Below are 46095 nucleotides of genomic sequence, written 5' to 3'. Positions count from 1 at the left end.
CAGGCCCAGGGCCCCGCGCAACAACTGGCGACGGTTGTGGCCGCTGCTGTCGAGGACCTGGCGCGAGCGCGCCGGCACCTCGCTGAAGGCCTGGCCCAGGCGCTGTTCGAGGCGGCTCCAGGCCTGGTCATGCTCCGGGCTGGCCTGCAGCCACTGGGCAAAGTGCTGGCGCTGCTCATCGCTCATGGTCCCCGAGCGTTGCAGGGCCAGCCATTCGATGGCCTGGTGCACGGCCTGGGGCATGGGGCGCTGCTTCATGCTTCCAGCGCCCGGTAACACAGGCCCAGGGCCTTGACCACGTACTGGTGCACCCGGGGCGCGGAAATACCCAGGCGCTGGCCGATCTCGGCGTAGGTCAGGCCTTCGAGCTGGCTGTAGAGGAAGGCGCTGCGGCCCATGGGCGACAAGCCGTCGAGCATCCGGTCCAGGGCCAGCAACGCTTGCAGGGCCTGGACCTGTTCCTCGGCCGAGGGCGCCTGCTCGAAGGGCTGTTGGGCCAGGCTTTCGAGGTAGGCCCGCTCCAGGTCGCGGCGCCGCCAACTGGCGAAAATCAGGCGTTTGGCGATGGTGGTCAGCAAGGCCCGCGGTTCGCGAATGGCCTGGGGATCGGGCAGGGCGATGACCTGGGCAAAGGTTTCCGCGGCCATGTCGGCGGCGTCATGGCGGCAGCCCAGGCGTGCTTGCAGGCGTTCGCGCAGCCAGCCGTGGTGGGCGCCGAACAGCTGGCACAGCGCGTGATTGCGCGCCTGGAGGGGCGAAACATCGAGGGAGGTTGGCGGCATGGTTGCGAAAGCTAATGAAAATTATTATCAAATGATGCCGATAGAGCGGCGCCATTGCAATCAGCCATTGCTCGCCGTGGCGCCCCGGGTCCCGTGGTGCAAGGTCGCAGACCGGTTCCCGAAGGGCTTACCGGCGGCGCAGCAAGTCGATGCGGTCCGCCGGCACCAGGGTGCGCAGGGTGTTGTAGAGGGCCCGGGTTTCCAGCAGGTTCCAGACCCGGAGCATGGTTTCCAGGGCATCCAGGGGCTTGCTGATGAAATCGTTGGCGCCCAGGGCCAGGGCGCGCAGGCGGGTGTCGCGCGTAGCGTCGGCGGTCAGCACCAGGATCGGCAGGTACTCGCCCTGGGGGATGCGCCGGCTGAGTTGTTCGAGCACGGCAAAGCCGTCGAACTCCGGCATGTGCAGGTCGAGGATCACCAGGTCCGGCTCGAAGCTGTTGAACAGGTCCAGGGTGCGCAGCGGCTCGGTGCTGCTGAGCACATTGCTCAGGCCTTCGCGGGCCAGCAGTTGCTCCATCAGCTCCAGGTTGGGCCGCTGGTCGTCGATGATCAGGATGCGCAGGTCAGTGGTCACAGGGGCTCCGGCAGGTGTCGGTCGAGGTGGGACAGGAACGCCGGAATATGCAGTGGCTTGGTCAGCACGGCCGTGGCCCCGGCATCGAGCAGCGCCCGCTGGGTGCGCTCGCTGGCATCGGCGGTAATCATCAGCACCGGCGTGGCGCAGGTGATGGGCGAGCGACGCAGGCGTTGCAGCAGGGTCAGGCCGTCCATGTCCGGCAGGGCCACGTCCAGCAGGATCAACTGCGGCGCGTGCTGGTCGGCCAGGTCCAGGCCCATCTGGCCCTGCATGCTCGACAGCAGTTTGATACCTGGGCGGCGTTGCAGCAGGGTTTCGATCAGGGCCAGGCTCGACAGGTTGTCCTCGATGCACAGCACCCTGGCGCGGTATCCGACGCTACTGGCCGGGGCCGCAATCGGCGCGATCGCCGGGGGCGGCGGCGGGTGGTGTGGCAGGCGGGCGAAGGGCAGCTCCAGGGTGAAGCTCGAGCCCACGCCGGGCTGGCTGAGCACGCTGAGGTTGCCGTCCATCATCTCCAGCAGGCTTTTGCTCAGGGCCAGGCCCAGGCCGGTGCCTTCGACATTGGGGTCGGTTTCCAGGCGCTCGAAGGGCTTGAACAACTGCGGCATGCGTTCGGCGGCGATGCCCTTGCCGCTGTCGACCACGGCCACGGTGATGCGTGGTGGCTCGACCCTGACCTCAATCTGCACCCGGCCCCCGGCGCGGTTGTATTTGATGGCATTGGACAGCAGGTTCAGCAGCACCTGCACCAGCCGTTGGCGGTCGGCGACGATGCCGCTGTCGTCGGCCAGCGCCGGCAGCTCCAGGACCTGAATCCCGGCCGCCGCGGCCATCGGCGAAACCAGCGCCAGGGCCTCTTGCAGCACTTGGGCCAGGGGCACGGCTTCGATATTCAGGGGCAGGCGCCCGGCCTCGATCTTGGCGATGTCCAGCACCTCGTTGATCAGGGTCAGCAAGTGTTGCCCGGCGCGCAGGATGTGCCCGACCTGGGCCTTCTGCGCGTGGGAGGCGTCCATGTCGAGCAGTTGGGCGAAGCCCAGGATCGAGTTCAGCGGGGTGCGCAGTTCGTGGCTCATGCGCGACAGAAATTCGCTTTTGGCACGGCTCGCGCGCTCGGCTTCTTCGCGGGCGGTGCGCAGGGCAATTTCCGCCAGCCGACGGTCGCTGATGTCGCGGGTGATCTTGGAAAACCCGCGCAAGGCGCCGCTGGCGTCGTACTGCGCGGTAATCACCACACTGGCCCAGAACCGGCTGCCGTCCTTGCGGCAGCGCCAGGCCTCTTCCATGAAATCGCCGTCGCGGGTGGCTTCGCGCAGGGCCAGTTCGGGATGCTGCGGGCACTCCTCGGGCAGGTAGAACAGGGAGAAGTGCCGACCGATGATTTCCTGTTCGGTGTAGCCCTTGATCCGTTCGGCGCCGGCGTTCCAACTGGTGACGTGGCCGTCGGTATCGAGGGCGAAAATGCCGTAGTCCTTGACCCCGTCGATGATCAGCCGCAGGCGTTCCTCGTTGTCGCGCAGGGCCCGTTCACGTTCGGCCAGCAGGTGCCCGGCTTCCACCAGGCGGGTGCCCAACTGGCCTATCTCATCCTGCTCCGGCGGTTGCGGCCACAAGGGTTGGCCCAGGGCCAGGCGCTGGGCATTGCGTTGCACCTGCTGCACCCGGGCGACAATGCCCTTGGACAGAAACAGCACCGCGACAATCGCCCCGAACAGCCCGCACACCGCCGCCAGCCAGGTCGACAGCAGCAGGCGTTCACGGGTGGCGGCGGCCGCGATGGTGCGCTCGGCCAGCAGCCGGTCTTCCAGGGTGCGCATGGTGGCGATGCGTTCGCGCAGCTCGTCGAGGATGTGCTTGTTGTTGATCAGGATGTTGGTGATCAGCTCCGGGGTGGCCCGGCGGTCTTCAAGCATCTCCGCCAGGCCATCGACTTTGCTGTCGATCAGCGGCGCAATGGCGTCCAGTTGTTCGCGCACCCGGGGGTCGCGCACGTTGCTGTCCAGGCGTTGCAGGGCGGCGTCGATCAGCGGCCGGGCCTGGCGATAGGCCGGCAGGAAGTCTTCGCGCCGGGTCAGCAGGTAGCCGCGCACGCTGGCCGCCGCTTCGGCAAGCAGGGTGTGCACGGCCTGGATATCGCCCTGCACCAGCAGCACCCGGCGCACGTCCTCTTCGGCGCGGGCAGTCTGGCGCTCGGTGGTGTAGATCAGCACCAGGGACAGCAACAGAATCACCAGCGGCAGGGAAATCACCACCAGCGCCTTGCCCCGCAGCGGCAGATTGGCCCAGTAGCGGGCGCGCGCCAGCCTCATGGTTGCGTCACCAGGCCCAGGGCGATGCCGCGTACGGCGGCCTGGGTCCGGTCGGCGGCGCCGAGTTTGCCGATTACCCGTTCGACATGGGCCTTGGCGGTGCCGGTGGTGATGCCAAGCTGTTCGCCGATCTGGCGATTGCTCCTGCCATCGGCCACCAACCCCAGGACCTGGCGCTCGCGCGGGGTCAGTTGCTCGCTGGCGGCCCCGGTGCTGCCGCGCTCGGTCAGGCGCCGCAGCAGGCGCGCGCTGACGGCGCTGTTCAGCGCGGCTTCGCCAGCGGCCACCCGTTGCAGGGCGTCGATCACTTCGTTGCGGCTGGCGTCCTTGAGCAGGTAGCCCACGGCCCCGGCGTTCATGGCCGCCTCCAGGTGGTCCGGGCTGTCGTCCATGGTGAAGATCACCACCTTCAACTCCGGCAAGCGTTGTTGCAGGAGCCGCGCGGCGCCCAGGCCGTTGAGCAGCGGCATGCGGATATCGAGGATCACGATGTCCGGCAGCAGGCGTTCACACAGGGCCACGGCCTCCTGGCCATCGCGGGCCTGGCCGACCACCTCGAACTGGGGATGACCGGCCAGCAGCGCGACAAAGCCGGTGCGGGTCACTTCATGGTCGTCGGCCAGAACCAGGCGCAGCACGGGGTTGCGGGCAGTGCTCATCCCAGGGCTCCTTGCGCGGCACAGGGCACGCAGGCCAGCAGCCGGGTGCCGGCCGCGGGGTGGCTGGTGCAGGTCAGGCGCCCGCCCAGCAGGCTGGCCCGTTCCTGCATCGCTGCCAGCCCTAGGTGCTGGGTGTCGGCACTGTCCAGGGCCTGCTCCCGGGCAAAGCCCCGGCCGTCGTCCTCGACCCGCAGCCAGGCCTGGCCGGCATGCAGCTCCAGGGCCAGTTGCACCTGGCTGGCCTGGGCGTGCTTGAGGATGTTGTTGATGGCTTCCTGGGCGATGCGAAACAGGCCGATCTCGGTCTGGCTCGGCAGGCGCGCCGCACAACGCTGGTGCCACAGCACCTGGATCCCGGCGTCGCGCAGGCGATCGGCCTCTTTGTCGACGGCCTTGAGCAGGCCGAAATCATCCAGCACCGTCGGCCGCAGCCCGCCGATCAATTGCCGGCCTTCGCCCACACAATGCTGGGCCAGGGCCAGGATGTCCTGCAGGTCGCTGTCCAGCGCCCCGGGCAGGGGCGGGCAGCGACCGGCAAACCCTTGCAGACGCTGGTGCAGGCCGGCGAGGGTTTGCGCCAGGCCGTCATGCAGGTCGTAGGCCACGCGCTTGCGTTCGTCTTCCTGGGCGCGGAACAGGCGGTCCACCAGCTCGGACAAGGTGCGATCGCGGGCCACCAGGGTATCGAGCAACTGCTGGTTCTCCAGGTGTGCGGCGAGCAGGGTGGCCAGCAGTTGCAGGGATTCGAGGTCTTCGTTGTCCGGCGCGCTGATGCTGACGCTGTTGGCCAGGACCAGGGCGCCAAAGCTGCTGCCATCGCCGCCACGCAAGGGCACCCGCAGCTCGCTGGGCAACGGCGCCCCGGGGCTTTCCTGCCAGTGCGGCGCGTGCAATCCGCGGTCGGCGCTGCGGGCCAGGCTCTGCAGGCGCTCGCTGTTGCCCAGGCTGGCGCGGCTGTGGACCTCACCGGCGGCGTCCCATTCCAGCAGCAGGGCGTGGTCCATCGCCAGGAACCCACAGGCCCGGGCCAGCACTCGCTGGCGCTTGGCGTGGGGGCTGAGCTGAGTCAGTTCCTGGCCGGTGTCCACCAGCAGGCGCAGGCGTGCGGCGCGGCTTTGCGCCTGGCGATACTGGGTGCGAATCGCCAGGGCGCTGGCGGGATCATGGGGCGGGGTGGGCAAGGGGCGGCTCCGGCGCTCAGGCACGCTCGTTCGGGCAGGGGCGCTATTAAACCGTGTTAACGGGCCCGGCGGCCATCTGCCAAATGGCATAGGCAAATGCCTCCGGTTGGCCGATGGCGGCGCGCGCGCCGGACCACAGACTGTGGCCATTGCCCCCCACTGGAGAATCGCCATGAAATTGAAAACCTCGGCCCTGGTCATGTTGCTGGCCCTGGGCGCGCCCCTGGCCCAGGCCCTGGAGACCGTGCCTTACGTTTACAGCAGCGTGGCGCAACAGCCGAGCAACCAGCAGGATCGCGAAATCGCCGGCCTGTTCGACCGCTGGAACGGCGCCTTGCAGACCGGCAACGCCCAGGCGGTGGTCGACCTCTATGCCTCGGATGCGGTGTTGCAGCCCACGGTGTCGAACCAGGTGCGCACCACCCCGGCGCAGATCAAGGACTACTTCGAGCACTTCCTGGCACTCAAGCCCGTGGGCCAGATCAACTACCGGGAAATCCGCCAACTGGGCAGCAATGTGGCCATGGACAGCGGCGTCTACACCTTCACCCTGACCGGCACCGACGGTCGCAGCCGCCAGGTCCAGGCGCGCTACACCTTTGTCTACGAGCAGGAAGGCGGGCAGTGGAAGATCCTCAACCACCACTCCTCGGCCATGCCGGAGCCGCAGGTGCTGCACGCCGGCAAGTAAGGCAGGACGTTGATGGCCCTGCGCCACGGGATGGGCGCAGGGTGCAGGCGGGGCGGATGGCGCCGGGGCCGGCGTCATCCGTTGCAGCGGGCTAGAACTTGCCGTTGACGCCGATGCGGAACGTGTCGCTGCGCTCGTCGCTGCCCAGGGCGGTCTTGTAGGAGAAGCCCATCTGCCAGGCCCGACCCAGGTTGAAGTCCAGGCCCAGGTCGAGGTTGGCAAAATCGCTGTCCAGCGGGTCGGGCTTGAAGCGGTAGAGAATGCCGTCATCGCCCTGGTCGGTGTAGCGCATCTTGTAATCGCTGCTGCCGCTGAAATTGTGACCCCAGGCCAGCCCGACCTTGGGCGTCATCACCCCGATTCGGGTCGGCACGTCATACCCCGTGCGCAGGCCGATAAACGAGGTGAAGTTCTGTTGCCGCTGCTCGTCATAGGACAGCCCATAGATGCCGCCGCCGCTTTCACGGAAGGCGTCCATACGCGTGGTGCTGGCGTTCAAGCGCCCGTAAGGGGTGAGCGACAGCGGGCCCTGGCGGTACTCGTAGCTGGTGGTCAGCGAGGCGAACAACTGGTCGGCATCACGGGAACCCTTGGCGTAGTCATCGTTGCTGCCGGTGATGTAGCGCCGCGAATCGAAGCTGATGCGGTTGTAGCCCAGCAGGCCGTCGACGAACACCTGAGGTGCCACGTTCAGGCTCAGGTAAGTGGCGATACCGATGGCGTCGGCGTCACTGCGGGTCTTGTTGTCCCCGATGTCACTGCGGTCGTTGCCGTAGCCGATACCGATACCGGCAATCGCGGTTGGCGACAGGCGATAGTCGACGCCGGCACTCAGGCCCAGGGTGGTGAAGCTGTTGTCCCGCGCCCCACGAGTGTGGGTCGAACCGTTGTTGATGAAGCCGTCGCTCCAGTAGGCGATGGCGTCTTGCTTGCAGCCGTCTTCGACTTCGGCTGCGGTCTTTCTCTTCTCTTCGTCGGTGGTGTTGGCCGAGCCGCCCAGTTGCTTCTGCACGGCGCTGGATATTTCCTGCATGGGCACGTCATGCCCGTCTTTTCTCACGCTGGCATTGAACGAGTTGCGGTTGCAGGACACTTGATGCAACTGCTCCAGGCGGCGGTTGAAGTTGTCCATCTGGGTGCTGGCAAAGCGTTCTGCGGCCCGGGTCTGGGCGTTGAGCAGGCCGATCACCTCGGCATCCCTGCTCGGGTCCGGGCGTGCCTCGATGATAAAGCTCACGGAACTGGCGGCACTGGAGCCGCTGCCGTTCTGCAGGCTGAAGGTCACGATCGCGGTGCCGACAAAGGCCGCCGACGGTACGAAGCGCATCGAGAACGGGCCCATCATCATCGCCCGGCCGGCGGAGGCGGGGGTCACGGTGCCCAGCGTCGCCAGGGTAAAGGGGCCGCCGGTGGCGCCCTGGGTCAGGTCGACGGTGGCGGTCTGCCCCGAGGCCAGGATCTGACTCGACGCCGGCACGGTGACGGGCACGGCGGCGATGGTCAGGGTATAGGGCCGGGAGACGGTGACGGCGTTGGCGTCGGTGGCGGTGATGGTCAGGTTGTAGCTGCCGCTGGCCGTCGGTGTGCCGCTGAGCACGCCGCTGCTGGTGTTCAGGGTCATGCCGGCCGGCAGGCTGCCGGTGAGGCTGTACGTGTAAGGCGCGGTGCCGCCGGACGTGCTGAAGGTGGTGCTATAGGGACTGCCTGTGGTGCCGGCCCCCAGGGAGGCTGGGGTCAGCACCAGGGTGGGCGCACTGACGGTCAGGCTGACGGTGGCCGGGCTTGAGGTGCCACTGCTGTTGGTGGCGGTGTAGGTGAAGCTGTCCGCACCGGAGTAACCGGCGGTCGGGGTGTAAGTGATGCTGGTGCCGCTGGCGGTGGCGCTGCCATGGCTGGCCGCGCTGGCTACGGCGACGCTGGTGGCGGCGCCGCCGCTGAGGTTGAGGGTGAGCGGGTTGTTGCTGCTGTTGGCGGCGACCGTGGCGCTGAGCGCACCAGCGATTGGCGGGGCAACGCTGACGATCACGGAGTAGGCCTGGGCTCCGGTCGCGCTGTTGGCGTCGGTGGCGGTCACGGTGAAGTTGTAAGCCCCGCCGGCAGTGGGCGTGCCGCTGATGACGCCGGTCGAAGTGTTCAGGGACAGGCCAGTGGGCAGGCTGCCACTACTGATGGCAAAGGTGTAGGGGATGGTACCGCCAGTAGCACTCAGGGTACTGCTGAAGACAGTGTTCAGCGTCATCGCGCCCAGGGTGCTCGGGGACACATTGATGTTCGGCGCCGTGACGGTGATCAAGACGTTGGCTGCGCTGGACGTACCGCTGCCATTGGTGGCGGTGTAGGTGAAGCTGTCCGCGCCGGAGTAACCGGCGGTCGGGGTGTAAGTGATGCTGGTGCCGCTGGCGGTGGCGGTACCATGGCTGGGGGCGCTCGCCACGGCCACGCTGGTGGCGGCGCCGCCGCTGATACTCAGGGTGATCGGGTTGGCGCTGCTGTTGGCGGCGACCGTGGCACCAACGGTACTGGTAATCGGCGGTCCGCTGCTGACTGTTCCGGAATAGGAGCGAGAGCCCGTCGCACTATTGGCGTCGGTGGCGGTCACGGTGAAGTTGTAAGCCCCGCCGGCAGTGGGCGTGCCGCTGATGACGCCGGTCGAAGTGTTCAGGGTCAGTCCAGTGGGCAGGCTGCCGCCGGTGATGGCGAAGGTGTAGGGGGCGGTACCGCTGCTGACACTGAGGGTGCTGCTGAAGGCGCTGTTCGCCATCATCGCGTTCAGGATGGACGGGCCGACGGCGAGGGTTGGAGCACTGACGGTAATGGTCACGGTGGCCGGGCTGGACGTACCGCCGGCGTTGGTGGCGGTGTAGGTGAAGCTGTCCGCGCCGGAGTAACCGGCGGTCGGGGTGTAAGTGATACTGGTGCCGCTGGCAGTGGCGGTGCCATGGCTGGCCGCGCTGGCCACGGCGACGCTGGTGGCGGCGCCGCCGCTGAGGTTGAGGGTGATCGGATTGCTGCTGCTGTTGGCGGCGAGCGTGACACTGACGGCGCCTGCCACGGGCGGCGCCAGACCGTTGATCAGCACGCTGTAGGCACGGGCTCCGGTTGCGCTGTTGGCGTCGGTGGCGGTGAGGGTCAGGTTGAAGGTGCCACTGGCGCTCGGTGTGCCACTGAGCACGCCGGTGCCGGTGTTCAGGCTGAGGCCGGTCGGCAGGCTGCCGGCGCTGAGGGTGTAGGTGTAGGGCGCGGTACCGCCGGAGGCGCTGACGGTCTGGCTATAGGCCGTGCCCTGAGTGCCGTTGGGCAGAGTGGTCGGCGTTATCGTCAAGTTGGGCGGGCTGACGGTGATGGTCACCGTGGCTGGGCTGGAGGTGCCGCTGGCGTTGGTGGCGGTGTAGGTGAAGCTGTCGGAACCAGAGAAGCCGGCGGTCGGGGTGTAACTGATGCTGGTGCCGCTGGCGGTGGCGGTGCCGTGGCTGGCCGCACTGGCCACGGCGACGCTGGTGGCGGCGCCGCCGCTGAGGCTCAGGGGGACCACATTGGCGCTGCTGTTGGCGGCGAACGTGGCGCTGACCGGGCCGACGGTGGGGGCCGGCACGGTGTAGGTATAGCTATTGGTCAGGGTCGCGCTGCCGCCTGGCGTGGTGACCGCCACATTCACCGTGCCTGCGGCGTGGGCCGGGGTGGTGGCGGTGATGGTGGTGGCGTTGTTGACGGTGAAACCCGTGGCTGCTGCTCCGCCAAAGGTCACCGCCGTGGCGCCGGTAAAGTTGGTGCCGGTAAGGGTGACGGAGGTGGCGCCTGCGGTGCTGCCGCTGCTTGGGGCGACCGAGGTCAGGGTCGGGGTCGCGGAACTGGTGACCAGCAGGTTGTAGGTGGCGACCCCGCCGTCGTTGTGGCCGTCATTGAGGGTGATGCTGAAGGTGTAGTTGCCCGCAGTGGTCGGGGTGCCGTGCAACACCGTCGTCGCGCTGCCGGGCGACGCGTCGAGGATCAGGCCCGGCGGCAGGCAGGGGGTCACGCCATCGTAGTCCGGGTCGTTGGCGTCGCACTCCGCCCAACGGTCCAGGGGCAGGGTGCCGCCGACGGACGAGATTGTGATGCTCATGCTCTGGCCCACCGCAATGGTGGGCAAGGTGGTGCCGGAGGCCGGGTTGGTGATCACGGGGGCAACCGCCATGGCCTGGCTGCTCATGGTCAGCATGACCAGCAACAGAAACAGTGAAATCAGCGGGCGTGTCAGCCAGTTACCTGGCGCTGTCAGCGGTGTTCTCATGAGGGCTTCCTGCCTTGCGACCGGTTTGGGGTCGTGTCCAGCGTGATTGTTGATAAGGGTCCAGCGGTTACAGCACGGCTACAGCCGGCCCCTTGGGGGGCTGGTACTACTTGATGCTCAGGGACTGTCGACCTCTTCCCGTGCGGCCATCCGCGCGGGACGCTGCATTTGGGTGTACAGGCCGCTGTTGGCGCCGGCTCGGAAGCCCAGCCGCTCATACAGCCGGCGGGCACGACTGCCCTGTTCGACGCTCAGGCTGCAGGTCTGACGCTGGGCGTCGGCCTTGCCGAGTACCGTGCGCAGCAACTCGGTGCCGATGCCCCGGCCATGCCAGTCCGGCAGAAGGGCGATATCGACAATGCGCACATCGTCGGCCGCGCACTGCACACACAGGCGCCCGATCGGGCTGCCGGCTTGCTCGACGATCAGAAAGTCCGCGGCGGGAAAGTGCTTTTCATAATGCTGACGTTGCAGCTCGGCCTGGGTGTGCAGAAACGCCCGGCGCTGTGCGTCGCTCCAGCCAGGCACTGCACTGACTTCGGCCCAGCGGCGCGAGACGTACAGGTCCTGGAGAAATCCCAGGTCATGGCTGTGCTGCTGGCGCAGGACAGCCACGTAGCCTGTCGGCAGTTGGAGGTTGGCAAGCTGAGTCATGAGGCTCTGATCGGGTACTCGCCATCCAGGCAGATGCAGTAGGCCAGCGTCAGGAAGGGTTGCATGGTGTTGCGCAGGGTCGTCGACCCTGCGCCGCTGCCGGCGTCCCCCACCGTTGTCGCGGCCAGTTTCGGACCTGTCGGGGTCGGTGCCGTGTTGCGGTACAGACGTACGTTGCGTGGCTGCGCCAGGTAGGCGTTGGGTTCGGGAGTATCCAGGGCGACCGCCGATTCGCTGCCGTCCTTGGCCACGACCTGATGGGTATGTCCGGCGAAGTTGGCGGACACCATCGTTATCCGGTCGGCGCCCGCCGCATTGCCTGTCTGCCAGTCGCTCAGCCCGGCTCCTTTACCGGCTCCCATGGCCACGCGCCCGTTGAGGTTGGGCAGTTGAAAGTTCTGCCCGGGGGTGCCGCCATACAGGTTGCCAATCACCGAGTAGAGGGCTGGACTGTGCTGGACCGTGATGAGCGATCCGTCGCAGTACGCCCAGTTTTGCGGGACGAAGTTGTAGGGGAACAGTCTGATTTCACCGGTAAAAGCATCCATGATCGGTCATTCCAGATTGAGTGAGGGGTCACTGCTGTCGGGTCGGATAGAGGCCGACCAGGCAAATGATGTAGTTGATCGCCAATGAACCCATCATGTTGCTATGGGGGGTTGCGGCTCCTTTGGCGGGAGTCAGTGCCGAGTCGAGAAAGGCTGGGTTCATATTGACGCTGGAGAAGGTTGCGTTACCCGCGCTGTACAGCCCGGTGATGATCCCCGCGCCCGGGAACGTGCCAAAGGTCATGCCATTGGGTGTTGTGGCGGGAGACGGACTGGCCGATTGGGCATCATTGGTGCTCACCCAAAAGGGATGGGTATGGGGCGCAGTGTTTTCCGACCTCATGGTCACGGTCTCCACGCCAAAGGTCTGGGTGAGCGTCCTTGGGGTCAGCCCCGTTCCGTTGCCCTGGCCCACGGGGAGCCGACCACGGTAGTCCGGGAGGCCGAAGTTGGTGCTGCCGTTGCCGCCGTACAGGGTGCCCAGTAATGAATAAAGGACCTGGAAGTTGCTGACTGGCAGCAACGTACCGTCACAAAACGCCCAATTCTCTGGCGCATAGTTACCGGCGAACATGCGGATTTCTCCGACGAAAGCTTCAGACATGTCAGTTTCCTTGCTTGAGGGTCTGTAGGCAGCAGTTACTGGCGCGGCGGGTAGACGCCCTTGGTAGCGATGCAGAAATAGCCGACGATGGAGGGCTGCATGTTCGGCATGGGCGCGCCTGATGTTGGAGTGACGGTGTGGCTGTTGAGGGCGATCAGGTTGTCCGTAGCCGGCGTGTAGGCCGGTTTTGCCATGACGCCCTTGGTGTTCGAGCTGACGGCGGGGATGTTCCCGGCGGGGTCGTCGTTGCCGGGTTCGATCGAGACATGGGCGGCATGGGAGTGCTGCGCCAGCGAGCTGTACGGCATCGTCACGGTTTCGCTACCGCCTTTGGTGCCCAGTAAGTGCTGATCCATGATCGGATCGACGGCGGAGGGTTTGATGTTCTGCCCCAGGGCGACCCGGCCACGCAGATCCGGCAGGCCGAACGTCGTGGTGCCGTCACCGCCATAGGTTTTGCCCAGCAGTGAAGCCAGCGCGACATTGCTATTGAATTGCAGAATCTGGCCCTCGCAAGGCAGCCAGCCTTCTGGTGCCCAGCCCCAGGGGAACAACCGAATCTCACCGAGAAAGGGGTCCATTCTTTTCCTCCTTGAAAATATTATTGGCGCCAGAAAATTGTTCTTATTCACGACACTTAGGGCGTGTTTCGCACAATAAACAAATTTTAATTTACTACGCAAACATTATTTATTGGCGCTATCGAACTCCCGCGCCAAAGTGTTGTCGTGTTCGCTGCTGGGTAGTCTGGTACGCAGTAACAGTAAGTGTCTGTTATGTATGGCGCAGGGTTAAGAGACGGTCTTCTTGAACGCTGCAAGTGTTCAGGGCCACAGACCGGATCAACTCTTCGGCTTAATCGAATCAGCATGCAACAGTACCTGACAGACATGCTCGGGCTTTGCCGCAGTGCTGACCAGATAGGCTGACCCCCCCGTGAGGCGGGCTTTCGGTGTGGAGTCGAGTGGTTGTAAGTGAGTTGTTACAAAGTTTGCCTCAGCGTTATGCCGTTCTTGCGTAATACAAAGCACGCTAACGAAGTTGGCTGTTAAGGCGTTGTTCTCATCTTCAACCGGGAAGCGGTGTTTTTTAAAGTACTCGAATGGAGACCTGTGCGGGGGAGTTGTTATTGGAGTGAATAACTTATTCCCAACTGAAGTTGTCGGGTATTGCAACATTGCCAAGTTGGCCGCTGGGTTGTTGTTTAACCGCAGCCCGAAGTGAGCTGTTTATCCGTTCGGGCGTTGCACTCGAAGCGGCGTGAATGCTGCGCCACCCGGGCGCAGCATGTGGGGCGATGGATCAGAGCCCGGCGCTTTCCTGCGCCGCAGTCTTCGGCTTGCCGTAGTGCCATTCATAGACCACGAACTTGAAGTCCTTGAGGTCGCCTTTTTCGTCGAAGCTCAGGTCACCGGTCGGGGTCTTGAAGGTGCCTTTGTGGATCGCCTCGGCGACTTTCTCCGGGTCTTCGCTTTTGGCCGCGGCGATGCCTCCGGCAATCACTTCCACGGCCGAGTAGGAAGGCAGTACGAACGGGCCGCTGGGGTTTTCCTTCTTGGCTTCGAAGGCTTCCACCAGGGCCTTGTTGGCCGGGTCCTGGTCAAAGGACTTGGGCAGGGTCACCAGCATGCCTTCGGAGGCGTCCTTGGCGATCTGCGAGATCGAGTCGTTGCCCACGCCTTCCGGGCCCATGAAGCGCGCGCTCAGGCCCTTTTCCTTGGCCTGACGCAGCAGCAGGCCCATTTCCGGGTGGTAGCCGCCGAAGTACACGAAGTCGACATTGGCTTGCTTGAGCTTGGCCAGGATCGACGAATAGTCGCGCTCGCCGACGTTGATGCCTTCGAACATCGAGACCTTGATCCCTTCCTTGCCGAGGATCTCCTTGACCGAGCTGGCAATGCCTTCGCCGTACTGCTGCTTGTCGTGCAGCACCGCGACATTGGTCGGTTTCAACTGCGCGATGTAGCGTGCCGCCGCCGGGCCCTGGGCGTTGTCCAGGCCGATGGTGCGGAACACCATCTTGTAGCCCCGGGAGGTCAGCTCGGGGCTGGTGGCGGCCGGGGTGATCATCACGATGCCTTCGTCTTCGTAGATGTCCGAAGCCGGTTGGGTGGAGCTGGAGCACAGGTGGCCGACCACGAACTTGACGCCGTCGTTGACCACTTTGTTGGCCACGGCCACCGCTTGTTTCGGGTCGCAGGCGTCGTCGTACTCGACCGCCACCAGTTGCTTGCCGTTGACGCCGCCCTTGGCGTTGATCTGCTCGATGGCCATGCGTGCGCCGCTGAATTGCATGTCACCGTATTGCGCCACTGGGCCGGTCTTGGCCCCGGCGATGCCGATCCGAATGCTGTCGGCGGCCATCGAATGGCAGGCCAGGCCAGCGAGGATCATGGCGCTGAGCAGTTGGGTGGCTTTCTTATTGATGCGACTCATTGGGGATTCCACTCCTGTGGGTTAACGATTCAAAAGGTGTTGCGGGTCATTCAACGATCCCAGGGCGCGGCGCGCACCGGGTCGGGGGTGTAGCGCTCGATTGCGGCGGCCAGTATGCCCGGGTCAAGCCCGTCATGCTCCACCAGGGTTTTTAAACCAGCAATGACAATGCTGTGCTGATCCACCTCAAAGAATGCCCTGAGGTTGTGCCGATTATCGCTGCGGCCAAAGCCGTCGGTGCCCAGGGTGGTGTAGGGCGCTTTCAGGTATTGGGCAATCAATTGCGGCCAGGCCCGAATGTAGTCGCTGGCGGCAATGATCGGCCGGGTGCCGCCGAGCAAGCTTTCGAGGTGGCTGTGGCGAGTGGCCTCGGTCAGTCGATTGTCGCGCTCGACCTCCCGCGCCTCGCGCGCCAATTCGCTGAAGCTGGTGGCGCTGAACACCTCGCTGTGGATGCCCCAGTCCCGGGCCAGAAGGGCGCTGGCGGCGATCACCTCACGCAGGATCGCGCCGCTGCCCAGCAGCCGCAGGCGCACCTGGGACGGCTGTTCGCAGCTGGACGAATAGCGATAGAGACCGCGCAGCACATCGGCGTGCAACCCGGCGTCGAGGGACGGTTGCGGGTAGTTTTCGTTCATCACCGCCACGTAGTGGAACTCGTCGCACTGCTGCTCCAGCAGACGCCGCGCGGCGTGGTCGAGAATCACCGCCAGCTCCCCGGCAAAGCACGGGTCCCAGGCCCGGCAGTTGGGCACCATCGAGGCCATCACCAGGCTCGAGCCGTCCTGGTGTTGCAGGCCTTCGCCGCCCAGGGTGGTACGGCCGGCGGTGGCTCCCAGCAGGATGCCCCGGGAGCGTTGGTCGGCGGCGGCCCAGATCAGGTCGCCGACCCGCTGGAAACCGAACATCGAGTAGTAGATGTACACCGGCAGCATCGGCTCGCCGTGCACCGAATACGAGGTGGCCGCCGCGACCCAGGACGACAGGGCACCGGCCTCGGTGATGCCTTCTTCGAGCAGCTGGCCGTCCCGGGATTCACGGTAGGAAAGGATCGAGCCGCAGTCTTCGGGCTCGTACAGCTGGCCGTGGGGCGAGTAGATCCCGATCTGCCGAAACAGGCTGGCCATGCCGAAGGTGCGCGCCTCATCGGCGACGATCGGTACCACCCGCGGCCCCAGCTGCGGGGCCTTGAGCCAGGCGGTGAGCAGGCGCACCGCGGCCATGGTGGTGGACATCTCCTTGCCCTCGGCCTGCAAGGCAAACCCGCCCGCGGTGGCCAGGGCCGGCACCGGGATCTGCGGCGCCTGGCTCTTGCGTGCCGGCAACGGCCCGCCCAGGGCCTGGCGCCGGGCGTGCAGGTACCGCATTTCCGGGCTGTCGGCAGGTGGGCGATAGAAGCGCAACTGCTCGACATCGGTGTCCGACAGCGGCAGGTGGAAGCGGTCACGGAACGCCAGCAGGGCGGCGACATCGAGTTTTTTCGCCTGGTGCGCGGTCATCCGCGACTCGCCGGCGGCGCCGATGCCGTAGCCTTTTTTGGTCTTGGCCAGGATCACCGTCGGCCGGCCCTTGCAGGCCTTGGCGGCGGCGAAGGCGGCGTAGAGTTTGCGCAAGTCATGGCCGCCGCGCTTGAGGCCGTTGATTTCCTCGGCGCTCATATGGGCCACCAGGCGCCGCACCTGCGGGTCCTTCTCGAAGAAGTGCTCCAGGTTGTAGGCGCCGTCATGGGCACCGAGAGTCTGGAACTCGCCATCCGGGGTGGCCGCCAGGCGCTTGAGCAGCAGGTTGTCGCTGTCGCGGGCGAACAGTGCGTCCCACTCCGACCCCCAGAGCACCTTGATCACGTTCCACTGGGCGCCACGGAATACGCCTTCGAGTTCCTGGATGATCTTGCCGTTGCCGCGAACCGGGCCGTCGAGGCGCTGCAGGTTGCAGTTGATGACGAAGATCAGGTTGTCCAGCTTCTCGCGGCCGGCCAGGGAGATGGCGCCCAGGGATTCCGGTTCGTCGCACTCGCCGTCGCCCAGGAAGCACCAGACTTTCTGCTTGCCTTCAGGGATGAAACCGCGGGCTTCCAGGTACTTCATGAAGCGCGCCTGGTAGATCGCCTGGATTGGACCCAGACCCATGGATACGGTCGGGAACTGCCAGAAGTCAGGCATCAGCCAAGGGTGCGGGTAGGACGACAGGCCCTGACCGTCGACTTCCTGGCGGAAGTTGTTCATTTGTTCTTCAGAGATGCGGCCTTCCATGAACGCACGGGCGTAAACGCCTGGGGAGGTGTGGCCCTGGAAGTAGATCAGGTCGCCGCCGTGTTCGTCGGTCGGGGCCTGGAAGAAGTAGTTGAAACCAATGTCATACAGCGTCGCGCTGGAGGCGAAGCTGGAGATGTGACCGCCCAGGTCTGAATCCTTCAGGTTGGTGCGCATGACCATCGCCATCGCGTTCCAACGTACCAACGAGCGAATGCGGCGTTCCATGAACAGGTCGCCAGGCATGCGTGCTTCGTGGGTGACGGGAATCGTGTTGCGATAGGGCGTGGTGATGGCGTAGGGCAATTGCGAGCCGCTGCGGGTCGCGAGTTCGCCCATACGGGTCATCAGATAGTGAGCACGGTCTTCGCCTTCTTTGTCGAGAACCGATTCCAGGGCGTCCAGCCATTCCTGGGTTTCGACGGGATCGAGGTCTTGCATGGCTTGCTCCAGGGCGGAAAGGCTTCCAGAATCGGTTGCCTGAGTTTGCGACTGGCCTTGTGGGCAGACGATTATAAATTCTTGGATTGCCGGAGGGTTGATCCGGCGGCGTGTAGTTTTACTACAAATCGTCGGCCATTTCAGCCTTTCGAATGTATATACGAGTAGTAAAACTACAGAAGATTGGCTTGTGGCCTCCTGCTTCGTTGTGAGAAAAATCGTTACTGTTGGTCAACGGCCAACATCCTTGGGTAGGAATTTGATGCTGGCTGCCAATAAAACAGTTTTTTCAGCTATTTCTAACCTTTGTTCGACAGTCCATCACGACGCGTGTTCGCGGAATTCGCCACAGCCCCTCACTTTCCACGCCGATCAAGGATAGCCCATGAGCCTGCCCGTGCTTGCCCAAGTCCCCGCGATTCTCCTGCCACTAGTCAATCGTGCGCAGCAGTCGTTTCGTGACGCGGTGGCAGCCCTGGATGATGAACACGGGCTTGGAGCCTGGACCGAGCAACGCTGGGATGACTTTGCCCGGGTCGGCGCGGCCAGCGACTTTGTCATTGAGCAGAGTCTGCGTGACCCTTTGATGTTGCTGCAACTGGTGCAGTCCGGCGAGCTGGATCGCGGTTTTGCGCCGGGAGAGTTGTGCGGGCAGATTGCCGCCGCGGTGCAGCAGGCCGAAAACGAAGACGAATTGGGTCGGGTGCTGCGTCGTCAGCGGACCCGGCACCAGGTCCGGATCATCTGGCGCGACCTGACGCGCCAGGCGGACCTGGTGCAAACCTGTCGCGACCTGTCCGACATGGCCGACGCCAGCATCGACCAGGCCTATCAATGGTTGTACCAGCGCCATTGCCAGCAGTTCGGCACCCCCACCGGTCGCCGCAGCGGCGAGCCGCAGCAGATGGTGATCCTCGGCATGGGCAAGCTGGGGGCGGTGGAGCTGAACCTGTCTTCGGACATCGACCTGATCTTTGCCTACCCCGAGGGCGGCGAGACGGTTGGGGTCAAGCGTTCGCTGGATAACCAGGAGTTCTTCATTCGCCTCGGCCAGCGCCTGATCAAGGCCCTGGACCCGATGACCGTCGACGGCTTTGTGTTCCGTGTCGACATGCGCCTGCGCCCTTATGGCTCGGCCGGCGCCCTGGTCCTGAGTTTCAATGCCCTTGAGCAGTACTACCAGGACCAGGGCCGGGACTGGGAGCGCTACGCCATGATCAAGGCGCGGGTGGTGGCGGGTGATCAAGTGGCCGGCGCCCAGTTGCTGGACATGCTGCGGCCCTTTGTCTACCGGCGCTACCTGGATTTCTCGGCGATCGAAGCGCTGCGCACCATGAAGCAGTTGATCCAGCAGGAAGTGCGGCGCAAGGGTATGGCCGAGAACATCAAGCTGGGTTCTGGCGGCATTCGCGAAGTCGAGTTCATTGCCCAGGCGTTTCAGCTGATCCACGGCGGGCGCGACCTCAGCTTGCAGCAGCGACCTTTATTAAAGGTGCTGAGTACCCTGGAAGGTCAGGGTTACCTGCCGCCGGCAGTGGTTGGCGAATTGCGCGAAGGCTATGAGTTCCTGCGTTACACCGAGCACGCAATCCAGGCGATTGCCGACCGCCAGACCCAAATGCTTCCTGACAGCCCGCAGGACCAGGCGCGTATCGCCTTTATGCTGGGCTTTGCCGATTGGGCGGCGTTCCACGAGCAGTTGATGTACTGGCGCGGCCGGGTGGAGTGGCACTTCCGCCAGGTGATTGCCGATCCGGACGAGGAAGACGGCGCCGAGAGCGAAGTGGTGGTCGGCGGCGAATGGCTGCCGCTGTGGGAGGAGGCCCAGGACGAGGAGGCAGCCTGCCGGCAGTTGCAGGAAGGTGGCTTTAACGATGCGCCCAAAGCCCTGAAAACCCTCGCCAGCCTGCGCAGCAGCCCGCAACTGCGGGCCATGCAGCGCCTGGGTCGAGAGCGGCTCGACGCCTTTATCCCGCGCTTGCTCGCGCAGGCGGTGGAACATGCCAACCCTGATCTGGTACTGGAGCGGGTGTTGCCGCTGGTGGAGGCGGTAGCGCGGCGTTCGGCCTACCTGGTACTGCTCACCGAGAACCCCGGGGCCCTGCGTCGTTTGCTGACTCTGTGCGCCGCCAGCCCGTGGATTGCCGAGCAGATCACCCGTTTTCCGCTGTTGCTCGATGAGTTGCTCAACGAGGGCCGGCTGTTCAAACCGCCCCTGGCCCCGGAGCTGGCGGCCGAGCTGCGCGAGCGCCTGACCCGCATCCCCGAGGACGACCTTGAGCAGCAGATGGAAGCCTTGCGCCACTTCAAGCTGGCCCACCGGCTGCGGGTCGCCGCCTCGGAAATCGCCGGCAGCCTGCCCTTGATGAAGGTCAGCGATTACCTGACCTGGCTGGCCGAGGCCATTCTCGAACAGGTGCTGGCCCTGGCCTGGCGCCAGACGGTGGCCAAATATGGCTCGCCCCAGCGCAGCGACGGCACCCTGTGCGACCCGGGTTTTATCATTGTCGGCTACGGCAAGGTCGGTGGTATCGAGCTGGGGCACGGCTCCGACCTGGACCTGGTGTTTATCCATGACGGCGACCCCCAGGCCGAAACCGATGGCGCCAAGCCGATTGACGGTGCGCAATTTTTCACCCGGCTGGGTCAGCGGATCATCCATTTACTGACCACCCAGACCAACTCCGGGCAGCTCTACGAAGTCGATATGCGCCTGCGTCCGTCCGGCGCTTCGGGGCTGTTGGTCAGTTCCCTGGGGGCCTTTGCGCGCTATCAGGAAAACGAAGCCTGGACCTGGGAACATCAGGCCCTGGTGCGGGCGCGGGTGCTGGTCGGCAGCCAGGATGTGGGTCGGGCTTTTGAAAAAGTCCGCGCCGCGGTGCTGGGCAAGGCCCGCGACCTGCCCAAGCTGCGCCAGGAGGTCAGCGAGATGCGGGCCAAGATGCGCGACAACCTGGGCAGCAAGCTGACCGCCGCCGGAACCGCGGCAAATGCCTTCGAGGCCACGGCGCCGTTCGATCTCAAGCAGGACGCCGGAGGTATCGTCGATATTGAATTTATGGTGCAATACGCGGCCCTGGCGTGGTCGCAAGAGCACCCGTCATTGCTGCGCTACACCGACAATATCCGCATTCTGGAAGGGTTGGAGGAGGTCGGGCTACTCCCCGCAGCCGATGCCAGCCTGCTGCGCGAGGTGTATAAGGCCTACCGTTCCGCCGCCCACCGCCAGGCCTTGCAGAACGAGGCCGGGGTGATTGCCGGTGATCAGTTCGCCAGCGAGCGGCGCGAGGTTTTACGGATTTGGCGCGAGCTGGGGCTAAGCTAGGTTTTTTGCCCATACCCGCGCAGCCAGGGTTGGCCAGCAACGTGAGGTTGCTACAAACGTACCCGGCGAGCCGTTCGCGGCTGGTCGTAAATCAACTGGCGGTGAAGGCCGCGGGTGCTGGATTCTCGAGGCGGGGAGGCGGAAGCCTCCCCGGTTCGTTTTTGGAAACCACATGAATATTCTGATCGTTGGGCCCAGTTGGGTCGGTGACATGGTGATGGCACAGACGCTGTTTCAGTGCCTGAAGCAGCGCCATCCGCAATGCGAGATCGACGTGCTGGCCCCCGAGTGGAGCCGCCCGATCCTGGAACGCATGCCCGAAGTGCGTCAGGCCTTGAGCTTCCCGCTCGGCCATGGCGCGCTGGAATTGGCCACCCGTCGGCGCATCGGCAAATCCCTGGCCGGCCAGTACGACCAGGCGATCCTGCTGCCCAATTCCCTGAAATCGGCCCTGGTGCCGTTTTTCGCCGGCATCCCCCAGCGCACCGGTTGGCGTGGCGAGTTCCGCTATGGCCTGCTCAACGATGTGCGCAAGCTGGATAAAGAACGCTACCCGCTGATGATCGAGCGCTTTATGGCCCTGGCCTACGCGCCTGGCGCCGAGCTTCCGACGCCTTACCCGCGCCCGAGCCTGCGCATCGAACCGCAAAGCCGCGATGCCGCCCTGGCCAAGTTCGGCCTGAGCCTCGATCGCCCGGTATTGGCCTTGTGCCCGGGAGCCGAGTTTGGTGAGTCCAAGCGCTGGCCGTCCGAGCATTACGCCAAAGTGGCCGAAACCAAGATCCGCGAGGGCTGGCAGGTCTGGCTGTTCGGTTCGAAGAACGACCATGGCGTGGGTGAAGAGATTCGCGCCCGACTGATTCCGGGCCTGCGTGAAGAGTCATACAACCTCAGCGGCGGCACCTCCCTGGCCGAGGCCATCGATCTGCTGTCCTGCGCCGACTCGGTGGTGTCCAACGACTCCGGCCTGATGCACGTGGCCGCCGCCCTGAATCGCCCGCTGGTGGCGGTGTACGGTTCCACCTCGCCGGGGTTTACGCCGCCGCTGGCGGAGAAAGTCGAGATCGTGCGCCTGGGCCTCGAATGCAGCCCCTGCTTTGACCGCACGTGCCGTTTCGGCCATTACAACTGCCTGCGCCAGCTCCTGCCGCAACCGGTGAACGAAGCCTTGCAGCGCTTGCAGGGCACTGCGGTCGAGGTCCAGTAAGTTGCGGGTACTGTTGATCAAGACTTCCTCCCTGGGTGATGTGATCCACGCGTTGCCGGCGCTGACCGATGCCGCGCGGGCGATCCCCGGGATCACGTTCGATTGGGTGGTGGAAGAAGGTTTTGCCGAGATCCCCACCTGGCACCCGGCGGTGGGCAAGGTGATTCCGGTGGCGATCCGCCGCTGGCGCAAGAACATCTGGCAGACCATCAAGAGCGGCGAATGGAAACGCTTCAAGCAAAGCGTGCGCTCGACCAAATATGACCTGGTGATCGACGCCCAGGGCCTGCTCAAAAGCGCCTGGTTGACCCGTTACGTACGCGCCCCGGTAGCCGGCCTGGATAAAGACTCGGCGCGTGAGCCGCTGGCGGCGCGTTTTTACTCGCGGCGCTTGGCGGTGGCCCGTGGGCAGCACGCGGTGGAGCGGGTGCGCCAGCTGTTTGCCGTGGCCCTGGGCTACGACCTGCCCCAGGGCCTGGGCGACTACGGCCTGAACCAGGAAAAACTGGTGGAGCTGCCGCGCAAGAATCCGTTCGTGCTGTTTTTGCACGGCACCACCTGGGACACCAAGCACTGGCCCGAAGCCTACTGGCGCGAGCTGAGCGAGCGCATGGGCAACCTTGGGGTCGAGGTCCGGCTGCCGTGGGGCAATGCGGCCGAGAAGGAGCGTGCGGAGCGCATTGCCAGCGGCCTGAAAAACGTCACGGTGCTGCCGAAGCTGAACCTGGCCGGGGTGGCCAAGGTGCTGGTCCAGGCCCAGGCCTGCGTGGCGGTGGATACCGGTCTTGGCCACCTGGCCGCAGCGCTGGATGTGCCGACCATCTCCCTGTTCGGCCCGACCAACCCGGGCCTGACCGGGGCCTATGGCAAGGTGCAGGTCCACATGGGCAGCGACTTCCCTTGCGCGCCCTGCCTGCAGAAAAAATGCACCTATCAGCCGACGCCCCAAGACCAGCGCCGGTTTGACCTGAAACGCGAGTGGCCGCTGTGCTTCACTCGCCTGAATCCTGAGCGTGTCGCCAGCCGGCTGAGCAGGTTGTTACTGGCTGAGGAGCTGCGCTGATGCAACTGGCTTTTGTCCTTTACAAATACTTCCCCTTTGGCGGCCTGCAACGCGACTTCATGCGCATTGCCCTTGAGTGCCAGAGCCGTGGGCATCAGATCCGCGTCTATACGCTGATCTGGGAAGGCGATATTCCACCGGGTTTCGAAGTGCTGGTGGCGCCGGTCAAGGCCTTCTTCAACCATCGGCGCAACGAGAAACTCAGCGCCTGGATGGAGGCCGACCTGGCCCAGCGTCCGGTGGACCGCCTGATCGGTTTCAACAAAATGCCGGGGCTGGACGTGTACTACGCCGCCGACGGCTGCTTTGAAGACAAGGCGCAGAACCTGCGCAACTCGTTCTATCGTCGCTGGGGCCGCTACCGGCATTTCGCCGAGTACGAGCGCGCGGTTTTCGCCAAGGATGCCAAGACTGAAATCCTGATGATTTCCGAAGTCCAGCAGCCGCTGTTCATCAAGCATTACGACACCCCGCTGGCGCGTTTCCACCTGCTGCCGCCGGGCATTGCCCAGGACCGCCGGGCGCCGCCCAATGCGCCTGAAATCCGCGCCGAGTTCCGCCGCGAGTTCGGCCTGGCCGACGATGACTTGCTGCTGGTGCAGATCGGCTCCGGGTTCAAGACCAAGGGCGTCGACCGCAGCCTCAAGGCCCTGGCCGCGCAGCCCCCGGCCCTGAAGAAACGCACCCGGCTGTTTGTAATTGGCCAGGACGACCCCAAGGTATTCCAATTGCAGAGTGCTGCATTGGGCTTGGGCGAGCATGTGCAGTTCCTCAAGGGGCGCAGCGATATTCCGCGCTTCCTGTTGGGCGCCGATCTGTTGATCCACCCGGCGTACAACGAAAACACCGGCACCGTATTGCTCGAAGCCCTGGTGGCCGGGCTGCCGGTGCTGGTCAGCGCCGTCTGCGGTTATGCCCATTACATCGCCGAGGCCGACAGCGGCCTGGTGCTGGATGAGCCGCTGGAGCAGGCGCAACTCAATCAATACCTGAACACCATGTTGACCGACGACGCTGCACGCGCGACCTGGAGCCGTAACGGCCTGGCGTTCGCCGAGACGGCCGACCTCTATAGCATGCCGCAGCACGCTGCGGATGTGATTCTGGCGGAGCAACACTGATGAAGTTGATTCTTGCCGAACCGTTCAAGAGCCTTTGGGCCGGGCGCGATGCGTTCGCCGAAGTCGAGCGTCTGGACGGCCAGGTTTATCGTGAGCTGGAAGCCCGGCGCACCTTGCGCACGGAAGTCGCCGGCCACGGTTTCTTTGTAAAAATCCATCGCGGCATCGGCTGGGGCGAGATCTTCAAGAACCTGCTCACCGCCAAGCTGCCAGTGCTCGGCGCCGGCCAGGAATGGCGGGCCATCCAGCGTCTGCAGCAGGCCGGCGTGCCGACCATGACCGCCGTTGCCTATGGCGAGCGCGGCAGCAACCCGGCGGATCAGCATTCGTTCATCGTCACCGAGGAGCTGGCGCCCACCGTCAGCCTCGAAGACTTCAGCCTCGACTGGGTCAAGCAGCCGCCCGAGCCCCGGCTCAAGCGCGCGCTGATCGCCGAAGTGGCGCGCATGACCGGGATGATGCACCGCGCCGGGGTCAACCACCGTGACTGCTACATCTGTCACTTCCTGCTGCACACCGACAAACCGGTGACCGCCGATGACTTCAAACTCTCGGTGATCGACCTGCACCGGGCCCAGACCCGCGACGCCATTACCCGGCGCTGGCGCGACAAGGACCTGGCCGCGCTGTACTTTTCGGCGTTGGACATCGGCCTGACCCGGCGCGACAAGCTGCGTTTCCTCAAGGGTTATTTCCAGCAGCCGCTGCGCCAGATCCTGGCCCAGGAAGCGGCGCTGCTGGCCTGGCTCGAAGGCAAGGCCAACAAGCTCTACGCACGTAAGCAGCGGTACGGAGATGCGCTCTGATGGCGGGTTGGAATCTGGAACCTGGCTACGAGGATCTGGCGCAGAGTTTTGGCAGTCTTGAGGCGGTATTCGCCCTGCAGGGCGAGCGCCTGACTCGGGACCCGCTGTCCGAGGTCATCCGGGTCGAGCTCAAGGGCGTCAACTATTACGTCAAGCGCTACAGCGGCGCCGGCAAGAACTTGCGGCGCTACCTGGGCAAGCCACGGGTCAAGTCCGAATGGCAGAACCTCAAGCGCTTCGCCAAGTGGGGCATCCCCACCGCCGAAGTCGTGGCCTGGGGCCTGGAGCGTCGTGGCCTGGCCTACGACCGCGGGGCGATGATCACCCGCGAGTTGCCGCAGACCGAAGACCTGTCGGCCCTGGCCGAGCGCAAGGACCCGCGCCTGGGGGATCGGGCCTGGGTCGATGGCGTCAGCCGCCAGTTGGCGCGCTATACCCGGACCATGCACGATCAGCGCTTCACCCATAACGACCTGAAGTGGCGCAACCTGCTGGTGGATGATCAGGCCACGCTGTACCTGATCGACTGCCCGAATGGCGACTTCTGGCGCGGCTTCTGGCTCAAATATCGAATTACCAAGGACCTGGCGTGTCTGGATAAGGTGGCCAAGTATCACCTGTCGGCCACCCAGCGCCTGCGCTTCTACTTGCAGTACCGCGAACGCAGTCGACTGAGTGAGGCGGACAAACAACGGATTCGCCACGTGGTGAGATTCTTCGAGGGACGCGAATGACTGACTTCCTGGCGGCTGAAGACCGTGCCCTGCTGGAGCGCCACGGCTTGGGCGATTTTGATGCGCTGTGGGCCAAGCAGCTGGAGGCGGTGGATGAGCCCAACACCCAGCGCGGTGGCTGGAGCAGCGTCTATCGGCTGGATCTGGAAGGTCGGGGTTTTTACCTCAAGCGCCAGAGCAATTACCTGACCCGGACCCTGCATCGCCCTTTTGGCGAGCCGAGCTTTGCCCGCGAGTTCCGCAATATCAGCCGCTATCGGCAGCTGGGTATCCCGGCCCTACAGGCGACGTTCTTCGGTGAGCGCAAGGTGGCCGGCGAGACCCGGGCCATCCTGCTGACCCGGGCGCTGGACGGCTGGAATGACCTGGATTCGCTGTTGCAGCAGTGGGAGCAGCTCAGCGTCGCGCAGCATCAGGCGATCCTGCGGGCGTGCGGCCTGCTGGCGCGGCAACTGCACGGCCTGCGCCAGGTGCATGGCTGTTTCTACCCCAAGCATATTTTTTTGCACGCCACCGGCGACGGTTACCAGGCGCAATTGATCGACCTGGAAAAGACCCGGCCGCTGCTGTTCGGGCAGCGTGACCGGGTCAAGGACCTTGAACCCCTGTTGCGCCGGGCGTCTGTATGGAACGTGGATGAGGTGCGGAGCTTGCTCGCGGCGTACCTGGATCAGCCGGTGGACAGTTCGCTGGTGCAAACCTGGGTCCAGCGCCTGACCGCGCGCAGCAGCCACAAGAGGGCGCGTTGATGCGGTTGTCTGAATTGAAAAACGCCGGGCGTACCCCGAACCTGCCCCTGAGCCTGGAACTGGCGGACGCCGCCGGCCCGGCCCAGTTGCAATTGCTCAGCCTGCTGCGGGTGCTGCCCGGGCAGCGTTATGTCGGCGCCGGCGTCTGGCGTGGGCGCACGGTGCTGGCCAAGCTGCTGGTGGGCAACAAGGCGGCCCGGCACTTTCAGCGCGAGCTGCACGGGGTGCGTCTGTTGGCCGAGCAAGGCTTGACCACGCCGCTGTTGCTCGCCGACGGCTTGCAAGAGGGCGAGGGCGGCTGGTTGTTGTTCGAGTTTCTCGAAGGTGCCCACAGCCTGGGCGATGCCTGGGAGCAGGTCGCGGCGTTGCCGGTGCTGGCGGATCCGCAGCTGGACGTGCTGGGGCAGGCGTTGGCTGCGATTGCCGAACTGCATGCCAAGGGCCTGTGGCAGGAAGACCTGCACCTGGACAACCTGCTGCGCCACGACGACAAGCTGTATTTGATCGACGGTGCGGGCATCTGCGTGGAGCACGCGGGGCAGCCGTTGTCTCGGCAAAAAGTCCTGGAAAACCTCGGGGTGTTCTTCGCCCAGTTGCCCAAGAGCCTGGAGCCCTTCACCGAAGAGTTGCTGGTGCATTACCTGCTGGCCAATCCCGAACACGCCTTGCCCCTGGAGATGCTGCAGAAGCAGGTGAGCAAGGTGCGCAGCTGGCGCCTGAAGGACTTCCTGAACAAGGTCGGGCGCGAGTGCAGCCTGTTCAGCGTGCAGCGCGGGCCCTTTGCCTTGCGCGCGATCCGCCGCGAAGAAGAGGCGGCGATGCTGCCGGTGCTGGAACAGGCCGATCAACTGCTCGACCAGGGGCACCTGTACAAGACCGGAGGCGCCGCCAGTGTCGGCCGGGTCGAAGTCGCGGGGCGCAGCCTGGTGGTCAAGCGCTACAACATCAAAGGGCTGGCCCACTGGTTCAAGCGCTTCTGGCGCCCGAGCCGGGCCTGGCATTCCTGGCGCGAGGGCAATCGCCTGGCGTTCCTGGGGATCGCCACACCCAAGCCGCTGGCGGTGTTGGAGACACGCTTCCTGTGGTTGCGCAGCCGCGCCTACCTGATCACCGAGTACCTGCCGGGGCCGGACATCATCGAGCGTTTTGCGCCTTTCGTCGAAAGCGGCGCGGCGCCGGAATCCGAGCTGGTGGCGCTGGATGCGTTGTTTGCCGAGTTGCTCAAGGAGCGCATCAGCCATGGCGACTTCAAGGGGCACAACCTGTTCTGGCAGGAGGATCGCTGGGCCCTGATCGACCTCGATTCAATGTGTCAGCACTCAAGCCTGAGCAGCTTCGCCCCAGCCTACGCCCGCGACCGGGCGCGCTTTATGCGCAACTGGCCGGAAACCAGCGCGCTGTACCAACTCATCGATCAACGCCTACCCAAAACCGCGCTGTAGCCGCTGCCGAGGCACGAGGCTGCGCTGGCCCTCACGGGCGCCGGCGCCTTATCTGACCCATCACGGCAGCCTCCGAACCCATCAGGTCAAAACCGGTATTGCGCCCCTGCGCCCGCATACCACGAGCGCCCGGGTGCGGCTTCGTAATAACGCCCATTACCGTCGCCGACGATCACCGAACCGACGTACTGCCGATCCAGCAGGTTGTCCAGGCGCAGGGTCTGGTGGAAGGTCCAGTGCTCGACCTTCTGCTCGAAGCGAGTGCGCCAGTTGAACACGCTGTAGCCCGGCGCGGCCTTGTCCTGGTTGCTGTCTTCGACGTAGACCTTGCTGCGGTACAGGCCTTCAAGGGCGGTGCTGACCCAGTCCCGCGGTTTCCAGTTCAGCTCGGCGAACAGCGTGGTCTGCGGTACGCCGGGCAGGTAGTTGCCCTTGTCGATATGTTTTTGCGTGGCGCCGCTGCCGCTGGTGAAGTCGCTGTCATAGGTGGCTTGCAGGCGGGTGTAGGCGAGGTTGGTGCTCCATTGTTCGCTGAGCTGGCTCTCGATACCCAGCTCGAAACCGCGGCGCAGGGTGCGTCCGGCGTTCTGGTAGCTGGTGCGGCCCTGATTGGATTCCGCCACCACCAACTCGTCTTCGGTGGTGATCTGGAACACTGCGGCATTCACTCGCGTGTTGCTGTTAAGTCGAGCCTTCAGGCCCACTTCGTACTGCTTGCTCTCGGAAGGCTTGAGGCCGAAGTTGAAGCCCTCGCTGCCTCCCGGGGCATAGGCCAGTTCGGCCTGGGTCGGGGTTTCGAAACCCTTGCCGGCGCTGACATAACCATGCAGGTCATCGGTGAAGGCATACATCGCGCTCAGCGACGGGGTGGTCTTCTGGTAGCGCTTTGTACCGCTGGCGTCGCCATTGCTCAGGAAGTGATCGTCGACATCCAGCTCCATGGTGCTGTGGCGCACGCCGGCCTGCAGGGTCCAGCGATCGATGGCCCAGTTGGCCTGCAAGTAAGGGTCGAGGCTGCGGGCGGTGTCGACTTCATCGCGGCGCAGCTCGCCTTTCACGCCAAGCTGGTTGCCGCTGTAATTCCGGTAGCCGCTGCGGTCGTCCTGGCTCTGGTCATAGTCCAGGCCGCCGATCAGGGTCAATTCGCCGGGCACCCCATCCACCGGTTGCAGCCAGCGCACGCCGGCGCCATAGAACTTGCGGTCGAACTGCACCACGCCGCCGCCACGTTCGTTCGCCGGTGTGCCCCTGGGAATCGACAAGTACTGAATCACACTCCGCCGTCCCGTATAGGCATTGACCTGCAAGGTCGCATCGCCGAAATAGCGCTCGTAATTCATCCCCAATTGCTGATGATCGATGCTTTTACGCGTGTTGTAGCTCAAGGCGTTGGCAGTCACCGAACGTGGATCGGCTTTATAGGCCGCCCAGGTCTGCCCCAGCGGGTCCTGGGTGCCGTTCTGTTCCAGGCTGCTGAAGATCAGCGCCATCTTGCTGTCGTCGTCGGGCTTGAAGTTGAGCTTGGCGAAGGTCTGGTCGCGCCGCGCGGCGCTGTGGTCACGGTAGCCATCGGTGTCCATGCGCGAGGCGTCCAGCACAAAGCCTGCGCCGTCGACCGCGCCTTCGGCGCTCAGGTGATTCTTGCTCAGGCCGTCGCTACCGATCAGGGTCTCGGCGCCGATCCGTGGCGGACCTTCGCCATCACGGGAGAACATCTGGATCACCCCGCCGGCATTGCTGCCATACAGGGTCGCGGCCGGGCCACGCAGCACTTCGATGCGCTCGGCGGTGTCGAGGTTGAAGGTTGCCGCCTGGCCCTGGCCGTCCGGGGTGCTGGCCGGAATGCCGTCGGCCAGCAGCTTGATGCCGCGCACGCCGAAGGCTGAGCGCGCACCGAAGCCGCGAGAGGAAATCTGCAGGTCCTGGGCATAGTTCTGGCGGTTCTGCACCACCAGCCCCGGCACCCGTGACAGGGCTTCGGAGGCGTTGATGCCGAGCTGGCCGTCACTGATCTGTTGCTGGCTGACACTGTCCACGGAGTAGGGCAGGTCGAAGCTCTGGGTGGCGCTGCGTGAGCCGGTGACGACGCTGGGGTCGAGTTCCAGGGGAGCTGGTGCGGCGAGGCTGGCACCACTGAGGCCAAGGAGCAGGCCCGGCAACAGCGGGACGAGGCGAGCAGGAGCGGCTTTTTTCATGGGGTGAGTCGAATTCCGGAGAGCGGGTCGCCCTGTCGGGGCGAGCAAAGGGGCGCGAGTTTACCCAGTGTGGGGCGCCAGGCAGGCGTCTGCGACATTCAGTCGCAAGCGGCGGGCCGGGTTGCCGATGGTAGCGCTGTTTCAGATAGACGTCCGGCTCGCGCCATAAAAAAGGCGGTCATAGCCTTCGCAGGTCGTCGCAAGGCCTGAATATCGGCCAAAGTCGCCTCACGCGCCGGCCGTTTGCCGCTAGAGGCTTGCCGCCGCTTTTACGTTATAATCCCGCCCTTTAGTTGTTTCTCGCCCTTTTGCGAGCACACATTTTCTCAAGGCGCATCGCGCCTGCACGCAGACTAAACGAGGCTAGACCCCTGTGGCATTGACGATTCTTGGCCTGTCCGGCGCCCTTAGCCATGATCCTTCAGCAGCCCTGTACATCGACGGCAAACTGATTGCGGCCGCTGAAGAAGAGCGCTTCGTGCGCGACAAACATGCAAAGAACCGCATGCCCTACGAATCGGCGAAGTTCTGCCTGGAACAGGCCGGGATCAAGCCTTCCGACGTTGACGTGGTGGCGATTCCGTTCGCCCCCATCAGCTTGTTCGGCGAGGCCCGCTGGCACTACGCCAAGCGTTACTGGTACGCCCCGGACCGCGCCCTCGACGCGATCCTGATGGGCAACCGCCGCTACAAGCGCTATCGCAACAAGATCGTCTGGTGCCTCGAGCAACTGGGTTTCGATCCGAAGAAAATCAAGATCGAACCGGTCGAGCACCACCTGGCCCACGCCTCCAGCGCCTACCACTGCTCGGGCTTCCAGGAGAAAACCGCGATCCTCGGGATCGACGGCAAGGGTGAGTACGCCACCACCTTCTTCGGCTACGGCGAAAACGGCAAGATCCACAAGATCAAGGAATTCTACGACCCGGACTCCCTGGGTGGCCTGTACGGCGCGATCACCGAGTTCCTCGGGTTCGAGATGCTCGACGGCGAATTCAAGGTCATGGGCATGGCGCCTTACGGCGATGCCAGCAAGTACGATTTCTCGCGCCTGGCCAGCTTTGAAAACGGCCAGTTGGTGATCAACACCGACTACGCCAACGTCATTGGCCTGCGCCGCTATAAAGAGAAGGGCAAGGGCTTCTACTTCTCGCCAAAACTCATCGAGTGGCTGGGTCCCAAGCGCGAAGGCGACATCGCCGACGAGCCGTACATCCACTACGCGGCCAGCATGCAAGCGCTGTTCGAGAAACTCTCGCTGCAGATGATCGACTACTACCTGGGCGATGTGCTCAAGGAAACCGGCAAGCTGGCCTTCGCTGGCGGTTGTGCGTTGAACGTCAAGCTGAACCAGAAAATCATCGCTCGCGACGACGTCAAGGAACTGTTCGTGCAGCCGGCCTCCGGCGACGCCGGGACCGCAGTCGGCGCAGCGGCCTACGTTTCCCACGCCCGTGGCGTACCGGTGGAGAAGATGGAACACGTCTATCTCGGCCCGTCCTACAGCAACGAAGACGTGATCGCCGCATGCGCCCGTCATCCGAGCAAGCCGGTGTGGCGCAAGCTCGAAGACATGCCGGAAAAAATCGCCAAGATCATGGTCGACGGCAACCCGGTGGCCTGGTTCCAGGGCCGCATGGAGTTCGGCCCGCGCGCCCTGGGCGGTCGCTCGATCATCGGTTGCCCAAGCGCCACCGGCGTGGCCGACCGCATCAACCACCAGATCAAGTTCCGCGAGCGCTGGAGGCCTTTCTGCCCGTCGATGCTCGACACCGTGGCCCCACAGATGATCAAGGTCGATCACCCGGCGCCGTTCATGACCTTCACCTTCGAAGTGGCTGAAGAGTGGAAAACCCGAGTGCCGGAAGTGGTCCATGAAGACGGCACCTCCCGCGCCCAGGTGCTCAAGCGCGAATACAACCCGCGCTACTACGACATGATGAAGGCCCTGGAAGTCCTGACCGGCAACGGCGTCTCCCTGAATACCTCGCTCAACCGCCGTGGCGAACCGATGATCTGCTCGCCGACCGACGCGCTGAACATGTTCTTTGGCTCCGACCTGCAGTACCTGATCATGGAAGATATTTTGGTGGTCAAAGACGGCGCGGATGCTTATGACTCGCTCGGCTGAGCGCCATGTGCTGCAGTTCTGTCACGGATATGACGGGCCTTTTCTGGACTGCGCCCGGCAGTACGCCAGCCTGTTCGTGGGGCGCGGCTATCGGGTGACCACGGTCTTTTTGACCGGTGCCGCGGACGCGGAAGTCGCTGCTGGCTGTGCTTCCGATGAAGTGCTGTTCATGGAGCGCAGTTCCAAGAGTATTCGTGGCCTGAAACTGGGGGCGATCGCCGATTTGCGCAAAATCGTCGCCTCGCGCAATTTCAGTTTCTGTATCGCCCATCGTTTCAAGCCGATCTACATCGCGCTGCTGGGCAGCCGCTTGCCGGTGATTGGCGTGCACCACGCCTTTGGCGACTATCAGCGCGGCAGCCGCAAGCTGTTCGCGCGGATCTTTCGCCAGCGCTTGAGCCTGCTCGGCGTGTCCGATGCGGTGCGCGATGACATTCGTCGCTGCCTGCCGAATTGGTCGCCCGCGCGTATTCAGACCCTCTACAACCGCATTGATATAGACGCCTTGCAGGCGTCTCAGCTGAGCGTGGTCGAAGCCCGCACAGAGCTGGGGCTGTCCGCCAATGCCTGGATCGTCGGCAATGTGGGGCGCTTGCACCCGGATAAAGACCAGGCCACGTTGTTGCGTGGTTTTGCCCTGGCCTTGCCGGGGCTGCCCGAGAACAGCCAGCTGGCAATCATGGGCAGCGGTCGGTTGGAGTCGGACCTCAAGGCCCTGGCTCTTGAGCTGGGGATTGGCGAGCGAGTGCTGTTTCTCGGCCAGGTGGCGCAAGCCCGTCGCTACTTCCGGGCGTTCGACGTGTTTGCCCTGAGTTCCGATCACGAGCCCTTCGGCATGGTGCTGCTGGAAGCCATGGCGGCCGGCGTGCCGCTGTTGGCGACGGCTTGCGGAGGCGCCAGCGAAGTGGTCGAGGGCGTGGGCATTCTGTTCCCATTGGGCGATGCCGAGCACATGGCCCAGGGCCTGAAGCATCTGGCCGCGATGGAGCCCAAGCAGCGCCTGCAATGTGCCGAGCTGATGCTTGATCGCCTGCGTGAGCGTTTTTCGGATCAGGCCGTGCGCGATGCATTCTGGCGTTTGCCATCCGTCACCGACCTGACCGCGAGGGGCTGATGCTTAACCGATTTCAAGGCTGGCGCGAGCGCGGTTGGTCAGTCATCGACGCGCCTGCCTATGCTGCGGCCTGGCAGCGTTTTGGTGGCAGCGTCGCGACCCATCCCCTGGTGGTTGAGCGTCTTGCGGACTTGGCGAACATTCCGGTGCGCTACCTGGCCTGGGAGCAGGACGGCGAGCTGACGGCCGCTATCCCGACCTGGGGGCGCGACTTGGCGCTGTCCAAGGATGTGCTCAAGCGCGCCGGCAAAAAAGGCTTGTTCGACCTCGGCAATGCCGAACTGATTCTGCCTGCCGCGCCTCAGGCCGGGGCGGTCTTGCGTCATCGCGGGCGTTACTTGTCGGCACTCAACGAAGGCCGGTTCACCGCGATCAAGCCCCAGGCCGAGCAATTGGCCATGGCGCGCACGCCGGAAGAACTGTCGAAGAAGTTTCGCTACAACCAGCGTCGCGAGCTGCGGCTGCTGGAAGAGGCGGGGGGCGTGGTGCGTCCGGTCGGAGAGTTTTCCAGTGCCGAACTGGCCGCCATCTACTGCGATCTGTTCCAGCGGCGCTGGGGCTTTGTTGCCACCGGCGCTGAGCACATGGCCCAGGTCATCGAGTTGCTGGGCGAGCTATTGATGGGGTCGGTGATTTTTCTCAACGATGCGCCGATCGCCATCCAGCTGGTCTACCGGGTGGAAGCGCCGGAGTGGATCAGTGTCGAGTACGTCAATGGCGGCGTCGATCCGCAAACCCGCGAGTTCAGCCCGGGCAGCGTGCTGAGTTTCCTCAATACGCAAAGTGCCTGGGAGCAGGCGCGTGCGCTCGGCAAGCCGCTGCGTTTTTCGTTCGGGCGCGCCGACCGTGAATACAAGGACCGTTGGTGCAATCCTGTACCGGTCTTCCAGGTATGAGCCCGCCCATGAGTCGCAAACAGCAACTGCTCAAACGCCATCGGCGTAACAAGCGTATCGCTCTGATGATCGGCCTGTTGGTGTTGCTGGCTGTTGGCGTGCTTGTGGTCTGGTGGCTGCCGTTGCTGCTGGCTGTCCTGGCCTGGGTGGCCCATGAGGCGTGGTTTGCCGATCACCTGTTCTATTCCCCGGGCGATGATTACGACTATCAGTTCGCCGCCGATGAGCAACTGGCGCTGACGCTGGTGGCAGGCCGGTTGACCCTGCCCGAGACCTTGCTGCTGGGGGCTGGCGATACCTTGGTGCTGAAGGTGCGCATCCGGGCCTCCTGGTGCGGGCGGTTTCTCGATCCCGGTGTGAAGATTCTCGGCGGAACTGCCGATCAGCAGGATTTCGAGCGTGGCTCCCGCGGTATTCGCTACCTCAATCTGACCGGTCAGCATGAGGCGCTGCTTGGCGGTCGGCTCCGGCTCCAGGGGCGTTTCTGTAACGTCGCCGAGGCAGTAGAACTGTCCGTTGTGCGTCACCCGGATTACCGAGCACAGCGCTTGCTGGTTATAGCGCCCCACGCCGATGACGCCGAACTTGCGGCTTTTGGCCTGTACAGCAGCGCCGAGGAAAGCTGGGTGGTCACCCTCACTGCGGGTGAAATAGAGGCTGAACATTATCAGGCCATGGGCCTGGATCGAGTCGCCGCCGCCCGATTGAAGGGCTCGTTGCGGGCGTGGGACAGCATCAGCGTGCCGTTGTGGGCGGGCGTGCCCCAGGAGCGTTGTGTGCAACTGGGCTACTTCTGCCTGCAGTTGCCGCAGATGCAGGCTACGCCGAGCGTTGCCGTGCCTTCGCGAGAGGCAGACTTGAGCGATACCCGGTACTTCCGGCGTTTTAATGCCTTTGCCCTGGGCAGTGACGCTGATGGCATTGCGTCATGGGACAACCTGGTGGCTGACCTGGTCGAGCTGATCGAGCGCATCGAGCCGCAGGTGGTTGTCTTGCCGCACCCGTGCTTCGATCCCCATCCCGATCACATCTGTGCCCAGCAGGCGCTGATGCAGGCCCTCACTCGCAGCTCCTGGCAGCCGCAATCGCTGTTGCACTACGCCAACCATCTGCATGATAACGACCGCTGGCCCATGGGCGCCGCCGGCAGTGGCGTGGCCTTGCCGCCACAGCTCGCCAGCCAGGGGCCATTGCGGCCTTGGGCGTTGCCCGTTTCGGAACAGCAACAGTGGCACAAGGCTATGTCCTTGGGCATGATGCACGACTTGCAGCCCGCGCCCCCTTTCAAGCGCCAATTGCGGCGCATTATCCAGCGCTACCTCGCCGCGCGCCGGTGGCCTGCATTCGGTGATAACGAGTTCTTTCGCAAGGCGGTTCGGCAGCACGAATTGTTCTGGGTCGACGAGAACCTCAGTAAGAGAGACAACCCTTGAAAGTCCTGTTTCTGGTGCAGAAAGAACAGCGTGCCATTCTCGACCGGTTCTACGACGGGATCGCTGAGCGTTGCGAGTGCGATATGCGCGAGCTGACCAGCGCTGAACAAGACAATCTGCGCAAGTATTTCCGCGAGCATGTGGATGTCTCGCGTTATGACCGCATTGTTTTTTTCCTGCGCTTCAAGAAAGAGATCAGACAGGTCAGGTTCATACAGACCCTGCCCAACCTGGTTATTCTCGAGCATGACGCCTATCAGAACTATATCCCCTGCAAGTACACCGGAAAGTTCAGCGCCCATTACCGCAAGCTGCCTTGGGCCAGGGTCATCAGTTCCGGGTTCATGGTCAGCGAACGCTTGCGCCAGGAGGGCTTCGACGCGCACTTCGTGCCCAAGGGCTACGATCAGGCGCTGTTGCAGAACCGCGGGCGGGAGCGGGACATCGAACTCGGGTTTGTCGGCAGCCTCAACAGCGTGGCCTATGCCGGGCGCAAAGCCATGCTGGAGTCGGTGGCCGAGGTGGAGAACCTGCTGATCACCCGGACCAAATCGGGTGAGGAATACTGCGAGACCTTGAGTCGTATCCGCTATTTCGTCAGTGCCGATGTCGACATGGGCGAGTACATGATCAAGAACTTCGAGGCCATGGCCTGTGGTTGTGTACTTCTGGCCTATGACCAGGGCGAAGAAGAAAACCGGGCGCTGGGTTTTGTCGATATGCAGAACATCGTGTTGTACCGCACTCGGGAAGAGCTCAGGAGCAAGCTGCAAACGCTGCGCGCCTCTGCCGCCTTGAGTCTGGCCATCGCCCAGGCCGGCCAGACGCTGGTCGAACAACGTTACAGTTTCAGGGCTCTCGGGCACGCCGTAGTCGAGGCCATGAGCGCCCCGCTGCGTGAGCGCGCACCGCTGAGCTGGAAAGAAAAACTACGTCTGTCGTTAGGTTTCTAAGAGCCTGCGGCTACTCCACCCTTAATAAGGCGGTGCACATACATGCTGTTCAGTGAGAGTAGCGATATCTCGGTGATGGTGACCAGTTGCGGGCGTTTCGACTTGCTCAAGCGAACGCTCGAGACATTTGATCGCTTCAATACTGCGCCTATTCGCAAAGTGTTCATTACTGAGGACTCAGGTGATCGGGCCGTCGAAGAATGCATTCCCGAGCACTGGAGACCGCACACGGTTTTTCTCGTCAACAATCCGCGCTTGGGCCAGTTGCGTTCGATTGATCTGGCCTATGGGCAGATTGAGACGCCGTGGATTTTCCATTGCGAAGATGACTGGGACTTCTACCGCGAAGGTTTTATCGAAGAGTCGCAGCAGTTGCTGGAAGACGACCCACAGGCCTTGCAGGTCTGGCTGCGCAGTGCCCATCACGACTTGGCGGTGCACAGCCCTTATGTGTTCTTGAATGAGCGCAAGGTGGCACATGGGATTGCGTTCTATGTGCTGGGCTCGCATAAAGCCGATTGGCAGGGGTTCTCTTTCAACCCAGGGCTGCGCCGACGTGCCGACTACCTGCTGCATGCGCCGTATGCGGCGTTTTCCGGGGAGAAGGATTTGTCCCGGCTGTATGCCCAGGAAAATCGTTATGCGTTGATTCTGGAAAACGATGCGGTTCTGCACACCGGGTTTGGTGAGCATGTGGTGGTTCCTGAAGAGCGTTCGAACAAGCTGCGGCGCAAGCGTCGAGATCGCGTCAAGCTCATGGCAACTTTGATTTTAGGTATGGCGATAGGGTGGTTGCTGCATGGAATTTAATGGCGTGAAGTTAAGCAGAGTGACCACTTACTTCAGTGCGATGTTATGTCTGTTTCTGTTGAGCTTTGTCGTTGGTTGGTCGTCGAAATCGACCAACAACGTGTTTTACGGGCTGATTGCCCTGCCCGGGTTGTTCTTCCTGCTAAAAGGCCACGGCCTCAAGGTCCTCAAAGAGCCATTGGCCTGGCTTTGGCTGGTGTTCATGCTCTGGTTTGCTGTGTCGGCCACGGTATTCGGAGAGATGGAGTTCTATAAACCCATTGTCTACGTCTTATCGTTTGTCTTTATCGTCGCCAGCCTGGTCAGCCCTGATTTTTTCAGAAGCAAAGAGTTTATCCGGGCCCAGTTCTGGATTCTGATTCTCTACATTTACCTGAGCGCGATATACAGCTGGAGCACGGGGCAATTCCCCTTCGGCAGTCGAGTGGCGTTGTTGCCCGCCCGACTGATCAACGTGATTTACGCCAGCATCTGGTTGTTCTGTGCCCTGGCCCTGGCCTTGCCATACTGGGTCAAGACCAAGCGTTGGATTGAGGCCACTGCCGCAGTACTGCTGTCGGTGATTGCCGTGACCTTTGTTCTGCAGACCCGTACCGCTCTGGTGGGCGCGGCATTTCTATTCGGGCTTTGGGTGCTGTATGGCCTTTATCTGCGGCCCAAGGTTGTCGGTAGCATTCTCCTGGTGGGAGCCTTGGTCCTGGGCCTGGTGGTCTGGGGCGTGCATAACGAAGCCTGGTACATCTCGCTGTGGAACCGTGGGGACTCTTACCGAGTCGAGATCTTCAACGTCATGGTCGGCGAGTGGAGAAACTGCGGCTGGATCATGGGCTGCGGCGTCGAATTCCACACTGCGCAATTGTTGGACGGGTTTATGCCGATCCAGCACCCACACAATATCTTCGTGGCCCTGGGTGTCTACACGGGCGCTCCGGCGTTGTTGCTGTTTGTGGTGCTGATGCTGACAAGCCTGCTGGCGGCCTGGCGCCTGCGCGATGCCTGGGGCATGTTCCTGGCCTGTGCGTTGGTGATGCTCAACTTTGATGGCAGTATTTTGGTCCACAGTCCGGATGAGCTGTGGCCGCTGGTACTGATGCCTGCGGCATTGATCCTGGGACGTGTCGCGCAAGCGCGGCAGTTGCAGCGCGGGTAAGGCTTTGCACCCGCCAGCGCTGAGGCGCCGGCGGGTGTTGTTCAGTTTTTATGCAGTTCGCTATTCAATTCGTTTATCGAGCACGTGTTTTGCGCCGCGGCGTAGTGCTCTATAAACACCCCGCCGTGGTTATCCAGCAACCACGCCCGATCTTGGCTGTAACGCAACATGTGTTTGAAGTTGCGCAGGCGCAAGGCCTTGCGCAATGGACGGGAAAAGACTTTCAGGTCGGCAATGTCGATCAGCCCCAACTGCCCTTCAGGTGTCAGCACGATATTGCCCAGGTGCGCAGAGCGAAAGTAAATGCCGCGCTCGTGGAGTATCGCGATGAACGTGCCCAGTTGTGCCCTCAGTGCATCACCACGCAGGCCATCATCCAGCAACTGACGCAGGGTCTGGCCCGGCAGTGGATCATAATGCACGGCATCCCTTTGAATGCTCGAGATCCGGTAAACCTGGCGGATGCTGGGGCAAGGTATCTGGCGTTGGCTCAAGCGTGTGCAGTTATCGGCGAAGCGCTTTGCATAGGGATACCAGGCCGCCGAAGTCAGGAGGCGCTTGCGTCGGAACAGTTTGAGTATCGAGCCATCCGTCAACCGCAGCACCTTATCGCCAGAACCGTCGGCTTCGAGGACTTCAGCTGCTTCGCGCAAAGTGAGGTAGTGATTATGGTCAAGCGCTTGCATCAATACTCCAGAGTTCAACAACAGCAGGCAGGGTTAAGGTACATGGTACCGTAGCTCATCGACTAAAATGGCCTGTGTTATAGTTGCGGGCTCATTTCTCATTCAACGGCTTCTCATGACTACCCCTGATTCGCCTGCGGCGTCGAGCCTGAAGATTTACCTGCGATTGCTGTCGTACGTCCGTCCTTATGCGGGGATGTTCGCGCTCAGTATCCTGGGTTTTGTCATTTTCGCATCGACGCAGCCGATGCTGGCGGGAATCCTCAAGTACTTTGTCGACGGCTTGAGCAACCCCGAGGCCGTACTCTTTCCAAACGTCCCTTACCTGCGTGATCTGCAACTGTTGCAGGCCGTGCCGATGCTGATCGTCCTGATCGCCGCATGGCAGGGGCTGGGTTCGTTTCTGGGTAACTTCTACCTGGCCAAGGTGTCCCTCGGGCTGGTGCATGATCTGCGGGTCGAGCTGTTCAACAAGTTGCTGGTCCTGCCCAATCGATACTTTGACACCCACAACTCCGGGCACCTGATTTCCCGCATCACCTTCAACGTGACCATGGTTACCGGCGCTGCAACGGATGCCATCAAGGTGGTGATCCGCGAAGGCCTGACCGTGGTGTTCCTGTTTGTCTATCTGTTATGGATGAACTGGCAATTGACCCTGGTGATGGTCGCGATCCTGCCGTTGATCGCGGTCATGGTCAGCAGCACCAGCAAGAAATTCCGCAAGCAAAGCAAGAAAATCCAGGTGGCCATGGGTGATGTCACCCACGTGGCCTCCGAAACCATCCAGGGCTATCGCGTCGTGCGCAGCTTTGGTGGCGAGGCCTATGAGCAGCAGCGTTTCGCCCTGGCCAGCCAGAGCAACACCGACAAGCAACTGCGCATGACCAAGACCGGCGCGGTGTACACGCCCATGCTGCAGTTGGTGATTTATTCGGCCATGGCGGTGCTGATGTTCCTGGTGCTGTTCCTGCGTGGGGATGCCACGGCGGGTGACCTGGTGGCCTACATCACCGCTGCCGGCCTGTTGCCCAAGCCCATCCGCCAGTTGTCGGAAGTCAGCTCGACCATTCAGAAGGGCGTGGCTGGCGCGGAAAGCATCTTTGAGCAACTGGATGTCGAGCCTGAATCGGACACCGGCACCGTCGAACTCGAGCGTGTCGAAGGTCGGCTGGAGGTGCGTAACCTGAGCTTCACCTACCCGGGCACCGAGCGCGAAGTGCTGCGTGATATCAGCTTCAGTGCCGATCCAGGACAGATGATTGCCCTGGTTGGGCGCTCTGGCAGTGGCAAATCCACATTGGCTGCACTTATTCCGCGCTTTTATCACCACGATATCGGGCAGATTCTGCTGGATGGTGTCGAGGTCGAAAACTACCGCCTGCGCAACTTGCGTCGACATGTGGCCCAAGTGACCCAGCATGTGACCCTGTTCAACGACACCATCGCCAACAACATTGCCTATGGCGACCTGGCAGGAGCTCCGCGCGAGGATATCGAGAAGGCGGCCAAGGATGCCTACGCGATGGACTTCATCGCGCAAATGCCCCAGGGGCTGGATACCCAGGTCGGAGAGAACGGTGTGCTCCTGTCTGGCGGTCAGCGTCAGCGCTTGGCAATTGCCCGGGCACTGCTGAAAAACGCCCCGCTGTTGATTCTCGACGAGGCAACGTCTGCGCTGGATACCGAATCCGAGCGGCATATCCAGGCTGCGCTGGACAAGGTCATGAAAGGCCGTACGACCCTGGTGATTGCACACCGGCTGTCGACCATCGAGAAGGCCGACCTGATTCTGGTCATGGATCAGGGGCAGATTGTCGAGCGCGGCACCCATACGCAGTTGTTGGAGCAGAACGGCTATTACTCCCGACTGCACGCTATGGGGCTGGAAGAGCCCGTTCATAACGATATTGCCTGACCGGTAAAAGGCAGTGGCCAGGCCACTGCCAATCAGGCCCACATTGTGCAAGGCAATGGGGCCTGGTTTGTATCCGGATATTTACTGTCTTGACCAAGCCTAAATAATTTCTCCTGCCGTGCTTGTTATGGTTTCCCGCTATTAGTCGAATGATCGACGGGGCTATCCCCGCCGCGTGGGGGCTGGAATGCTGCAACGCTATGTGTGGAAGTTATTGCCCAAATCCCAGCGCACCCTGCTGCTGGGGCGCCTGTCGGTAGTGGATCGCCATGCCGTGAATAAATCCATGTCGGCCGATGTTCGCTTTCCCGAGGCGTTCACCAAACACTCCTGCCTGTACATCCATGTCCCCAAATGTGCCGGCAGCAGTGTGTGCGCCGCGTTGTTCGGGGGCTGGAGCCCGGGGCATCTGCCGTTGTACTGGTACGAGCAGCAGTTCCCGCACGCGTTTGCCAGCAGTTTCAAGTTCGCCTTCGTCCGTGACCCTCTGGCGCGGGCCTACTCGGCCTATACCTTTCTGCGAAGCAATCGGCTCAACCCCAGGGATCAGCCGGCCCAGGTGCTGGTCAACCAGTATCGGGATTTCGACGACTTCGTGGCGCGCTGGCTGCGACCGGACACCATCCGCAAGCAGATCCATTTTGCTCCGCAGAGTGACTTTCTCACCGACTCCCTGGGGCACATGTCGCTGGACTTCATCGGCTATCAGGAGCACTTGCCGCGTGATTTCGAGCTGGTCTGCGAACACTTGGGCATCCACCCGCGACTGCCGCTGCTGAACGCTTCCTGTCAGCCCGCCAAGGGCTCTGTGCGGGACCTGTGCTCAGTGCGTACCCGGCGCCTGGTGCGTCGGGTCTATGAACGCGATTACGAGATGCTGGGTTATGAATAAGCCGCTGCTCGCTGCCGTGGAACAACCGCAGATCCGTCCCTATGCGCTGTCATTGTCGTGCGCTTCCCGGGCAGCCCTGAAGCAGCAGAAGCCGTGCTGCCTCTGGTTGACCGGGCTGTCCGGTGCGGGCAAGTCGACCCTGGCCAACCTGCTGGAACTGCGCCTCAACCAACTGGGGCGGCACACTTTTATCCTCGATGGCGACAACGTGCGCCATGGCCTGTGCAGCGATCTGGGGATGAGCGCCGAGGCGCGCAAGGAAAATATCCGGCGCATGGCCGAAGTGGCGCGCTTGATGGTGGATGCCGGCCTGTTGGTCATCGTCTCGGCCATTTCGCCATTTCGCGCTGATCGTGAGACAGCCCGCGCCCTGTTCGAGCCTGGCGAGTTTCTTGAGGTGTACATCAGCACGGCGTTTGCGACCTGTGCAGAACGCGATCCAAAAGGCCTGTATCAAGCCGCGTTGGCTGGACAGATCAAGGATTTCACCGGCTTGGACAGCCCCTACGAAGCACCGCTGCAGGCGGACTGTGAAATTGATACCGCCCGGGTCGGGGTCGAGCAGGCCACGGCCCGCCTGTTGCAGCTTCTACTCGAAAAGTAAGCCGCTGAAAAACTTCAAGACCCAGGCTAAAGCCATAGAACTTGACGGCGCCAACCCTGTGTTAATATCGCGCCCCTGTTCATTTTGTATGTGGGTTGCACCATGAAGTTGTCCATGCCGCGATTCGATCAAGCCCCTGTCTTGGTGGTCGGCGATGTCATGCTCGACCGTTACTGGCATGGTGGTACCTCACGGATTTCCCCTGAGGCGCCGGTGCCGGTGGTCAAGGTCGAGCAGATCGAGGACCGCCCGGGCGGTGCCGCCAACGTTGCCCTGAACATTGCCGCCCTGGGCGCGCCGGCGTCCCTGGTCGGGGTGACCGGTGACGATGAAGCCGCCGACAGCCTGGCCAATAGCCTGCGCGGCGCCGGTGTGCGGGCGTTGTTCCAGCGCATCCCGCATCAGCCGACCATCGTCAAGCTGCGGGTCATGAGCCGTCACCAGCAGCTGTTGCGCATCGACTTTGAAGAGCCCTTCGCCACCGACGCCCTGGCCCTGGGTGCGGAAGTGGACGCGCTGCTCGAAGGCATCAAGGTCCTGGTGCTGTCCGACTACGGCAAAGGCGCCCTGAAGAATCACCAGGCGCTGATCCAGGCTGCCCGCGCCCGCGGCATCCCGGTGCTGGCGGACCCCAAAGGCAAGGACTTCTCGGTCTATCGTGGCGCGAGCCTGATCACACCGAATCTCAACGAGTTCGAAACCATCGTCGGCGGCTGCGCCGATGAGCACGAGCTGGTCAGCAAGGGTGCGCAGTTGATGCACGACCTGGAGCTGGGCGCCTTGCTGGTCACGCGCGGCGAACACGGCATGACCCTGTTGCGTCCCGATCACGCGGCGCTGCATTTGCCAGCGCGGGCGCGTGAGGTGTTTGACGTCACCGGTGCCGGCGACACAGTGATCTCGACCCTGGCGGCGGCGATCGCGGCCGGTGAAGAGCTGCCCCACGCGGTGGCCCTGGCCAACCTGGCGGCGAGCATCGTGGTCGGCAAATTGGGTACCGCCTCCATCAGCGCGCCGGAACTGCGGCGCGCCATCCAGCGCGAGGAAGGCTCCGAGCGCGGCGTGCTGAGCCTCGACCAACTGCTGCTGGCCATCGACGATGCCCGGGCGCACAAGGAAAAGATCGTCTTCACCAACGGTTGCTTCGACATCCTGCATGCCGGCCACGTGACCTACCTCGAACAGGCCCGGGCCCAGGGCGATCGCTTGATTGTCGCGGTCAACGACGATGCTTCGGTCAGCCGCCTGAAAGGGCCTGGACGGCCGATCAACAGTGTCGACCGCCGCATGGCGGTACTGGCCGGCCTCGGCGCGGTGGACTGGGTGATCAGCTTCCCTGAGGGCACCCCGGAGAACCTGCTGAGCCAGGTGCGGCCGGATGTGCTGGTCAAGGGCGGCGACTACGGTATCGACCAGGTGGTCGGCGCCGATATCGTGGCGGCCTATGGCGGCACGGTGAAGGTGCTGGGGCTGGTGGAGAACAGCTCGACCACCGCGATCGTCGAGAAGATCCGCAAGACCTGAGTGAGCGCTGGGCGCCATGCCGACTCCGCTGCCGGAGCGGCGTGGCGGCCTTCAACGCTGCCGGCTGGCCTTGGCCGGCACGATCTTGCGCAGTATCTGCCGCGCCCTGCCGGTCAGGCGCTTGAGTTTCGAGTCCTTTTCCGGTGCGCTCAGGCCCTGCTGCCGCAGCCAATCCTTCCAGCGAATCCGCTCATCACGCACCAGCCAACCGTCCTGTTGGGCGAAGCTTTCCGCCAGGTATAAACCGCGGGTGCTGGCGGGTTGCAGCTGGTCTTTTTTCAGGGTGTAGAGCTCGGCGCAGGGCTGGCCGTCCTGCAAGGGCATCAGGTACAGGTCCGGGCGCTTGCGGTCCAGACGCGCGACCAGTTGGTCGCCTTCCAGGCGTTCATCGACATGGAACAGGCTCAGGGACTTGGCTTCCTTGGGGATCTCCAGGCGCAGGTCGTAGATCAGTTGCAGCGACGCGGTCGGCAAGTGCACGTAGGCCCGTGGGCGTTCGATCAATTGCAGGTTGGCGCAGCGCACCGGGCGCGCGGCGCCGGACAGCGGCGTCAGGCGAAAGGGCAGGGCCTCGCGATAATGCAGTGCATTGGCGTAGGGCGCGGGCAGCCAGGTGTCGTTGAAACGGCCGCTGAGCCAGCCCTCCGGGGTTTCCAGCAGGCACTCCTCGGCGATCTCCTGAATCGCGGTGTGCAGCGGCAGGTTCAGCTCCTGGGCCGGCACATAGCCGGAGATGAGTTTGAGCACCACGTCGCCACGGTCCTGGCGCCGTTGCCGGACCAGCACCCAGTAATCGCGGTTTTGCCAGTGCAGGGTCAGGCGCACCGAGACCCCGAGGTTGGCCAGCTCCACGGAAAAGCGCTCGGCGTCTTCCACCGTGACCGGGCGCCGGCGTTGCAGGGTCTGGGAGAAATTGAGCGGCATCCCGACGCTCTGGTAGCTCAGGCCTTCGGGAGTCGCTTCGACGAACAGGGGCAGGGTCTTGAAGTTGCTGGGGTTCTTTCTTATGAGCGTTCGCGGCATGTCGGCTCCTTCTTGCGTCGGGGTCGGCCGCATGGGCGGCATCAGTTTTTGCGCAGGACCTGCGCCACAGTGGCCACATTGTGCGCCAGGTGCAGTGGATTGATGGTCCCGACAATAGCACTGGCAACACCGGGCTGGTCAAACAGCAGTTCAAAGCTGGCCCGCACCGGATCGACGCCCGGGCTCAGGCACGCATGGCCACTGGCCAGGGCTTTTTTTACCAGGATGCCTTTGCCGTGGGCATCGGCATATTCAATGACCGCCTGCTCGCTGCGTTCGTTCAGATTGTAGGTGACCATCGCGCAGTCACCGTGCTCCAGGGCCTTGAGACCGCCTTCGACGGTTTTTCCGGAGAAGCCGAAACCGCGGATCTTGCCCTCGCCCTTGAGCTCGGCCAGGGTCTGGTAGACCTCGCACTGCTCAAGAATCATCAGGTCGTTGCCGTCGGAGTGCACCAGCACCAGGTCGATGAAGTCGGTTTCCAGCCGTTGCAGGCTGCGCTCCACCGAAAGCCGCGTGTGCTCGGCGCTGAAGTCGTGCCGGGACTGGCCCTCGCTGAATTCTTCGCCGACCTTGCTGACGATCACCCAGTCCTGACGTTGCCCGCGCAACAGCGGGCCCAGGCGCTCTTCGCTGCGGCCATAGGCCGGCGCGGTATCGATCAGGTTGATCCCCAGGTCGCGGCTCATTTTCAGCAGCATGCGCGCTTCGTCGTCATCGGGAATCTGGAAGCCATTGGGGTACTTCACCCCCTGGTCACGGCCGAGCTTGACGGTGCCCAGGCCCAGGGGCGAGACCAGCAGGCCGGTGTCGCCCAGGGGCCTGTGGAACGGGTGCAGGGTCGCGAGGCTCATGGCAGCAGCTGCTCCCAGGCGGGCTGGGCCAGCGGCGGTTTGGGCAGGTCGGGCAGGG

At 63.5% G+C, this 46095-nt stretch carries 37 protein-coding genes; 20 read left to right on the top strand and 17 right to left on the bottom strand.

Annotated features, from left to right (window positions below; translation table 11 throughout):
- The 6 genes from CF161_RS22660 to CF161_RS22635 form a co-directional block, all read right to left on the bottom strand.
- The coding region (locus tag CF161_RS22660; protein WP_020298951.1) for a DUF4880 domain-containing protein at positions 1-258 on the bottom strand (258 nt) is incomplete at its 3' end.
- Positions 255-782 (bottom strand): sigma-70 family RNA polymerase sigma factor, encoded by a 528-nt coding sequence (locus tag CF161_RS22655; RefSeq protein WP_020298950.1) that lies wholly within the window; start codon positions 780-782, stop codon positions 255-257. The genes CF161_RS22660 and CF161_RS22655, both read right to left, overlap by 4 nt.
- A gap of 127 nt (positions 783-909) precedes the next feature.
- A complete protein-coding gene (locus CF161_RS22650; protein ID WP_020298949.1) occupies positions 910-1356 on the bottom strand; it encodes a response regulator in 447 nt (148 codons plus the stop codon).
- The gene (locus CF161_RS22645) at positions 1353-3671 is read right to left on the bottom strand and encodes an ATP-binding protein (protein ID WP_020298948.1); all 2319 of its coding nucleotides are present in this window, start codon (positions 3669-3671) and stop codon (positions 1353-1355) included. The genes CF161_RS22650 and CF161_RS22645 overlap by 4 nt, the downstream gene beginning before the upstream one ends.
- Positions 3668-4330 (bottom strand): response regulator transcription factor, encoded by a 663-nt coding sequence (locus tag CF161_RS22640; protein WP_020298947.1) that lies wholly within the window; start codon positions 4328-4330, stop codon positions 3668-3670. The genes CF161_RS22645 and CF161_RS22640 overlap by 4 nt, the downstream gene beginning before the upstream one ends.
- Positions 4327-5511, bottom strand: coding sequence for a sensor histidine kinase (locus CF161_RS22635; RefSeq protein ID WP_020298946.1), 1185 nt, complete (start codon positions 5509-5511; stop codon positions 4327-4329). The genes CF161_RS22640 and CF161_RS22635 overlap by 4 nt, the downstream gene beginning before the upstream one ends.
- A 172-nt stretch (positions 5512-5683) precedes the next feature.
- On the opposite strand from CF161_RS22635, the gene CF161_RS22630 reads away from it, so the two are divergent.
- A complete protein-coding gene (locus CF161_RS22630; protein WP_020298945.1) occupies positions 5684-6202 on the top strand; it encodes an SgcJ/EcaC family oxidoreductase in 519 nt (172 codons plus the stop codon).
- Between the two features lie 91 nt (positions 6203-6293).
- On the opposite strand, the gene CF161_RS22625 is transcribed toward CF161_RS22630, so the two are convergent.
- The 7 genes from CF161_RS22625 to mdeB all read right to left on the bottom strand — a co-directional run bounded on the left by CF161_RS22625 (position 6294) and on the right by mdeB (position 17407).
- Positions 6294-10472 (bottom strand): putative Ig domain-containing protein, encoded by a 4179-nt coding sequence (locus CF161_RS22625; RefSeq protein ID WP_020298944.1) that lies wholly within the window; start codon positions 10470-10472, stop codon positions 6294-6296.
- A gap of 117 nt (positions 10473-10589) precedes the next feature.
- Positions 10590-11126: a GNAT family N-acetyltransferase gene (locus tag CF161_RS22620; protein WP_020298943.1), complete on the bottom strand. Its 537-nt coding sequence runs from the start codon at positions 11124-11126 to the stop codon at positions 10590-10592.
- Positions 11123-11674, bottom strand: coding sequence for a phage tail protein (locus CF161_RS22615; protein ID WP_020298942.1), 552 nt, complete (start codon positions 11672-11674; stop codon positions 11123-11125). Before CF161_RS22615 ends, CF161_RS22620 begins: the two co-directional genes overlap by 4 nt.
- 28 nt (positions 11675-11702) lie before the next feature.
- Positions 11703-12278, bottom strand: a complete 576-nt coding sequence (locus CF161_RS22610) for a phage tail protein (RefSeq protein WP_020298941.1) — start codon at positions 12276-12278, stop codon at positions 11703-11705.
- Positions 12279-12313: 35 nt separating this feature from the next.
- A complete protein-coding gene (locus CF161_RS22605; RefSeq protein WP_020298940.1) occupies positions 12314-12859 on the bottom strand; it encodes a phage tail protein in 546 nt (181 codons plus the stop codon).
- Positions 12860-13580: 721 nt separating this feature from the next.
- On the bottom strand, positions 13581-14714 hold the full coding sequence (locus CF161_RS22600) for a branched-chain amino acid ABC transporter substrate-binding protein (protein WP_020298939.1): 1134 nt from the start codon (positions 14712-14714) through the stop codon (positions 13581-13583).
- A gap of 50 nt (positions 14715-14764) precedes the next feature.
- Positions 14765-17407, bottom strand: coding sequence for an alpha-ketoglutarate dehydrogenase (gene mdeB, locus CF161_RS22595; protein ID WP_020298938.1), 2643 nt, complete (start codon positions 17405-17407; stop codon positions 14765-14767).
- Positions 17408-17792: 385 nt separating this feature from the next.
- Here mdeB and glnE point away from each other — a divergent pair, with 385 nt between their 5' ends.
- From glnE to CF161_RS22555, 8 genes are all read left to right on the top strand, one after another.
- A complete protein-coding gene (glnE, locus tag CF161_RS22590) occupies positions 17793-20732 on the top strand; it encodes a bifunctional [glutamate--ammonia ligase]-adenylyl-L-tyrosine phosphorylase/[glutamate--ammonia-ligase] adenylyltransferase (RefSeq protein WP_020298937.1) in 2940 nt (979 codons plus the stop codon).
- 172 nt (positions 20733-20904) lie between these two features.
- Complete coding sequence (waaF, locus tag CF161_RS22585) at positions 20905-21939, top strand: lipopolysaccharide heptosyltransferase II (protein ID WP_020298936.1); 1035 nt, start codon at positions 20905-20907, stop codon at positions 21937-21939.
- A gap of 1 nt (position 21940) precedes the next feature.
- The gene (waaC, locus tag CF161_RS22580; protein WP_020298935.1) at positions 21941-23002 is read left to right on the top strand and encodes a lipopolysaccharide heptosyltransferase I; all 1062 of its coding nucleotides are present in this window, start codon (positions 21941-21943) and stop codon (positions 23000-23002) included.
- Entirely contained in the window at positions 23002-24123 is a 1122-nt protein-coding gene (locus tag CF161_RS22575; protein ID WP_020298934.1) for a glycosyltransferase family 4 protein, read from the top strand. The genes waaC and CF161_RS22575 overlap by 1 nt, the downstream gene beginning before the upstream one ends.
- Positions 24123-24929, top strand: a complete 807-nt coding sequence (rfaP, locus tag CF161_RS22570) for a lipopolysaccharide core heptose(I) kinase RfaP (protein ID WP_020298933.1) — start codon at positions 24123-24125, stop codon at positions 24927-24929. The genes CF161_RS22575 and rfaP overlap by 1 nt, the downstream gene beginning before the upstream one ends.
- Positions 24929-25663 carry a lipopolysaccharide kinase InaA family protein gene (locus CF161_RS22565; protein ID WP_020298932.1) on the top strand — a complete coding sequence of 245 codons (735 nt, stop codon included), beginning with the start codon at positions 24929-24931 and terminating at the stop codon, positions 25661-25663. The genes rfaP and CF161_RS22565 overlap by 1 nt, the downstream gene beginning before the upstream one ends.
- The gene (locus tag CF161_RS22560) at positions 25660-26412 is read left to right on the top strand and encodes a lipopolysaccharide kinase InaA family protein (protein WP_020298931.1); all 753 of its coding nucleotides are present in this window, start codon (positions 25660-25662) and stop codon (positions 26410-26412) included. The genes CF161_RS22565 and CF161_RS22560 overlap by 4 nt, the downstream gene beginning before the upstream one ends.
- The gene (locus tag CF161_RS22555) at positions 26412-27854 is read left to right on the top strand and encodes a lipopolysaccharide kinase InaA family protein (protein WP_020298930.1); all 1443 of its coding nucleotides are present in this window, start codon (positions 26412-26414) and stop codon (positions 27852-27854) included. The genes CF161_RS22560 and CF161_RS22555 overlap by 1 nt, the downstream gene beginning before the upstream one ends.
- A gap of 86 nt (positions 27855-27940) precedes the next feature.
- Here the strand turns inward: CF161_RS22555 and CF161_RS22550 are convergent, their stop codons facing one another.
- Positions 27941-30049, bottom strand: a complete 2109-nt coding sequence (locus CF161_RS22550; RefSeq protein ID WP_020298929.1) for a TonB-dependent receptor — start codon at positions 30047-30049, stop codon at positions 27941-27943.
- 373 nt (positions 30050-30422) lie between these two features.
- On the opposite strand from CF161_RS22550, the gene CF161_RS22545 reads away from it, so the two are divergent.
- The 7 genes from CF161_RS22545 to CF161_RS22515 are packed head-to-tail and all read left to right on the top strand — an operon-like array spanning position 30423 to position 38536.
- Positions 30423-32180 carry a carbamoyltransferase gene (locus CF161_RS22545; protein ID WP_020298928.1) on the top strand — a complete coding sequence of 586 codons (1758 nt, stop codon included), beginning with the start codon at positions 30423-30425 and terminating at the stop codon, positions 32178-32180.
- Positions 32164-33294, top strand: a complete 1131-nt coding sequence (locus CF161_RS22540) for a glycosyltransferase (RefSeq protein ID WP_020298927.1) — start codon at positions 32164-32166, stop codon at positions 33292-33294. Before CF161_RS22545 ends, CF161_RS22540 begins: the two co-directional genes overlap by 17 nt.
- Positions 33294-34190, top strand: a complete 897-nt coding sequence (locus CF161_RS22535) for an antimicrobial resistance protein Mig-14 (protein ID WP_020298926.1) — start codon at positions 33294-33296, stop codon at positions 34188-34190. Before CF161_RS22540 ends, CF161_RS22535 begins: the two co-directional genes overlap by 1 nt.
- An 8-nt stretch (positions 34191-34198) precedes the next feature.
- A complete protein-coding gene (locus tag CF161_RS22530; RefSeq protein WP_020298925.1) occupies positions 34199-35623 on the top strand; it encodes a PIG-L deacetylase family protein in 1425 nt (474 codons plus the stop codon).
- Positions 35620-36576 (top strand): glycosyltransferase, encoded by a 957-nt coding sequence (locus CF161_RS22525; protein ID WP_020298924.1) that lies wholly within the window; start codon positions 35620-35622, stop codon positions 36574-36576. Before CF161_RS22530 ends, CF161_RS22525 begins: the two co-directional genes overlap by 4 nt.
- A 42-nt stretch (positions 36577-36618) precedes the next feature.
- Positions 36619-37386 carry a hypothetical protein gene (locus CF161_RS22520; RefSeq protein ID WP_020298923.1) on the top strand — a complete coding sequence of 256 codons (768 nt, stop codon included), beginning with the start codon at positions 36619-36621 and terminating at the stop codon, positions 37384-37386.
- Positions 37376-38536: an O-antigen ligase family protein gene (locus CF161_RS22515; RefSeq protein WP_043230157.1), complete on the top strand. Its 1161-nt coding sequence runs from the start codon at positions 37376-37378 to the stop codon at positions 38534-38536. The genes CF161_RS22520 and CF161_RS22515 overlap by 11 nt, the downstream gene beginning before the upstream one ends.
- A gap of 41 nt (positions 38537-38577) precedes the next feature.
- Here CF161_RS22515 and CF161_RS22510 read toward each other — a convergent pair whose 3' ends face one another.
- Positions 38578-39222 (bottom strand): hypothetical protein, encoded by a 645-nt coding sequence (locus CF161_RS22510; RefSeq protein WP_020298921.1) that lies wholly within the window; start codon positions 39220-39222, stop codon positions 38578-38580.
- Between the two features lie 115 nt (positions 39223-39337).
- Between CF161_RS22510 and msbA the strand changes: the two genes are divergently transcribed.
- The 4 genes from msbA to hldE all read left to right on the top strand — a co-directional run bounded on the left by msbA (position 39338) and on the right by hldE (position 44160).
- Positions 39338-41140 (top strand): lipid A export permease/ATP-binding protein MsbA, encoded by a 1803-nt coding sequence (msbA, locus tag CF161_RS22505; RefSeq protein WP_020298920.1) that lies wholly within the window; start codon positions 39338-39340, stop codon positions 41138-41140.
- A gap of 187 nt (positions 41141-41327) precedes the next feature.
- Entirely contained in the window at positions 41328-42032 is a 705-nt protein-coding gene (locus tag CF161_RS22500; RefSeq protein ID WP_020298919.1) for a sulfotransferase family 2 domain-containing protein, read from the top strand.
- Complete coding sequence (gene cysC / locus CF161_RS22495; RefSeq protein WP_020298918.1) at positions 42025-42636, top strand: adenylyl-sulfate kinase; 612 nt, start codon at positions 42025-42027, stop codon at positions 42634-42636. The genes CF161_RS22500 and cysC overlap by 8 nt, the downstream gene beginning before the upstream one ends.
- A 102-nt stretch (positions 42637-42738) precedes the next feature.
- On the top strand, positions 42739-44160 hold the full coding sequence (hldE, locus tag CF161_RS22490) for a bifunctional D-glycero-beta-D-manno-heptose-7-phosphate kinase/D-glycero-beta-D-manno-heptose 1-phosphate adenylyltransferase HldE (RefSeq protein ID WP_020298917.1): 1422 nt from the start codon (positions 42739-42741) through the stop codon (positions 44158-44160).
- Between the two features lie 51 nt (positions 44161-44211).
- On the opposite strand, the gene CF161_RS22485 is transcribed toward hldE, so the two are convergent.
- A complete protein-coding gene (locus CF161_RS22485) occupies positions 44212-45183 on the bottom strand; it encodes a hypothetical protein (protein WP_020298916.1) in 972 nt (323 codons plus the stop codon).
- A 41-nt stretch (positions 45184-45224) separates the two neighbouring features.
- Positions 45225-46037: an aldo/keto reductase gene (locus tag CF161_RS22480; RefSeq protein WP_020298915.1), complete on the bottom strand. Its 813-nt coding sequence runs from the start codon at positions 46035-46037 to the stop codon at positions 45225-45227.
- Between the last annotated feature and the right edge of the window lie 58 nt (positions 46038-46095).

This window comes from Pseudomonas sp. CF161, assembly GCF_000416215.1.
GTDB lineage: Bacteria > Pseudomonadota > Gammaproteobacteria > Pseudomonadales > Pseudomonadaceae > Aquipseudomonas.
This window is presented reverse-complemented; position numbering and strand designations above follow the sequence as displayed.

What these genes read in the sequence shown, in the direction of transcription:
- CF161_RS22655 (WP_020298950.1), bottom strand. Translation starts at nt 782, where the DNA reads ATGCCGCCAACCTCCCTCGATGTTTCGCCCCTCCAGGCGCGCAATCAC.
- CF161_RS22645 (WP_020298948.1), bottom strand. Translation starts at nt 3,671, where the DNA reads ATGAGGCTGGCGCGCGCCCGCTACTGGGCCAATCTGCCGCTGCGGGGC.
- CF161_RS22640 (WP_020298947.1), bottom strand. Translation starts at nt 4,330, where the DNA reads ATGAGCACTGCCCGCAACCCCGTGCTGCGCCTGGTTCTGGCCGACGAC.
- CF161_RS22630 (WP_020298945.1), top strand. Translation starts at nt 5,684, where the DNA reads ATGAAATTGAAAACCTCGGCCCTGGTCATGTTGCTGGCCCTGGGCGCG.
- CF161_RS22625 (WP_020298944.1), bottom strand. Translation starts at nt 10,472, where the DNA reads ATGAGAACACCGCTGACAGCGCCAGGTAACTGGCTGACACGCCCGCTG.
- CF161_RS22620 (WP_020298943.1), bottom strand. Translation starts at nt 11,126, where the DNA reads ATGACTCAGCTTGCCAACCTCCAACTGCCGACAGGCTACGTGGCTGTC.
- CF161_RS22615 (WP_020298942.1), bottom strand. Translation starts at nt 11,674, where the DNA reads ATGGATGCTTTTACCGGTGAAATCAGACTGTTCCCCTACAACTTCGTC.
- CF161_RS22610 (WP_020298941.1), bottom strand. Translation starts at nt 12,278, where the DNA reads ATGTCTGAAGCTTTCGTCGGAGAAATCCGCATGTTCGCCGGTAACTAT.
- CF161_RS22605 (WP_020298940.1), bottom strand. Translation starts at nt 12,859, where the DNA reads ATGGACCCCTTTCTCGGTGAGATTCGGTTGTTCCCCTGGGGCTGGGCA.
- CF161_RS22600 (WP_020298939.1), bottom strand. Translation starts at nt 14,714, where the DNA reads ATGAGTCGCATCAATAAGAAAGCCACCCAACTGCTCAGCGCCATGATC.
- mdeB (WP_020298938.1), bottom strand. Translation starts at nt 17,407, where the DNA reads ATGCAAGACCTCGATCCCGTCGAAACCCAGGAATGGCTGGACGCCCTG.
- glnE (WP_020298937.1), top strand. Translation starts at nt 17,793, where the DNA reads ATGAGCCTGCCCGTGCTTGCCCAAGTCCCCGCGATTCTCCTGCCACTA.
- waaF (WP_020298936.1), top strand. Translation starts at nt 20,905, where the DNA reads ATGAATATTCTGATCGTTGGGCCCAGTTGGGTCGGTGACATGGTGATG.
- CF161_RS22575 (WP_020298934.1), top strand. Translation starts at nt 23,002, where the DNA reads ATGCAACTGGCTTTTGTCCTTTACAAATACTTCCCCTTTGGCGGCCTG.
- rfaP (WP_020298933.1), top strand. Translation starts at nt 24,123, where the DNA reads ATGAAGTTGATTCTTGCCGAACCGTTCAAGAGCCTTTGGGCCGGGCGC.
- CF161_RS22565 (WP_020298932.1), top strand. Translation starts at nt 24,929, where the DNA reads ATGGCGGGTTGGAATCTGGAACCTGGCTACGAGGATCTGGCGCAGAGT.
- CF161_RS22560 (WP_020298931.1), top strand. Translation starts at nt 25,660, where the DNA reads ATGACTGACTTCCTGGCGGCTGAAGACCGTGCCCTGCTGGAGCGCCAC.
- CF161_RS22555 (WP_020298930.1), top strand. Translation starts at nt 26,412, where the DNA reads ATGCGGTTGTCTGAATTGAAAAACGCCGGGCGTACCCCGAACCTGCCC.
- CF161_RS22550 (WP_020298929.1), bottom strand. Translation starts at nt 30,049, where the DNA reads ATGAAAAAAGCCGCTCCTGCTCGCCTCGTCCCGCTGTTGCCGGGCCTG.
- CF161_RS22540 (WP_020298927.1), top strand. Translation starts at nt 32,164, where the DNA reads ATGACTCGCTCGGCTGAGCGCCATGTGCTGCAGTTCTGTCACGGATAT.
- CF161_RS22535 (WP_020298926.1), top strand. Translation starts at nt 33,294, where the DNA reads ATGCTTAACCGATTTCAAGGCTGGCGCGAGCGCGGTTGGTCAGTCATC.
- CF161_RS22530 (WP_020298925.1), top strand. Translation starts at nt 34,199, where the DNA reads ATGAGTCGCAAACAGCAACTGCTCAAACGCCATCGGCGTAACAAGCGT.
- CF161_RS22520 (WP_020298923.1), top strand. Translation starts at nt 36,619, where the DNA reads ATGCTGTTCAGTGAGAGTAGCGATATCTCGGTGATGGTGACCAGTTGC.
- CF161_RS22515 (WP_043230157.1), top strand. Translation starts at nt 37,376, where the DNA reads ATGGAATTTAATGGCGTGAAGTTAAGCAGAGTGACCACTTACTTCAGT.
- CF161_RS22510 (WP_020298921.1), bottom strand. Translation starts at nt 39,222, where the DNA reads ATGCAAGCGCTTGACCATAATCACTACCTCACTTTGCGCGAAGCAGCT.
- msbA (WP_020298920.1), top strand. Translation starts at nt 39,338, where the DNA reads ATGACTACCCCTGATTCGCCTGCGGCGTCGAGCCTGAAGATTTACCTG.
- CF161_RS22500 (WP_020298919.1), top strand. Translation starts at nt 41,328, where the DNA reads ATGCTGCAACGCTATGTGTGGAAGTTATTGCCCAAATCCCAGCGCACC.
- cysC (WP_020298918.1), top strand. Translation starts at nt 42,025, where the DNA reads ATGAATAAGCCGCTGCTCGCTGCCGTGGAACAACCGCAGATCCGTCCC.
- hldE (WP_020298917.1), top strand. Translation starts at nt 42,739, where the DNA reads ATGAAGTTGTCCATGCCGCGATTCGATCAAGCCCCTGTCTTGGTGGTC.
- CF161_RS22485 (WP_020298916.1), bottom strand. Translation starts at nt 45,183, where the DNA reads ATGCCGCGAACGCTCATAAGAAAGAACCCCAGCAACTTCAAGACCCTG.
- CF161_RS22480 (WP_020298915.1), bottom strand. Translation starts at nt 46,037, where the DNA reads ATGAGCCTCGCGACCCTGCACCCGTTCCACAGGCCCCTGGGCGACACC.